The sequence below is a fragment of the Flavobacterium sp. KKT103 genome (assembly GCF_055640565.1).
Genome location: NZ_CM145766.1, coordinates 1903161 through 1960831, shown reverse-complemented (window position 1 = coordinate 1960831; position 57671 = coordinate 1903161). Strand labels below are relative to the sequence as shown.

At 34.8% G+C, this 57671-nt stretch carries 48 protein-coding genes (2 of these 48 cut by a window edge); 24 read left to right on the top strand and 24 right to left on the bottom strand.

Annotated features, from left to right (window positions below):
• Both ACZ2G0_RS08455 and ACZ2G0_RS08450 read left to right on the top strand, forming a co-directional pair.
• Window positions 1-635, top strand: partial view of a peptidylprolyl isomerase gene (locus tag ACZ2G0_RS08455; protein ID WP_470307234.1) — the 3' portion only. It extends 535 nt beyond the left edge of the window; only the last 635 of its 1170 coding nucleotides appear in the window; the start codon falls outside the window, past its left edge; the stop codon is at window positions 633-635.
• 368 nt (window positions 636-1003) lie between these two features.
• On the top strand, window positions 1004-2068 hold the full coding sequence (locus ACZ2G0_RS08450; protein WP_470307233.1) for a hypothetical protein: 1065 nt from the start codon (window positions 1004-1006) through the stop codon (window positions 2066-2068).
• A 92-nt stretch (window positions 2069-2160) separates the two neighbouring features.
• Here ACZ2G0_RS08450 and ACZ2G0_RS08445 read toward each other — a convergent pair whose 3' ends face one another.
• Window positions 2161-2598 carry a hypothetical protein gene (locus ACZ2G0_RS08445; protein WP_470307232.1) on the bottom strand — a complete coding sequence of 146 codons (438 nt, stop codon included), beginning with the start codon at window positions 2596-2598 and terminating at the stop codon, window positions 2161-2163.
• A 200-nt stretch (window positions 2599-2798) separates the two neighbouring features.
• Between ACZ2G0_RS08445 and ACZ2G0_RS08440 the strand changes: the two genes are divergently transcribed.
• Complete coding sequence (locus tag ACZ2G0_RS08440; protein WP_470307231.1) at window positions 2799-5636, top strand: M16 family metallopeptidase; 2838 nt, start codon at window positions 2799-2801, stop codon at window positions 5634-5636.
• A 123-nt stretch (window positions 5637-5759) separates the two neighbouring features.
• Here the strand turns inward: ACZ2G0_RS08440 and ACZ2G0_RS08435 are convergent, their stop codons facing one another.
• The 12 genes from ACZ2G0_RS08435 to ACZ2G0_RS08380 all read right to left on the bottom strand — a co-directional run bounded on the left by ACZ2G0_RS08435 (window position 5760) and on the right by ACZ2G0_RS08380 (window position 17672).
• Window positions 5760-6365, bottom strand: a complete 606-nt coding sequence (locus ACZ2G0_RS08435; RefSeq protein ID WP_470307230.1) for a GNAT family N-acetyltransferase — start codon at window positions 6363-6365, stop codon at window positions 5760-5762.
• Between the two features lie 54 nt (window positions 6366-6419).
• A complete protein-coding gene (locus ACZ2G0_RS08430; protein WP_470307229.1) occupies window positions 6420-6782 on the bottom strand; it encodes a hypothetical protein in 363 nt (120 codons plus the stop codon).
• 149 nt (window positions 6783-6931) lie between these two features.
• Window positions 6932-8110: an AIR synthase related protein gene (locus tag ACZ2G0_RS08425; RefSeq protein ID WP_470307228.1), complete on the bottom strand. Its 1179-nt coding sequence runs from the start codon at window positions 8108-8110 to the stop codon at window positions 6932-6934.
• Between the two features lie 99 nt (window positions 8111-8209).
• Window positions 8210-9052, bottom strand: a complete 843-nt coding sequence (locus tag ACZ2G0_RS08420) for an OmpA family protein (RefSeq protein WP_470307227.1) — start codon at window positions 9050-9052, stop codon at window positions 8210-8212.
• Between the two features lie 186 nt (window positions 9053-9238).
• Window positions 9239-10732: a carboxypeptidase-like regulatory domain-containing protein gene (locus ACZ2G0_RS08415; protein WP_470307226.1), complete on the bottom strand. Its 1494-nt coding sequence runs from the start codon at window positions 10730-10732 to the stop codon at window positions 9239-9241.
• A gap of 47 nt (window positions 10733-10779) precedes the next feature.
• Complete coding sequence (locus tag ACZ2G0_RS08410) at window positions 10780-12144, bottom strand: CsgG/HfaB family protein (protein WP_470307225.1); 1365 nt, start codon at window positions 12142-12144, stop codon at window positions 10780-10782.
• Between the two features lies 1 nt (window position 12145).
• A complete protein-coding gene (locus ACZ2G0_RS08405; RefSeq protein WP_470307224.1) occupies window positions 12146-12553 on the bottom strand; it encodes a curli production assembly/transport component CsgF in 408 nt (135 codons plus the stop codon).
• 12 nt (window positions 12554-12565) lie between these two features.
• Window positions 12566-12829, bottom strand: a complete 264-nt coding sequence (locus ACZ2G0_RS08400; RefSeq protein ID WP_470309836.1) for a CsgE family curli-type amyloid fiber assembly protein — start codon at window positions 12827-12829, stop codon at window positions 12566-12568.
• Window positions 12830-12900: 71 nt separating this feature from the next.
• Window positions 12901-13308: a hypothetical protein gene (locus ACZ2G0_RS08395; RefSeq protein ID WP_470307223.1), complete on the bottom strand. Its 408-nt coding sequence runs from the start codon at window positions 13306-13308 to the stop codon at window positions 12901-12903.
• 1 nt (window position 13309) lies between these two features.
• Complete coding sequence (locus tag ACZ2G0_RS08390) at window positions 13310-13849, bottom strand: hypothetical protein (protein WP_470307222.1); 540 nt, start codon at window positions 13847-13849, stop codon at window positions 13310-13312.
• Between the two features lie 79 nt (window positions 13850-13928).
• A complete protein-coding gene (locus ACZ2G0_RS08385) occupies window positions 13929-14780 on the bottom strand; it encodes a hypothetical protein (RefSeq protein ID WP_470307220.1) in 852 nt (283 codons plus the stop codon).
• 702 nt (window positions 14781-15482) lie between these two features.
• Window positions 15483-17672, bottom strand: a complete 2190-nt coding sequence (locus tag ACZ2G0_RS08380) for a glutamine synthetase III family protein (RefSeq protein WP_470307218.1) — start codon at window positions 17670-17672, stop codon at window positions 15483-15485.
• Between the two features lie 232 nt (window positions 17673-17904).
• Here ACZ2G0_RS08380 and ACZ2G0_RS08375 point away from each other — a divergent pair, with 232 nt between their 5' ends.
• Together ACZ2G0_RS08375 and ACZ2G0_RS08370 are read left to right on the top strand one after the other, a co-directional pair.
• The gene (locus ACZ2G0_RS08375; RefSeq protein ID WP_470307217.1) at window positions 17905-18918 is read left to right on the top strand and encodes a glutamine synthetase beta-grasp domain-containing protein; all 1014 of its coding nucleotides are present in this window, start codon (window positions 17905-17907) and stop codon (window positions 18916-18918) included.
• 134 nt (window positions 18919-19052) lie between these two features.
• Window positions 19053-19991, top strand: a complete 939-nt coding sequence (locus tag ACZ2G0_RS08370; protein ID WP_470307216.1) for a TerC family protein — start codon at window positions 19053-19055, stop codon at window positions 19989-19991.
• 67 nt (window positions 19992-20058) lie between these two features.
• Here ACZ2G0_RS08370 and ACZ2G0_RS08365 read toward each other — a convergent pair whose 3' ends face one another.
• Together ACZ2G0_RS08365 and ACZ2G0_RS08360 are read right to left on the bottom strand one after the other, a co-directional pair.
• The gene (locus ACZ2G0_RS08365) at window positions 20059-20559 is read right to left on the bottom strand and encodes a hypothetical protein (protein ID WP_470307214.1); all 501 of its coding nucleotides are present in this window, start codon (window positions 20557-20559) and stop codon (window positions 20059-20061) included.
• A gap of 27 nt (window positions 20560-20586) precedes the next feature.
• Window positions 20587-21084, bottom strand: a complete 498-nt coding sequence (locus tag ACZ2G0_RS08360) for a hypothetical protein (RefSeq protein ID WP_470307212.1) — start codon at window positions 21082-21084, stop codon at window positions 20587-20589.
• Window positions 21085-21168: 84 nt separating this feature from the next.
• Between ACZ2G0_RS08360 and ACZ2G0_RS08355 the strand changes: the two genes are divergently transcribed.
• Window positions 21169-21744, top strand: coding sequence for a DUF1543 domain-containing protein (locus ACZ2G0_RS08355; protein ID WP_470307211.1), 576 nt, complete (start codon window positions 21169-21171; stop codon window positions 21742-21744).
• 81 nt (window positions 21745-21825) lie between these two features.
• Here the strand turns inward: ACZ2G0_RS08355 and ACZ2G0_RS08350 are convergent, their stop codons facing one another.
• Window positions 21826-22692, bottom strand: a complete 867-nt coding sequence (locus ACZ2G0_RS08350) for an alpha/beta hydrolase (protein WP_470307210.1) — start codon at window positions 22690-22692, stop codon at window positions 21826-21828.
• A 512-nt stretch (window positions 22693-23204) separates the two neighbouring features.
• Entirely contained in the window at window positions 23205-26645 is a 3441-nt protein-coding gene (locus tag ACZ2G0_RS08345; protein WP_470307208.1) for a methylmalonyl-CoA mutase family protein, read from the bottom strand.
• A gap of 217 nt (window positions 26646-26862) precedes the next feature.
• On the opposite strand from ACZ2G0_RS08345, the gene ACZ2G0_RS08340 reads away from it, so the two are divergent.
• Window positions 26863-28119, top strand: coding sequence for a hypothetical protein (locus tag ACZ2G0_RS08340; protein WP_470307207.1), 1257 nt, complete (start codon window positions 26863-26865; stop codon window positions 28117-28119).
• Window positions 28120-28361: 242 nt separating this feature from the next.
• Window positions 28362-29069 (top strand): DUF4197 domain-containing protein, encoded by a 708-nt coding sequence (locus ACZ2G0_RS08335; RefSeq protein ID WP_300288171.1) that lies wholly within the window; start codon window positions 28362-28364, stop codon window positions 29067-29069.
• 251 nt (window positions 29070-29320) lie between these two features.
• On the opposite strand, the gene ACZ2G0_RS08330 is transcribed toward ACZ2G0_RS08335, so the two are convergent.
• On the bottom strand, window positions 29321-30124 hold the full coding sequence (locus ACZ2G0_RS08330) for an alpha/beta fold hydrolase (protein ID WP_470307206.1): 804 nt from the start codon (window positions 30122-30124) through the stop codon (window positions 29321-29323).
• Between the two features lie 285 nt (window positions 30125-30409).
• On the opposite strand from ACZ2G0_RS08330, the gene ACZ2G0_RS08325 reads away from it, so the two are divergent.
• From ACZ2G0_RS08325 to ACZ2G0_RS08310, 4 genes are all read left to right on the top strand, one after another.
• The gene (locus ACZ2G0_RS08325) at window positions 30410-31615 is read left to right on the top strand and encodes a DUF4856 domain-containing protein (protein WP_470307204.1); all 1206 of its coding nucleotides are present in this window, start codon (window positions 30410-30412) and stop codon (window positions 31613-31615) included.
• A gap of 61 nt (window positions 31616-31676) precedes the next feature.
• Complete coding sequence (locus tag ACZ2G0_RS08320) at window positions 31677-32795, top strand: imelysin family protein (protein ID WP_470307203.1); 1119 nt, start codon at window positions 31677-31679, stop codon at window positions 32793-32795.
• 3 nt (window positions 32796-32798) lie between these two features.
• Window positions 32799-34166: an HTTM domain-containing protein gene (locus ACZ2G0_RS08315; RefSeq protein WP_470307202.1), complete on the top strand. Its 1368-nt coding sequence runs from the start codon at window positions 32799-32801 to the stop codon at window positions 34164-34166.
• Window positions 34114-36582, top strand: coding sequence for a TonB-dependent receptor domain-containing protein (locus ACZ2G0_RS08310; protein WP_470307200.1), 2469 nt, complete (start codon window positions 34114-34116; stop codon window positions 36580-36582). The genes ACZ2G0_RS08315 and ACZ2G0_RS08310 overlap by 53 nt, the downstream gene beginning before the upstream one ends.
• A gap of 121 nt (window positions 36583-36703) precedes the next feature.
• On the opposite strand, the gene ACZ2G0_RS08305 is transcribed toward ACZ2G0_RS08310, so the two are convergent.
• From ACZ2G0_RS08305 to prfA, 3 genes are all read right to left on the bottom strand, one after another.
• Window positions 36704-37507 carry an ABC transporter substrate-binding protein gene (locus tag ACZ2G0_RS08305; protein WP_470307198.1) on the bottom strand — a complete coding sequence of 268 codons (804 nt, stop codon included), beginning with the start codon at window positions 37505-37507 and terminating at the stop codon, window positions 36704-36706.
• A gap of 201 nt (window positions 37508-37708) precedes the next feature.
• Complete coding sequence (pyrF, locus tag ACZ2G0_RS08300; RefSeq protein ID WP_470307196.1) at window positions 37709-38536, bottom strand: orotidine-5'-phosphate decarboxylase; 828 nt, start codon at window positions 38534-38536, stop codon at window positions 37709-37711.
• Between the two features lie 176 nt (window positions 38537-38712).
• Entirely contained in the window at window positions 38713-39789 is a 1077-nt protein-coding gene (gene prfA, locus ACZ2G0_RS08295) for a peptide chain release factor 1 (protein ID WP_470307194.1), read from the bottom strand.
• A gap of 373 nt (window positions 39790-40162) precedes the next feature.
• Here prfA and ACZ2G0_RS08290 point away from each other — a divergent pair, with 373 nt between their 5' ends.
• From ACZ2G0_RS08290 to ACZ2G0_RS08245, 10 genes are all read left to right on the top strand, one after another.
• On the top strand, window positions 40163-40810 hold the full coding sequence (locus ACZ2G0_RS08290; RefSeq protein WP_470307192.1) for a hypothetical protein: 648 nt from the start codon (window positions 40163-40165) through the stop codon (window positions 40808-40810).
• 133 nt (window positions 40811-40943) lie between these two features.
• Entirely contained in the window at window positions 40944-41525 is a 582-nt protein-coding gene (locus tag ACZ2G0_RS08285; RefSeq protein ID WP_470307191.1) for a hypothetical protein, read from the top strand.
• A 93-nt stretch (window positions 41526-41618) separates the two neighbouring features.
• A complete protein-coding gene (locus ACZ2G0_RS08280; RefSeq protein ID WP_470307190.1) occupies window positions 41619-42068 on the top strand; it encodes an RDD family protein in 450 nt (149 codons plus the stop codon).
• A 76-nt stretch (window positions 42069-42144) separates the two neighbouring features.
• Entirely contained in the window at window positions 42145-42990 is an 846-nt protein-coding gene (locus ACZ2G0_RS08275; protein WP_470307189.1) for a formate/nitrite transporter family protein, read from the top strand.
• 23 nt (window positions 42991-43013) lie between these two features.
• Window positions 43014-43421 (top strand): hypothetical protein, encoded by a 408-nt coding sequence (locus tag ACZ2G0_RS08270; RefSeq protein WP_470307188.1) that lies wholly within the window; start codon window positions 43014-43016, stop codon window positions 43419-43421.
• Window positions 43422-43856: 435 nt separating this feature from the next.
• A complete protein-coding gene (locus ACZ2G0_RS08265; protein WP_470307186.1) occupies window positions 43857-46148 on the top strand; it encodes a type IA DNA topoisomerase in 2292 nt (763 codons plus the stop codon).
• 155 nt (window positions 46149-46303) lie between these two features.
• On the top strand, window positions 46304-46789 hold the full coding sequence (locus ACZ2G0_RS08260; protein WP_470307184.1) for a DUF6265 family protein: 486 nt from the start codon (window positions 46304-46306) through the stop codon (window positions 46787-46789).
• Window positions 46790-46943: 154 nt separating this feature from the next.
• Window positions 46944-48821, top strand: coding sequence for a M14 family metallopeptidase (locus ACZ2G0_RS08255; RefSeq protein WP_470307183.1), 1878 nt, complete (start codon window positions 46944-46946; stop codon window positions 48819-48821).
• Window positions 48821-49225: a ribosomal maturation YjgA family protein gene (locus ACZ2G0_RS08250; RefSeq protein ID WP_470307181.1), complete on the top strand. Its 405-nt coding sequence runs from the start codon at window positions 48821-48823 to the stop codon at window positions 49223-49225. The genes ACZ2G0_RS08255 and ACZ2G0_RS08250 overlap by 1 nt, the downstream gene beginning before the upstream one ends.
• Before the next feature lie 222 nt (window positions 49226-49447).
• Window positions 49448-51673 (top strand): TonB-dependent siderophore receptor, encoded by a 2226-nt coding sequence (locus ACZ2G0_RS08245; RefSeq protein WP_470307180.1) that lies wholly within the window; start codon window positions 49448-49450, stop codon window positions 51671-51673.
• A gap of 116 nt (window positions 51674-51789) precedes the next feature.
• Here the strand turns inward: ACZ2G0_RS08245 and ACZ2G0_RS08240 are convergent, their stop codons facing one another.
• Window positions 51790-52170, bottom strand: coding sequence for a hypothetical protein (locus tag ACZ2G0_RS08240; protein ID WP_470307178.1), 381 nt, complete (start codon window positions 52168-52170; stop codon window positions 51790-51792).
• A 246-nt stretch (window positions 52171-52416) separates the two neighbouring features.
• A complete protein-coding gene (locus ACZ2G0_RS08235) occupies window positions 52417-55050 on the bottom strand; it encodes a valine--tRNA ligase (RefSeq protein ID WP_470307176.1) in 2634 nt (877 codons plus the stop codon).
• 237 nt (window positions 55051-55287) lie between these two features.
• On the opposite strand from ACZ2G0_RS08235, the gene ACZ2G0_RS08230 reads away from it, so the two are divergent.
• On the top strand, window positions 55288-55677 hold the full coding sequence (locus ACZ2G0_RS08230) for a DUF1573 domain-containing protein (RefSeq protein ID WP_300287004.1): 390 nt from the start codon (window positions 55288-55290) through the stop codon (window positions 55675-55677).
• Between the two features lie 47 nt (window positions 55678-55724).
• On the opposite strand, the gene ACZ2G0_RS08225 is transcribed toward ACZ2G0_RS08230, so the two are convergent.
• Window positions 55725-57053, bottom strand: coding sequence for a retropepsin-like aspartic protease (locus ACZ2G0_RS08225; protein ID WP_470307175.1), 1329 nt, complete (start codon window positions 57051-57053; stop codon window positions 55725-55727).
• A 127-nt stretch (window positions 57054-57180) separates the two neighbouring features.
• Here ACZ2G0_RS08225 and ACZ2G0_RS08220 point away from each other — a divergent pair, with 127 nt between their 5' ends.
• Window positions 57181-57671, top strand: partial view of a pyridoxal phosphate-dependent aminotransferase gene (locus tag ACZ2G0_RS08220; RefSeq protein ID WP_470307174.1) — the start only. The gene runs 703 nt beyond the window's last position; the window shows 491 of its 1194 coding nt (coding positions 1-491); its start codon is at window positions 57181-57183; the stop codon falls past the right edge of the window.

Sequence of the window (57671 nt, the reverse complement as noted above, 5' to 3'; positions counted from 1 at the left end):
TGGTAAATAGTATTGTGCAAGGTGATGAAATGATTAAAGTAATCATCACCCGAAAAGGTGCACTCGCAAAGAAATTTGACGCAGCAAAAGTATTTTCTGATTACTATAACAATAAAGAGGAGGATGCCAAAAAACAAGCAGCCCTTGCTGCCGAAGCAGAAAAAGCAGAAAAGGCAAAATATGCGCAGGTAATTGCTAAAAAACTTGCTTATTTCAATGAAATGAAAGCATCGGCAACGACAACTCCTTCTGGATTAACTTATAAAATAGTAAAAACAGGAACTGGAATAAAACCGGTTGATGGTGCTACTTTCTATTTTCACTATGCAGGTTATTTTGAAGACGGAACTCTTTTTGACAGCAGCTATGAAGAAGTAAATAAAGAATATGGTAAGTTTGACGAAAACAGAGCGAAACAAAACGGCTACAACCCATTTCCTTTTCAAGCGGGTAAAAAAGACGGAATGATTCCTGGTTTTATCGAAGGACTAAGTTTGATCAATTACGGTGACAAAGCAATCCTATTTTTACCACCTGCTTTAGGTTACGGAGAAAGAGGTGCAGGAGGCGTTATTCCGCCCAATGCTACCTTAATTTTTGAAATTGAAATGTTCGAAAAAATTCCAACTAAGTAAATACAATATTTTCCAATCTACCCCAATTTGCAACTGCGAGTTGGGGTATTTTTTTTTGGGCGTACCCTTTGCAATCTTGAATAAAAAATCAAGATTGTAAAGGTCGGGCTTTCCGCTGTATTCTCCTTACTACACCTTCGACTGTCGTCTCGTTTCCGTAAGGAGAGATGCCGCTACTATCCCTTACGCAAAAACAGAACTACTACGTACCATCAGGACTACCACTTTTTAATCATTCTCAAATTTTACTTAGTTGGTACGTCCTCGCAAGCCAATAACCACGATTCATCTCAGCGATTCAACAGTTCAGTCATAAAAAAAAGAAGTACTAAAAGAAACAGAATACATTTGAATCAAAATTAAATCAAATGAAAAAAATATTTACCTTCTTGAAAATCACATTCGGTCTTCTTATCACTTTAGTACTAGTAACCCTCTTTTCCTTATACATCAGTTCCATTATATTTTTAGAATCGAAAGACCAAACTACTATAGATTATCTTACGGCTAATAAAGTTGAATTAAACAATAGCACAATTGACACCACTCTATTTGATGCTGATTTTTATAAATCCGAGGTTTTCCTATTGGGAGAAATACACGGCTTTGCAGCCAATCAAATTGCCGATAGACAACTTTTCTTATTCTTAAATAAAAAAATGGGAGTTAAATATTATATCGCTGAAATGGATAGCATCACAGCCAACCAACTTACCAAATATCTAAATAATAAGAACCTAAAAGACGCTACAGTACTAAAAAACGTAGTCAAATCAGTTGGTGCTCGCATCCCACAGCAATCGAGCGCTGAATTATACACTAAATGGAGTTTAATTTATGACTACAATCAAAAGCTTGCTGATTCCTTAAAAATAACCGTGTTAGGAATAGACAAAAACAGTGATGACTATACTACTGCAATTAGTCGCGAACAGGCAATGCTACTAAATTTTCAACACTACATGAAAAAGCTGCATCTCAACAATGAAAAGTGCTACGGCCTATTTGGATTTTATCATACATTACAAAACGCCACAACTTCTGACAATATCCCTTTTGCAACTCAATTAAAACAAACAGGTACGAAAGTCACGACGATTGTGAGTTTCCCAATAGACAGTGAAATGTATTTACCAAAGAACCCAAACTATCCTTCTCCTCCTGACGAAAAACTAACTTGGATGAAAGCTGATGGTCCATTGATGCTAGTAAAAGGAATCAATGATTTAAAAAAACTAAGTCCTGAAAACACCAACACGCTTTTTAAAATAAATAGTAAAAAAACTCCTTACTTACAGTCACAAAAGCTCATCACGATACAATCAAGAGCCTTTGCTGAAACAATCAATCCAAGAGCAGGTCAAAATACCACCTCCTATTTTCAATATGTATTGATCACTAGAAACTCCAAAGCACTTACTGCATTAGAATAACTATCAAGATAGCTACATTATAATACCAAAAAACCCCGACACTACCAGGCAGTCGGGGTTTGTGCAATGTATAAAATTGAAAAGCAATAAAATTAACTTTTAAATTTCCAATCGAATTCGTCTTTTTGATTGATAATAGCACCAATTTCAAATTTTACTATTTCTTCAAATTCTGTTTGTAAAATGATCCAATTTTCCTCATTAAAATAATTCTCAAAAGTATCAAACTCCTCTTGAGTAAACTTTGTGATTCCCTTGGCAGTAAGTTCTTTCTTTACATCAGCAATCTTCCTACCGATTACTTTAGAACCAAATAAATCTAAATCAGGGCTTGAAGCTACCATATAACCTAATTTCAGCTCTTCTTCTTGATAAAAAGTCAAACGTATTTTAAGCTTATTGTAAGCATAAATAACATTATCATCTTCATCTTTATAATTTCTATCGGGTTTACCGTAAATAGCAGTTACATCTTTTTGTTTCATCCCGAAAATGAGCTTATCAATTCCGTTTTTCAAATTTATTTTCATCCGTATGTGTTTTTGACAAAGTTCGCAAAGTTTTCACAAAGAATACGCTATTTCTCAACCAAAAATACAAAGCTAGTTAACTATACTAATTTATCAACAGAGATCCCTTTATAAAAGCAAACTTACCATAAAAATTAAGTAACTTAGTCTTTCCAAAAATTCATTGAAAAATTTATCCTAAAAGCAAAACTAACTGTAGTATGATTACTAAAAAGTATCTCCTTATTATTCCCTTTTTTCTATTTTTTACCATTTTGGGTCAAGCCCAAAAACAATCTAAAACTGCAAAAGCTCCTGAGTTTAAAGTAGCTTTTGAACAGTTTACGCTTGACAACGGTTTGAATGTCATTTTTCATATCGATCGATCAGATCCTGTTGTAGCCGTAGCCTTAACCAGTCATGTTGGATCCGCTAGAGAAAAAGAAGGCCGTACGGGCTTTGCCCATTTATTTGAACATTTACTATTTTTAGAGTCTGAAAACTTAGGTAAAGGTGGACTTGACATAATGAGTGCTCGTATTGGTGGTGCAGGTGCCAACGGTTCAACAAGCCGCGACCGCACCAATTATTATCAAACAGTTCCTAAAGACGCACTTGAAAAAATGATTTGGGCCGAAGCAGATAAGCTAGGTTACTTTATCAATACTGTAACGGAACCAGTACTTGCGAAAGAGAAACAGGTAGTGAAAAATGAGAAAAGACAAAGCTATGACAACCGTCCATATGGAAATACAAATGCCGTAATTAATAAAAATTTATATCCAACCAACCATCCGTACAATTGGGAAGCGATTGGTTCTCTTGAAGATTTACAAAATGCCTCATTGCAAGATGTAAAAGATTTTTACAACCGCTGGTACGTTCCCAACAACGTAACTTTAACTATTGCCGGTGATTTTGACACTAAACAGGTCAAAGCTTGGGTCCAAAAATATTTTGGAGAAATTAAACGCGGTCAAGCTATTCCTAAAATGGATAAGCAGTTGGTAACCTTACAAGAAACCAAAAAATTATATCATGAAGATAACTTTGCGCGCTTACCAAGATTAACGTTAGCTTGGCCATCAGTATACCAATACCATCCTGATAGTTATGCTTTAGAAGTTCTTGCAACCTACCTTTCAAGAGGCAAAAAAGCACCTCTTTATAAAACCTTAGTAGAGGATAAAAAGCTGACAGACAACATTAGTTTTTATCAATACAATTCAGAAATTGCTGGGCAGTACATGTTAGGAATTACAGCATTTGATAAGACTAATTTAAATTTGGTTTTTGATGGTATCGAAACCGCTTTTAAAGATTTTGAAGCTAACGGAATTGCACAAAAAGACCTAGACCGAATTAAAGCGGGACAAGAAACAGATTTTTATACTGGATTAGCCAGCGTAAATGGTAAGGGATTCCAACTAGCGCAATACGAAATTTTTGCCGGGACACCTGATTATATTAATCAGGATATTAAAAATATTCTAGCTGTAACCACTGCTGATGTGATGCGTGTTTACAATACCTATATCAAAGGAAAACCATTTGTTGCAGCAAGTTTTGTTCCAAAAGGCCAAACCGATTTAATACTGACGGGTTCTACAAAAGCAGCTATTGTTGAAGAAAAAATAATTGAAGGAAAAGAAGACTCATTTGATCCTAGTATTGCAGCGACTTATACGAAAACGCCGTCTAGCTTTGACCGCTCAATCGAACCACAATATGGAGCAAGTCCTGATATTATATTGCCTACAGTCTGGAAAAACAAATTAACATCAGGCCTTCAGGTTATCGGTATCGAAGAAAATGAAGTTCCTCTTGTAGAATTTCAACTGCAATTAAAAGGCGGCTTGCTTTTAGAGGAAGTGTCTACAATAGGAGTTTCCAATTTGCTTGCTGAACTACTTACGAAGGGAACTAAAAACAAAACGCCTGAGGAACTCGAAAATGCGATCGAAAGCCTTGGAGCAACAATTTCAGCAACTTCAGATGGAGAATCTATTACAATATCCGGTACAACTCTTGCAAAAAATTACAATCAAACACTGCAATTAGTACAAGAAATTATACTGGAACCAAGATGGGACGAGAAAGAGTTTAATTTAATAAAAGAAAGTACTTTAAATCAAATTATTCAGCAAAAAGGAGATCCAAACAGAATCGCCCAAATTGAATTCCGAAAATTACTTTATGGAGAAAACGTTATTTTATCTCATAACCCAATTGGTACCGAAGCAACGGTAAATACCATAACATTAGCAGACTTAAAAAAATATTACACAACCAATTTTTCTCCTACAGTAGCCAATTTCCAAATAGTAGGAGCAATTTCTCAAAAGGAAGTTATGACTTCATTAGCAGCACTAAACCGCAATTGGAAACCTAAGAAGGTAAATTTCCCTAGCATCACAATTGCACAACAAGCTGCGGATTCTAAAGTCTATTTTTATGATGTTCCCGGTGCTAAACAATCGGTGTTGCGAATAGGTTATCTTGCCCTTCCTGCCACGGATGCCGATTTTTATCCTGTAGAAATCATGAACTATCGTTTAGGAGGTGGAAGCTTTGCATCGCAGTTGACGCAAGAACTTAGAGAAGGAAAAGGATATACGTATGGTATAGGTTCGTCATTTGATGGATCAACGATAAAAGGACCTTTTGCTATTTACAGTGGAGTGCGTTCCAATGTAACGTACGAATCCGTAAGTTTAATTAAAAGTATAGTGGAACAATACGGTACCAACTTTAATGAAAATGATCTTGAAGTTACAAAGAGTTACTTGATTAAAAGTAACGCTAGGGCTTTTGAAACAATTAGTTCAAAGCTAAAAATGTTATATGACATCAGTAACTACAATTACCCAGATGACTATGCCAAAAAGCAGGAGAATACAGTGAAAAACATGACTTTAGAGCAAATCAAGCAATTAGCTAATCGCTATTTAAATGCCAATAAAATGATTTATTTAATTGTAGGAGATGCTGAAACACAATTGAAAAAATTAGACCAGCTTGGTTTTGGTAGTCCTATTTTATTGAATAAAACAAAATAGAGCTTTTATTCTTAAATGCCCATTACTTTTTCATATTCTATTTTTCTTTGCAGTAAGCGAGGTAAAATTGTAAAAATAGAAGAAAGTGATGGGTGTTTTTTTTTTCTACGTATTATTAAAGAATTAAACGAGTTGAAGCGCTAGCTTAGGTTTAACTGTACTGAACCATTCCTCTTTGAGAATACTTAAAATAATGGTATCACGTCGTACGTCACTTCCTAAGGTAGGCATGTGATTTCGCAGTATTCCTTCGACGGTGCAGCCAATACTTTTCATTGCCGCAATACTCCTTTTATTATTGTTATCTGCTCTAAACTCCACGCGTTCTACAGCTAGGGTTTCAAAAGCAAATTGAAGTAACAAGTACTTACAATTTTGATTCAATCCAGTTCCTCTAAAATCTTTACCATACCAGGTGTACCCCAATTGTAATATTTTATGAGACAAATTAATATCGTAAAAACGGGTACTGCCAGCATATTTACCTGACTTTTTATCGAAAACTATAAAAGGGAATTCGGTTTTTTTGTCTTTGGCCTCTAATGCCAGCTGTATGTATTTTATTAGATTTTCCTGACCGTTAGCACGAATTAAGGAAAAATTCCAAGTATCGGGTTCATTGATAGAAAATTCTAAAAGATTTTCTACATCCGAAATTTGCAATGGGCGAAGCAAAACGGATTCGTTTTCTAAAACTAAATTGGGAAAGGAGTCAAAAGTCAACTGCATAAAAAATTACATTTATTATTATAATTTGAACACCAAACCGTTCTCACTATCTAGTTATTCCTCTTCGTACATTTCATCGTAACGAGCAGGAATTTGAGGATCAAATAGCGGACATTTAAATTCTTCCATAATGCCTACCAAGGTGTCCATGGTTTTTCCTTGGGTACCATAGCAGTCGATTTGAATACTTTGAGCGGTTGTTTTTACTTGAAAAGCACCTACTCCATCGTTGTTTTTCCAACTGGTCTCATCTACTTTTTCCCATTTAGCAAAAACCGAAGCTATTCTATTTAAAATAACTTGAATAGGCAGCTCCTCTAAACCTTCTACTATTGGTTGCTCCTCTAATGCTTCGTAAACTTCTTGGTGGTTTAGATAAATCTCGTCGAGGTATTTCCAAAATACTAATTCGTACATATTCTTTAATTTTTATACTTGCGGTTCAAGTGATTGGTAGCTCGTTTAATCTAGCCCCGATAGTAGTGAAAATCCTTTTTTGGTGGTCCCGATTTTTAGGGATCACCAAAAAAGATTGCAACGTATAGCGGGATTAGCTCCTAAAAAAACTAATATTCGAAAGTTCCGTACTCGCTTGAGATCGTTAGTTTTTTTGTATTTGCAGCTTCTACTCGACCTACGATGCGAGCGTCAACATTAAAAGACTTCGAAATAGCGATTATGTCCTGCGCAACAGCCTCGGGAACGTATAATTCCATGCGGTGACCGCAGTTAAATACTTGATACATTTCCTTCCAATCCGTTTTTGATTGTTGTTGAATAAGCTGAAACAAAGGCGGTACTGGAAATAAATTGTCTTTTATAATATGAAGGTTTTCTACGAAATGCAGAATTTTAGTTTGAGCACCGCCACTGCAATGCACCATTCCGTGGATGTCGTTGGAGGTATATTTGTCTAAAATTTTCTTTATAATTGGAGCATACGTTCTCGTAGGCGAAAGGACCAATTGGCCTGCATCGATTGGAGAATTAGCGACTGCATCCGTCAATTTAACTTGACCGGAGTAAATTAATTCTTCGGGAACGGTAGCGTCAAAACTTTCGGGATATTTAGTGGCCAAATATTTCCCAAAAACATCATGACGAGCTGAAGTCAAACCATTACTTCCCATTCCGCCATTATAACTTTTTTCGTAAGTAGCTTGACCAAAAGATTCCAAACCAACGATGACATCGCCTGCTTTGATATTGGCATTATCAATGACTTTTGAACGTTTCATGCGTGCCGTTACGGTAGAATCTACGATAATAGTTCGTACAATATCACCTACATCAGCTGTTTCGCCTCCTGTTGAATGGATGGTAACTCCAAATGAAGCTAACTCCTTAATTAGCTCTTCGGTTCCATTGATGATTGCTGAAATTACCTCAGCCGTGATCAGGTTTTTATTGCGACCAATGGTTGAAGAAAGCAAAATATTATCAGTCGCACCTACACAAAGTAAGTCATCGATATTCATGATTAAAGCATCTTGTGCAATTCCTTTCCAAACCGAAATATCTCCGGTTTCTTTCCAGTACATGTAGGCAAGAGAGGATTTTGTTCCTGCTCCGTCAGCATGCATAATTAGGCAATAATCGGCATCTTGAGTTAAATAGTCAGGAACAATTTTACAAAAGGCCTGCGGAAATAATCCTTTATCAATATTTTTAATGGCATTATGCACATCTTCTTTGGATGCCGAAACACCGCGCTGTGCGTATCTTTTAGAAGTATCTGAACTCATGTAGTGTAGTTGTGTTGGCTGTTTTAAATAAGCCGGGTTGTGGTGCAAAGATACTAATTAGATTTAGGATTTAAGACTACCGTTTGGGGATTTGTAACACTATTTTTGAACAACAAAAATCTCAACACGCCTATTTGCTGCGCGTTCTGCTTCGTTTTTTTCAGGCAAGGCGTACAGCGGCTTACTACTACCATAACCTTTGTGTCCAAGCCTTGCCGTAGCAATTCCATTTTTGATTAGGTAATCGAAAACAAACTTGGATCTGCGATACGAAAGTTTGACATCATTTGGGTTTCTGTTGCAACAAATATGACCATAGATATTGATCTTTAATCGTGGATTCGCTCGTAAGGCATCTAAAAGGCTTTGAAGTACCGCCTCAGATTCGGGTACAATCTTTTCAGAATTAAAATAAAAAATTAGGTTTTTTATTGGAATCAAATCACCAGCCTTTGCCTTACCTAATTGCTCAAGTATAGAAGTATCCTCGGTAATTATTACAGCTTGCTCTTCTTGCAATGCTTTAAATTGCTGCTTTGTAGTCGTTGAATTTTCGTTTTCAATCTTATCTTTCAAAGTTTGATAATATACTACTACTTTTCGGTTTTGACTTTGATTGGCTGCTTGTTCAAAATTCTCCCCAATTGCTTTAATTACCAATTTATCATCAAATTGTACTCCCTTGCTTTGCAAAAGCTCAAGAACGGTATTTACTCTTCTTGCTGCTAATATTTTATTATAATTGTTGGTATCAACACTATCGCAGTATCCTTCGATTTTTAAAACAGTTACTTTACTGGATTCTTCCAACCATTTATCAAGATCAACAACAGAAGTTTTATTAATGACGTCTTTATTAAAGTCAAAAAACAATTGGAATTTTTCTTGAGCTGAGGAATAATTTAAAACTAATAGTAATAAAAGAGTAAGGCTGAATTTCATTAGATAACTTTATTTTATGAACGGGTAATTTACAGAAATAGTATAACAAAACTTATGATAGCTTTGTAAATCACTTCTACATTTTTTTGGTAATATAATTATATACCAACAACATAGTAAACAAAAAAACACCCTGCCATCACTGGAGGGTATTTAGTATTGTGGTCACTTAATTTTCAATTTTATTTATTCCCAATCTGGCATAAAATATCCCGTAAATAAAACCTCTCTCCTAAAGGCTATAAGATTCGTTGGAACTAACTCCATTTTTGTAATATATTTTTCAGAAACTCCATCATTCGAAGTATTAACAAAAACCACCTCGGCTTCATTAGGTGCATAACGTACATCCAAGTCATTTGTTCCTGCAGTTTTATCCGTTGAAATTTGTGTACTAAAACCAGTACTTAAGTTGAATTCAAAAATACGTGTATCAAGTTGTCTATAAGACGGATGCTCATAGCCAGAAATATCAGCTGTGTACAATAATTTTTCGCCTGTCACTGATAAATTTAAGCTTCCAACAGCGCCACTCTGACCAAATAGAACAGAAGACAGTATTACACCTGCACTACTAATGATGTAAATTTCACAATTATAACCTTGGCTATCGTTTACTTTTACGGCTATCTTCGAGCCGTCCATACTCCAATCACATTCTGATATAAATTTACCATTTGGTGTTTGAAATATTTTTCTAAGTCCACTTCCTGAACTGTTAATCTCATATAATTTATCAAAATTAGGGTAGATTATTTTATCACCAGCAGCATTCCATGAAAATCCAACATAATCTGAATTAAATCCGGCTATAGGAATAGAATTTGTTACTTTAGTTTTACTAGAACCATCAGCATTCATAGTGTAAATATGATTTTGTCCGCCATTAGATTGAATAAAAGCTATTTTTCCTGATTGATTGTTTTTTCTAGGTCTCCAGCTATTAGTATCAGAACTGGTAATTTGATATGTATTTTTATCATTATCCGCGGCGAATATAACATTATTACTATTTACTTTATTGACCATTAAATACCGAGTACTAGGAAATGAAACTGTTGAAAAAGTAAAAATCGTACTTAAAACAGCCGTACTTTTCGTATCGGTAACAGAAACTTGCCAAAAGTATTTAGTATCAAATAATAAACCCTTTAGCTCTAACTCCTTAACCTTGATATCAGAAAAAACAGCCACAATTGAATTTTTATTATTTCGCACTGTTACCTCGTAGGTCAGGGCATCACCATTGGTATCTGTTGATTCCCATTGCAATTTGGTAGTTAAACTTTGACCAATTGCATTATCTACCGGAGCTACTGCAGTTGGAGTAGCTGGAGCAACGTTTACTCCTGTATCTTTTGATAACTCAAAAACTACCTCACTATTTAAATCTTTATTAATCGTTACAGATTCAAACTTTGTTAAAAAGCCATCTTTTTGTGCCTGTAGCGCATATTCACCAATTTTAACATTAGTAATCGTGAATTTTCCTGCTGCATCAGTAAAAACAATGCTAGATGTAGGACTAGAGAATACCTTTACGTTTTCTAAAGGAGTGAATGTATCTTTTGTTACTACTTTCCCAGAGATAGAACCATAAACTTCTGTGCTACCATCTATTTTATCCTCACTACACCCAACTAAAAGAGCAAAACTGATTAGAAAAAATATAATTTTCATGTGTTTCATCTGTCCTAAAATTTAATTATTGCTGATCGCATTTTCGCCTAGTTTTTATTTTTGTTCCCAAAATAAAAATTCAATCCTATTCCAAATTTATAATAGTTATCTCCTCGCACACCAACTTTTGTGAAATCGAGATTATCATTGAAATTAATATTGTATTCGGCAAAGGCTCTAATTCCAATTTTACTAGAAACTAAATACTCTAATCCGCCGCCAAACTGTGTTTTGCCGTATATTTTAGTTAAGTCTTTGCGACTACCAAACCCAAAACCACCGTAAAGAAAAGGAGTGAAAGAATCTCTTGGCAAAATAATCCACTCTCCATTCAATTCAGCGGAAACAAAACCACCATAAGGTTTATTTTCGTTGGCTAGCTTCATAGCGCTTCCTGAAGCAGAAACAGCAAAACTAGGTGCCGCAAAAAATTTAATTGATCCTGAGCCAAAAGGTTTAGCTACAGGATTAGAATAATCACCATCTATTAGGGCGGTTCCACCACCAATTTCAACACCAAATTTAGATCTCTTAAGCTGAAAATCTCTATTGTAGATCTTTGACCCATCAGCAATTTCATTTTCAGCTTTATAAGCAGCTAGTAGCGCATCAACATTAGCTTTTGGATCTTCAGTTTCTAAAATACCATCTTTAATCCCTTCTAATACGATCGATTGCACTGCTTTTTCAATAGCCTCCGTAACAGCCATTTGAATCGGCTCATTGGTAGTATATCCTGTTTCTACCTCTAAAAGTCTCTTGAAGTTAACATATCTAAATAAACTTTGATCAACTGCCTGCGATAAAATAGTTTTAGAAACGTATACTGAATTTAAAATTTTTCCATTGGAAGTTGATACCATTCTCAAATAAACAGTTACTCTATCTTGTCTATACTTTACAGATCCACCAGCACCAAAATATCGAGCCCCAAAACCGCCCGTTATAATATTAGAATCATACGATATAATCCCACCTTCAAGTAAAACACCTGCATATAGTAAAGGTGTTAATTGAGATTCATTAGGATCACTATTTTTTATGTATTCTTGTCTTGTAGATCGTATTAAATTGCGTTCTTGTAATAAATTACCAATATTCTCTCTTTCGATAGGAATAAACCATTGAGAATCTTCAAGTGCTTTTAACAATATAGAAGTAGCACCTTGAGTAACAGCAGTACTAAAACTACTCCCATTTTCTAGCGGTTTGTATTGCCCAGTTTGATCTCTAAATTTATAAACACCTACCACCACTTGCTGCTTGGGTTTTGGCAACTGTTTAAGTGCTGAAGTTGCTGGTGTTCCTTCACCAATAATCGCTTTTTCAATCCCAGTGGGTTGATTGTAAAATGCAGCACAGCTTGATAATAAAAGCAATAGAGCTAAGGTAAAGCAGGTATAGATTTTCATACTATTTGTTTGGGATAATTACTTGAGTTTTTTCTCCAGTTTTAGTATCTAAAATATTTAATGATAAGCCATCAGCAGTTGGATAGATATCAATAGAGTAACTACCAAATGTGTAAGATCCTTGTGCCAGTCCATCAGTTCCAAATTGTTGACGGTATAATAAACTTGAAATTTGACTCAATAATTGGGCGTCTAAACTTTCTTTAAAACGCTGCAATTCTGTTTTCTCTGCTCCGGCAGTCACCTTCTCAGTAAATTTATTTTGATTTTCAGCACTACTCATTAACCATTGGTAATTAAAAGTTTCTCCACCAAATGCTGGGTTAATTGGCTTGTAAACCAATGCCTGAGATTGTGAAGCTATAGGATAAATGAAAACCATAACTAAAATAACGATCTGCTTTCTCATAACTTTAAATATTTAATACTGAATAAAATAGGTCTTTTCCTTTTCTTTCTCTTTAAAATAATAATAGGATACTCTTACCGCTTCTTCTGCCACTGCATCTAGAAATTCATCGTCTGGCCTAGCTAAAAAATCATAAATTACTTCGTTATTTACAACAATACTGATTTTGGTGTTTCTGCCAAGGCTAAGCTCTTCTAAAATGGTAATTATCTCATTTCCATTAATATTTATATCATTGTATTTATAATAGTATTTATCGTAAAAATCAAGTCCAATTCTGGTTTTGGTATTATCAGTTATAATTCCTTTTAGAATAAAACTATCATCTGGCAGTACCTGCGTTGCCTCTACTTTTTTTTTTCTTCATTAAATTCAATTCGCTCCTTGCTAATTACTTCCTTATTCTCATTAAAGAAAAGCAACATCACTATCACTACGGTATTGTCATCAATATTAACTTGAGTTGTAGCTAACTTGATTTTTTCATTTGGATTTAAAGTAAATACACCTTCCTGAGAATTGTTCGATTGATTTCCGGTGGTAGTAAGGCTATTTTTAATAACAGACAACTTGTAAGAGGCGCTTTTAGTAATCGTTGTTTTATTTTCAGCAGTGCCTGTTACCATGATTGTATTATCCATTTTATTTACTTCAATCTTAGCCTTTACCTCATCTTGAGGTACACTCTTTTGCGCGTACATTAACATTGTAGGCACAAAGAAACTGATCACCATAAAACTTTTAAATACTTTCATTTTAGTTACTTCTATTTAAAATAATAATTGTAGTGCCATTTCCTATTTGATTCACTTTCATATCCTTCGAAATAGAATTAGTTCCAATACTTTGAATATTAAGATTATTTCCATTTTGAATCATTTGAGAATTAATCTCATAGTTAGTTGCCTTGCTATAATCATTAATTGAATTACTATTCCCGTTCTGGATTATATTAGCTTTTATTTTTGCTGCATTCTTTACTAATAAGTAGTCGTTATTATCTCCGTTTTGAATTACAGAAATTGAAGTTTCTTTTGAACTAGCATTAATATCAGAGGAATTGAAGTTCCCAATTTGCTGAATTAAAATACCTGCAGTTCTATTATTTTCTATTACATTTTTTTTATTTAAAGCATTTCTATCAGCAATAGATCTTAAATCAGTAGTAATATCTTTAGGCTCTATAATTTTAGAATATTCATTTTCTACATTAGAATCATGCTTTACACTTTGCGAAAAAATAGGAGAGACAAAACATAGTAATAAAATAATATTTAATAAATATATCGTTTTCATTTTGCTTATTTTTAAAAGTAAAAAGATGAGATAGCCTTATTCAAAACTATCTCACCTTTTATTAACAATTCAGATGAATTTACATTCCTGATTGAGTAACACTAATAGTGTTAGCATTTCCAAAAGTAAAATTAGTTGACTGATGCCCCACACCTGATTGAGAAACAGTAGTATCGTTACGATTTCCTATTTGCATTGTATTCTCTACCAGCTTAGTTCCATTTTGTGTTAAAGTTGCAATATTTCTATTTCCATATTGATAGTGGTTAGAAAGATTTCCGTCAGCAACAGAAGTACCAGATGGAGAAGTTTGTGTTTGATAAGACTGATTAGCTATACCTCCTTGACTAGCGTAAGCTGTATTGCCGTCACCTGTTTGTGTTTGTAACGCTTTGTTACCTCTGTGTGGAGAAACTGGTACAACAACTCCTCCTGCAAGACCAATTTGCGCTGCATCAAAAGCTCCTACCACAGATGGAACGTCATTACCTGAAGTACCTTGATCTACTGTAGCCGTGTTTTTGTCCCCTCTTTGAACTTGTTTAGCCCAATCAGAACCTTGTGTTGCCCCCGGAGCCCCAGCAACTTGGTCTTGCCAAATTGTTGCACGGTTGTTGTCTCCAATTTGTCTTTGAAAAGCCTCATTATTCTTGTTACTTTGAGAAACGTACGCTGTGTTTGATTGACCTCTTTGGAAAACCTCCGCACTGTTTGTCATTGCGTTAACTAAGGCTGGTTGAACACCTTGTAAAACTGTTGACCTGTTGCTACGGCCATACTGATTTACATCAGCATCGTTAGCACCACCATTTTGTTGGACAATAGAACCATTTAGACTACCAACTTGGTTCACATTAGACATGTTAGTTTGAGCAAATGACATCACTCCTACAAATAGCATCGCTGAGACGCTTAAAACTACTTTTTTCATAATAAATATATTTAATTGGTTATTAATACATGTTATTACGTAGGTTTTAATAAAAGTTATGGGCTTAACTTTTCTTGTTTTTTTTGTAGGTTATTTTTTTGAGATTTGGGAATCTACTTTGATCAAATAATATTTAATTGCTAACAAATAATTTAACGATTGTTTTATTATCACATTTCAAATATATAAATATCATTGCAAAACATACCCCGTATAAATACTTGTTTTTCAAGCAAATAGTAATTTTTTCGATTAAGTGTCGATACTTATCGATAAACTACACTTTAAATTTAAAATCGTCTAAGAAAAAAACTACTCTGTCTGGATTTTAAGTATAAAAACAGACATAATCATAATTTTAAACACTATTTCGTCTTGAAACCCATTATTTTTAAGCAAATAGATAAATATTTTTAAATACTAAGGAGAAAACAGACCATATGTAGCATTTAACAAAAAATAGTAATAGAAAGTAGTTTAACAAAGAAATACTACTCCTTATTTTGTAAGAAAGACACAACTAGATAGAAAGGGTTAGCTTCATAATTTAGAAACCATTTTGCAAAAGTAAATTGAAACGAAGATAGGCTAAAGCATCCTTTATTTCGCTGTGATAATAGTCACCAAAGACCAATAAGGCTGAGATATAAAAAAACCGCCTTCAATGGTGAAGGCGGCTAATATTCAAGAAAATTACATACATTACTTAGTAAACAATAACTCTCTATATTTAGTCAAGGTCCACAATTCGTTATCTACTAGTAACTCTAATTTATCGCAGTGCTCACGAATAACTTCAAAATATGGTTTTACATTATCGCAATACGCTTCTGCCATTTTTTGAGCATCTGTTAAAACGTTTGCTTTTTTTCTTTCGTTAGTCATTTCTACTACCTTAGAGTTAATTCCCTCAATATGCTTAGAAATGGATTTGATTAAGATAATTTGCTCCTTGGCGATGCTTTCGAATTCAGCTCCAAAGATATCTTTCAATCCTTTTACATTTTCAATCAAGGTATTTTGGTAACGAATTGCAGTTGGAATGACATGATTAGTAGCAATATCACCCAAAACTCTTCCTTCAATTTGAATTTTCTTAGTGTACTCCTCTAATTCAATTTCGTATCGTGCCTCAACTTCGATGTGGTTCATAATTCCCATTTCTGAAAACAGATCCAATGCTTGTTTTGACGCTCTCGCTTTTAAAGCCTGAGGTGTTGTTTTAAAATTACTCAATCCTCTTTTCTTAGCTTCGATTTCCCACGCTTCACTATACCCATCGCCTTCAAAAAGAATTTTCTTAGAATGCTTGATGTACTCTCTTAAAACATTAAAGATGGCATCATCCTTTTTCATGTCTTTCGTCTCAATCAAAGTATCTACTTCTTTTTTAAAGTCTTTTAATTGCTTAGCGACGATCGTATTTAAAGTAGTCATTGCATTGGAACAGTTTGCAGTAGAACCTACAGCTCTAAACTCAAATTTGTTTCCTGTAAATGCAAATGGTGAGGTTCTGTTTCTGTCTGTATTATCCAAAATAACTTCTGGAATCTTCCCAACCACATTTAATTTCAAGTCGGTTTTTTCCTCAGGAGACAATTTCCCTTTGGTAACTCCTTCTAATTCTTCCAATACTTTAGTTAACTGTGCTCCAATAAAAACAGAGATAATTGCTGGTGGTGCTTCATTCGCTCCAAGTCTATGATCATTACTTGCAGTTGCTATTGCAGCTCTCAATAAAGCCTCATAATCATTAACCGCTTTTATCGTATTGATGAAGAAAGCCAAAAACTGTAAATTAGTCATTGGCGTCTTACTTGGACTTAATAAGTTCACTCCTGTATCAGTAGCTAATGACCAGTTGTTGTGTTTTCCTGAACCATTTACACCTTTAAACGGTTTCTCATGTAGTAACACTTTTAAATCATGACGCTCTGCTACTTTTTGCATTACATCCATCAATAAACAGTTGTGATCTACCGCTAAATTAGTTTCTTCAAATATAGGTGCAAATTCAAATTGATTTGGTGCAACTTCATTATGACGCGTTTTTACAGGTATACCAAGTAACATACATTCTTGCTCCAAATCTCTCATGTAGGTTAAAGCACGAGTAGGAATGGCTCCAAAATAATGGTCATCCAATTGTTGCCCCTTTGCAGAAGTATGACCTAGCAAAGTTCTTCCTGTCATCATTAAGTCAGGACGAGATTCTGCTAATGACTTATCAATTAAAAAATACTCTTGCTCCCAACCTAAGGTTGCTGTTACTTTTTTAACATTTTTATCAAAATACTTACACACATCAGTAGCTGCTTCATCTATTGCAGATAATGCTCGAAGTAAAGGTATCTTATTATCAAGTGCTTCCCCTGTGTAAGAAATAAACACAGTTGGAATACATAAAGTTGTTCCATAAATAAATGCTGGCGAAGTTGGATCCCAAGCTGTATATCCTCTTGCTTCAAATGTGTTTCTAATTCCTCCATTAGGAAAACTAGAAGCATCTGGCTCTTGTTGCACTAATTGTGCACCTCCAAATTTTTCAACTGGATCGCTCCCATCATATGAAGTTTCAAAAAAGGCATCATGCTTTTCCGCAGTTGCACCTGTAAGTGGCTGAAACCAGTGTGTATAATGAGTAACACCTTTAGAAAGTGCCCACTCTTTCATACCCATTGCGATATAATCAGCTAATTTTCTATCAATTTTAGTACCGTGTAGTACGGCACTTTGAACACCTTTTAAAGCATCCGAAGTTAAATACTGCTTCATTGCCTTTTCATTGAACACATTTGAACCGAAAATAGCAGATTTTTTTCCTGATTCTTCAAATTGAACTGGTTTTCTTGTGGAAGCTTCTCTCAAAGCTTGGAAACGAATTGTTGACATATTTTTTTTTTACAAAGTTAATGATTTGTTCTTAAAAAGAAGAACAACTTTTACAATAATAGCCGAAAAACACATTAAAAAATCAGAATTTACATTTTCAACCCATACTAAAATAGGGTTTTGACAAAAATAGTGACTGTTAAAACAAAACAACCCCCACTTTTTTCAACGAAAAGTAAAAATAATTATATTTGCCAATAAAACATAAACAACCAAGCTAAACGATAGTACCATGGCAAAAATTAAATTAGAATACATTTGGTTAGATGGATATGAACCAACTCAAAATCTAAGAAGTAAAACTAAAGTTGAAGAACACGAAGATTTCAAAGGCACCTTGGCCGAAATAGGCAATTGGTCATTTGATGGCTCTTCTACAAGACAAGCTGAAGGAGGATCATCTGACTGCTTACTTGTTCCTGTAGCAATCTATCCTGATCCTACGAGACTAAACGGTTACTTAGTCATGACAGAAGTAATGAATGCTGATGGAACTCCTCATGCCTCGAATGGTAGAGCGACTATTGATGATGATGGTGATTTCTGGTTTGGTTTTGAACAAGAATATTTTATCATGGATACTAAGACCTTACTTCCTTTAGGTTTCCCTATTGGTGGTTATCCAGCTCCACAAGGAATGTACTATTGCTCAGTGGGTGGTAAAAATACGCACGGAAGACAACTAGTGGAAGAGCATGCAGATTTATGTATAGCTGCTGGAATTAATTTTGAAGGAATTAATCAAGAAGTGGCTTGTGGCCAATGGGAATTTCAATTGTTTGCACAAGGAGCAAAAAAAGCAGGTGATGAAATTTGGGTTGCACGTTATTTATTAGACCGTTTGACTGAAAAATACGGGTATTACATTGAATACCACCCAAAACCGCTAGGCGATACAGACTGGAACGGTTCAGGAATGCATGCTAATTTCTCAAATGAAGCTCTTAGAACATGTGGATCACAAGAAACTTATGAAAAAATATGTGAAGCTTTCCGTTCTGTTACTGCCGAGCATATCGCAGTTTACGGCGCTTACAATGATTTGCGTTTAACAGGTAAACATGAAACTGCATCTATTCATGACTTCTCTTACGGAATTTCTGATAGAGGTTGCTCGATTCGTATTCCACTAATGACGGTTCAAAAAGGATGGAAAGGATGGCTTGAAGACAGAAGACCGGCTTCAAACGGAGATCCATATAAAATTGCTGCTAGAATTATAAAAACAGTGAACTCTGTTCTTTAATTGTAACACAACTATTAAAAAAGTGTCATTATAACTAATGACACTTTTTTTTGTACCTATAATTAATACCGTGATGACCTTAAAAATCAAGAATCAAAAAGTATCTTTGTCATAGAACTTAAAATTGAGTTGCAATGGTCTGGATTTCATTCTTTATTATAATTATTATTATTCTTGCCTTAGATTTGGGTGTTTTTAATAAAACGCCTCATATCATAAGTACCAAAGAAGCTACGAAGTGGACTGTAATTTGGATCACAGTTTCCTTTTTATTTTCGGGTGTTATCTATTGGATTTATGGTAATGGCTATATTGAAAATCCCGACAATTTAAAACCAATAGGAGCTTCGATTAAATATATTACAGGGTATTTAATTGAACTTTCTTTAAGTATCGACAACATATTTGTCATTGCCATCATCTTTTCAGCCTTTAAGATTCCGCAAAAATACCAGCACCGTGTCCTTTTTTGGGGTATTCTTGGAGCTATATTCTTTCGAGGATTGATGATTTATTTTGGCGTTTTAATTATCCATAAATTCGCTTGGACTACTTATATTTTTGGCGCTTTTTTAATCTATACTGCTGCTAAAATGTTATGGAGCGGCGAGGAAGATCAATTTGACCCCAAAACCTCTTTTGTATACAAAAGCTTAAAAAAAATAATTCCCATTTCGAATCATATCGATGGCGAACATTTTTTTGTAAAAAGACGACATTTAACCGCTGCAACACCACTATTTGTTGCTCTAGTTGTCATTGAGGTTATGGACGTGGTATTTGCTGTTGATAGCGTACCTGCGATTTTAGCCATTACCAATGATCCCTTTTTAGTGTTTAGCTCTAATATATTCGCGATACTTGGGCTACGATCTATGTATTTCTTTTTAGCCAACATGCTTGAAAAATTTAGTTATTTAGAGTACAGCCTTATTGTAATTTTAACCTTTGTAGGAATAAAAATGATCATACAAGATTTAGTAGAAATTGCGGAATGGGTTTCACTAGCAGTAATAGCGGTTTCATTACTATCTGGAGTGGTATTTTCACTTTATAAAAATAAAGCCGACTAAAGAATCCAAACTAAATTCAATAAAAAAGGAGAGCAAATTGCTCTCCTTTTTCTCTGAAATCTAAATGTTAGAAATTGACTTTCTGTACTTGGCTTTCCTTCAAATTAAGGGCAGCAAGAACCGAGATATAATCTTTTTTATCAATTAACGAGGAAAATTTACCAGGAACTAAAACGATTCTAAAGGTTTGATTTTGCGTCCAACTAGATGGAATCGTATTTAAAGCAAAATTTGCTCCCATGAAAATTTTTACATCATTTCTAGTAAAGTCAAAATTATAATCGATCGCTCCACCATTATCAATGTAATACGTTTGAGGCATTTGTCTCCATACATCTTGACCGTTAACAACATCGTAAAGATGATAGACAAGAACCACATCCGAAGTGAATATCGCGGGGTTAAGTCCTACTATTTTTGAATAACTGTTTGACGCGTTAAAACTTGTGGTTACTTCGAAAACCTCACTTATCGTATCATTATCATTGATAGGTGCTACATCAGTAACTGTGCAACTTTGTAGACTAATAAGTCCTACTAGTGCTAAAAGGGTAAATACTTTTTTCATGGCTGTATATTTTAAGGTTATATAATATTATAAATTAATTGTTTGAATATCTGATTCTTTCAATTTCAAGGTTGACATTACCTTAAAGTAATCATTCTTGTTTACTAGCTTTGCGAAATTACCCGGAACAATTACAACTTGTAACACTTGATTCAATCTGTAAGAAGTTGGAACCGTACTAAGATTATTACCTACTAAGTACACGGTGACGTCTCTAAGAGAATAATCATACTCGTATCCAAAATCAAATGAACCATCATTAAAATAATGTGCTTCTGGTAATAATTTCCAAATATTTTTACCTTGAGCACTTCCAATTAAACGGTAAACCAATACCTCATCAGAAGCATAGAGCTTTGAATTAAAAATAATTTGTTTGCTATAATTATTTGATGCCGTAAATGAGGTAGGCACTTCAAAAACTTCACTTACTGATGTATCTTCAAGATATAAATCATCAGTTATCGTACAACTTTGTAAACTTAAAACGCCCACAAATAATAAAAGGGTAAATAATTTTTTCATAATGATTAATTTAACTTGTTCTTTTTATCCTTATCCATGAACTATGCCAAAATTTATTTTAATAAATTTTTGTAGCTTTGATGTATGGAAAACAAACTCAAACTTTACATGGTAATGCTAGGCTGTACGCCAAAAGGACGCCTAACAGAACAACACGATATTTTTTTTGGAATTGGAACCTCCGTAAAAGATTTAGTTCCTGAGATGAAAGCTTTTTGGCCTGAAGCCAAAGGAAAAATCCACATAGATGCTTGGCGCGAAATTACCTCAGTAGACAATCATTCTATTGAAATCATTGCAAAAACAAAGCAATTGGAACCAAGTGAAGCTTCGCTATTTTTTATCAACTTGGGGGGATATAAAAAAGGAGAGTTTGAAGAATATCATTATAAAATGGTTACCGTTGCCAAAACTTTAGGAGTTGCTACCCGAAAAGTAAAAACAACCACCTTTTTTAAACATTGCGGCTTTGAAGGCGCGGGTGCTTCTCATATTGATGATAAATATGGAATTGATGTTGATGAAACACACCGAGTGAATGATATATTAGACCAGCAATATAAGGAGCTTTATAGCTTGAAAATCACAAAATCTGAGACACCATTAGAGGAAGATGAACTGCATATTGGATACGTTAAAATAAAAACGATTGCTGTTTAATTTAATTGACTGAGCTAAATTAAAACAAGAAGGACTTTCATAATCATGAAAGTCCTTCTTGTTTAACGCCTCAATTGGCTTCTATTGTAACAGAACACCATTGCTTTTTATTACTTTGCTAAAAAACAACATATGATAAGGCAATGCATTTTCCCAGTATTCCCAAGTGTGAGCGCCCGGACGCTCCGTATAATCATGTGCCACTTTCGAATACACTAATCTGCGATGTAATTCTCGATTGGATTCAATCAAAAAATCATCCACACCAATGTCCATTATTAAAGCTAATTTATTATTTGCCATTGTAGGCACCATGTTTAAAACGGCATAAGAGGCATAGACTTCTTGTGATTTGCCTTCTTTCCCAAAAACTGGCTCCATTAATTTCGTAATTCTCTCTTTAGATTCTGGCGTCATCATACTTCCCATATCTACTGCGCCGCTCATGCTTCCCGCTGCACAAAATAATTCTGGATGTTTTGCCGACAAGTAGAGCGCTCCATGTCCACCCATAGACAAACCTGATATCACACGACCTTTCCTATCATTAATGGTTCGGTAGGTATTGTCTATTTTTTGTACCACTTCTTTGGTAATATACGTCTCGAACTGACTTCCTTGATTTACGGGACTATCTAAGTAAAAACTAAAGGTTTCTCCTTCTGGCATTACGACTATCATATTGTATTGATCAGCCAATTGGTGTATTAAATCTTTATTAGGTGTTTTAGAAAGCCAGTCATTAAAATGCCCATAAGCACCATGGAGCAAATACAAAACAGGATATTTCGACTTGCTTTTTGCATATGAACTTGGTAAAACTACTGCCGCTTTATAGGTCTTATTCATGGCTGCACTAGGAATTTGTAATGTATCAACTACTGCAGCATAGGCCGAACCAACCTGAATTAATAGAAAAAATAAGAAAATAAAATAAAGCCTTTTCATCTTGTGTACCGTTTAATGTTAAAAAGTAAATATACTATTTTTAGTCTTAAACAACATCCCTGTTCCCTAACAAAAAAAGACCTTTCAAAACTGAAAGGTCTTCATTGATATATTATGTTGAAGCTCCCGATAAAAATCGGGATAAGCGATTCGCACGCTTTTTCGCTCCGTAAAAAATGGTTCTCTAGATCCCGATAAAAATCGAGATAAGCGATTCACACGCTTTTTCGCTCCGCAAAAAATGGTTCTCTAGGTCCTGATAAAATCGAGATAAGCGATTCACACGCTTTTTCGCTCCGTAAAAAAATGGTTCTCTAGATCCCGATAAAAATCGGGATAAGCGATTCACACGCTTTTTTACTTCGCAAAAAGCGGTTCTCTAGATCCCGATAAAAATCGGGATAAGCGATTCACACGCTTTTTTACTTCGTAAAAAATGGTTCTCTAGATCCCGATAAAAATCGGGATAAGCGATTCACACGCTTTTTACTTCGTAAAAAGCGGTTCTCTGCTTACATATTTCTTCTATACTGGCCACCTACTTCGAATAAAGCAGCAGTGATTTGTCCCAAAGTACATACCTTAGTTGCTTCCATTAAATGATCAAATAAATTTTCGTTTTTAATGGCCGCATCTTGAATACTTTCCAATTGTAATTGAACTTGTTTCGCATTGGCTTTGTGCAAATTCTCCAAAGTGTTAATTTGGAATTGCTTCTCCTCTTCAGTTGCACGAATTACCTCAGCTGGAATAACTGTTGGCGATCCTTTAGAACTTAAGAACGTATTTACTCCAATAATTGGGAATTCACCCGTATGTTTCAATGTTTCATAATACAAACTCTCTTCTTGAATTTTTGATCGTTGGTACATGGTTTCCATAGCACCAAGTACACCACCACGCTCTGTGATTCGGTCGAATTCTTGTAAAACAGCAGCTTCAACTAAATCGGTTAATTCTTCGATAATAAACGAACCTTGAATTGGATTTTCGTTTTTGGCTAGACCTAATTCCTTATTGATAATCAACTGAATTGCCATTGCACGACGTACTGATTCTTCTGTAGGCGTTGTAATCGCTTCATCATACGCATTGGTATGCAGCGAATTACAGTTATCGTAAATAGCATATAAGGCTTGCAAAGTGGTACGAATATCATTGAAATCAATTTCTTGTGCGTGCAAAGAACGTCCCGATGTTTGAATATGGTATTTCAACATTTGCGCTCTTTCATTAGCTCCGTACTTGTTTTTCATGGCTTTCGCCCAAATTTTACGTGCTACACGACCAATAACTGCATATTCAGGATCTACTCCGTTCGAAAAGAAAAAGGATAAGTTAGGTCCAAAATCGTTAATATTCATTCCGCGACTTAAATAGTATTCTACATACGTAAATCCGTTCGAAAGTGTAAATGCTAATTGCGTAATTGGGTTAGCGCCCGCCTCAGCGATATGGTATCCTGAAATCGAAACCGAATAAAAGTTTCTTACATTGTTTGTAATAAAATATTCCTGAACATCTCCCATTAATCGAAGTGCAAATTCAGTAGAGAAGATACAAGTGTTTTGTGCCTGATCTTCCTTTAAAATATCAGCCTGAACCGTTCCACGCACTTGCGAAAGTGTTCTTACTTTGATTTCGTTATAGACGTCAGCTGGTAAAACTTGATCTCCAGTAACTCCTAGTAAATACAATCCTAAGCCGTCATTCCCTGCAGGTAAATCACCGTTGTATGTTGGTCTAGCTACTCCTTTTTCTTTGTAAATCGCTTTGATTTTCGCCTCAACTTCTTTCTCTAAACCGTTGGCTTTAATGTACAATTCACATTGTTGATCAATAGCAGCGTTCATAAAGAAACCAAGCAACATAGGAGCTGGTCCATTGATAGTCATACTTACCGAAGTTAAAGCATGCACCAAGTCAAAACCAGAGTATAATTTTTTAGCATCGTCAAGACAGCAAATAGAAACCCCGGCATTACCAATTTTTCCATAAATATCGGGACGTAAATGCGGATCGTTACCATATAAAGTCACACTGTCAAACGCTGTAGACAAACGCTTAGCAGGTAATCCTGCACTTACATAGTGAAAACGCTTGTTTGTTCTTTCAGGTCCACCTTCTCCAGCAAACATACGGGAAGGATCTTCACCTTCTCTTTTAAAAGGATACAAACCTGATGCAAAAGGAAATTCTCCTGGTACATTTTCTTGCAAGCACCATCTTAAAATATCTCCCCAAGCTTCGTATTTAGGCAATGCTATTTTCGGAATTTGAGAATGGGATAATGACTCTGAATGCGTTTTTATTTCGATTACCTTATCTCTCACTTTAAACGAGTAGATCGGATTTTTATATTTATTTACTTTTTCGTCCCAAGTTAAAATCACTTCCCAATTATATGGATCTAAATCCATTTTTACTTTATCAAATTGATTCAGTAATAAATTTAGGAAGATCGTATTTTCATCGTGCTCTTTTACTGCAGAAGGATAAACGGTACTATCATCCAGTCCCGTTTTAGTAATAACGGGAACTTGTCCAGAAACCGATTCGATAGTTTTGAAAATACCGTACAATTTTTGAGCTACTTTTTGTTGACTCAAAGCAGTTTCATCATATTTACGATTGCTTTCGGCAATTTCAGATAAATAACGTGTTCTGTGCGGCGGAATCACAAATATCTTCTCACTCATTTCACGCGTAACCTCAAAAGTAGATTTTAAGTCTGAATTAGTCTTCTCTACAATTTTATCCATGATCGATTTGTAAAGCGTGTTCATTCCTGGATCGTTAAATTGAGAAGCGATTGTACCAAAAACAGGCATTTCATCAGGATTTACATCCCATAGATTATGATTGCGTTGGTATTGTTTCTTCACATCACGAATCGCATCAAGTGCACCACGTTTATCGAATTTATTAAGTGCTACTAAATCAGCAAAATCAAGCATGTCGATTTTTTCTAATTGTGTTGCGGCTCCAAATTCGGGTGTCATTACATACAGTGAAACATCAGAGTGATCCATAATCTCTGTATCAGACTGCCCAATTCCAGAAGTTTCTAAAATGATAATATCGTACTTTGCTGCTTTGATAACTTGAATCGCATCGGCAACATATTTTGACAAAGCCAAATTAGATTGACGAGTCGCTAACGAACGCATATAAACACGAGGGTTATTAATTGCATTCATACGGATTCTATCTCCTAATAAAGCACCTCCCGTTTTACGTTTGGATGGATCTACAGATATTAAACCGATTGTTTTTTCAGGGAAATCAATTAAAAAACGACGTACTAGCTCATCAACAAGTGACGATTTTCCAGCACCACCCGTTCCTGTAATTCCTAAAACTGGAGTTTTGCAGTTTTCATTTATTTTTAAAATAGCGTCTAATGCAGGTTTCGCTACCTCAGGAAAATTCTCAGCCGCCGATATAATTCGTGCTATTGCAGTAGGATTTTTAGAGGCCAATTGCGCTACTTCATTCGTAAGTTTATCACCTGTAGGAAAATCTGATTGCTGAACTAAGTCATTAATCATTCCTTGTAATCCCATAGAACGTCCATCATCAGGAGCATAAATTCTAGTAATTCCGTAGGCTTGTAATTCGGCAATTTCAGAAGGCAAAATTACACCACCTCCTCCACCGAAGATTTTTATGTGCCCTGCTCCTTTTTCTTTTAGCAAGTCATACATGTATTTAAAATACTCATTATGACCACCTTGATACGAAGTCATTGCAATTGCATTGGCGTCTTCTTGGATTGCAGTATTCACTACTTCTTCAACACTACGGTCGTGACCTAAGTGAATGACCTCAACTCCAGTGGATTGAATAATACGTCTCATTATATTTATCGCTGCATCATGTCCATCAAATAAGGAGGCTGCAGTTACTATTCTTACTTTATTCTTAGGAATATACGGTGTTTGTGGATTCATTTTGAGAATATGATAATTTTAAGTGTGCAATTTACAAAAATTTTTAATCATTGTTTCTTCATATTAACTTTTATGCACACAAAAAAAGACTTTAAAATAACACAACTAAAATAAAAACTAAGCGCTTGATTATCAGTAAATAAAGAATAAACACAGCCGAAATCAGCAAAAACCCGAGATAAAATCTTATATTCGCTCCTAATTGAAATCCAAAAACATGAAACAAATTACCTTATTATTACTCTTATCGGCATTCTCAGGAAGCATTTACGCACAAAAGGCAGACACTGAAAAAAAGAAATTAAAAGTAATTATACCAAAATCTGAATTTTTTCAAAAACTAAAAACATACGACATTATAATCCAAGGTGACGACACATGGAACACGGAATATGCAGACAAAAAGAAACATACTTACGAAAAAAATCTAGTCAAAAACACGATTGAAGATTACTCTAAAAAAGACACAATTAATCCCGATGTTAGAGTATTAATGGGCTACAAAGGTGCTACTTATAAAAAATCAAGTAATGGACAATTTGCATTAGATGGAGACTTTAAGTACTTGGTCTTAGATAAAAATAACCAAATACTTCTTGAAAAAGGAACGAATGCCATCATGTATTCACCAACCTATAATGGAAAACCGTATACTAGTTTAGTAAATGACCTAAATAACATCGGCTACAAGTATTTGACTGACAATAACATAATCACATCTGAAAAAGAACTTGTTATTAATTATGGTTTTTTTGACAAAGCGGAAGATTTTCCCGAGTTAATAGAGTTCAATACTAAAACAGATGAATTCTTGAAAAAGATAGAGGCTAATTCACTAACTGCAGACTATTTAAGCGGTTTAGAAAAATTCTATTTAACTTACGAAAGTAAAGAATACAAAAAGATAAAAACAAAAGATTACAACAAAGTGATTTATCTTAACCTGTCCTTAACGCAATTATTTTTAACAAAACTTGATAAGGCTTCAGAATATCTTGAAACAGCCAAACAAGGCGCTGGTATGTTCAGCATTTGGCCAATAGACACAAAAGCTAATATTGACGGTTTAGTGGTAGTTAACGCAAAAGCAGAAGGTGCAAAAGTGCAAAATCTTAGTTTTGATTCGGCATACTATATCTATATTAACGGAAGTGTTACACAAAATGGTAAAACACAATCGGGTAAGTTAAAGGTAGATCGTTTTGCAAATTTAGCTGAAGGTAACATCCTTAAATCGGATGACCCAACTAAACCAAAAGTATGGATAACCAACGCAAATAACGAAGTTGATTTTGTTATGGTTGATGACAAAACAACGATTAAAACTGATGATGGCTTGGAATTAATTTATATTTCCTATCTAAACAATTTAATTTTAGTGGAAAAAACAGGAGAGAACTGCTATAAAAAGTATGAATCTAACTCTAACTTGATTTACTGTAACCAAGGCGGGAAAATTGAAATAAAAAAATAGATCATACGATCATCTGCACAAACTTGAGGGATTCTTTGAAAAAAGAATCCCTCTTTTTTTGAGGTTTTTCGTGAATTATAAGCAATTCTACAGTGCAAAAAAAAGTAGAATAAATGATCTACTATAAAAACACAACCCAAGAATCGAGAAAAATCAATACACCTTCCAAAAAATAAATAGCAAAAAAATAAGCCACATCTACCCTTAAAAACAGTATTTTTGAAAGAAATAAAAACTTTACTATGAAAAAATTATTGATATTAGTTGCTGTATTTACGCTTTCTAGTTGTGCTGAACTGCAACAAATAGCGAATCAATACCCAACTTTAGGCACTGTAGGTGGCCTTGATATTGCGGCAGGATTAAAGGAAGCATTGAATAACGGAATTTCGAAACAAGTATCTAAATTAACTGCAACAGATGGTTTCTATCGAAACGAAGCCGTAAAAATCCTTCTGCCCGAGGAATTGCGAAAAGTTGATGCAGGTTTAAGAAGTATTGGTCTCAGTTCCCTTGCAGATGAAGGACTGAAAGCATTGAATCGTGCTGCCGAAGATGCCGTAAAAGAGGCTACGCCAATATTTGTAGGAGCTGTAAAAAACATGACCTTCACTGATGCTAAAACCATTTTGTTAGGAAGTAACATCGCTGCAACAAATTATTTACAAAATAGTACCTCTACTGCTTTATATGCCAAATTTAACCCTGTAATTAAAAACTCATTTAGTAAAGTGGGAGCAGATGTGGTTTGGACCAACATCATAACAAAATACAACAGTATTCCTTTGGTTCGCAAAGTAAACCCGGATTTAAATGACTATGTAACTAATCAGGCATTGATAGGCGTTTTTAAAATGATTGCCGTAGAGGAACAAAATATTAGAACGAATATTGCTGCAAGAACCTCTCCATTATTACTTTCGGTTTTTGCCATGCAAGACAAAAAGTAGTCTCTTACATTTTACAAAAGGAAACTAGTAGGAGTTTTTAGACTTCTACTGCTCATTTGTAAAGAAGGCTGATTTTGTGTGAGTTACTAAAAAAGCACTAAAAAAAGTAGCAGATAAAAAGTTAACGTATTGACAACAAACTAATAACACAATATTAACAGCGAAATAAAACTATTTAAATGATCTTTGTATCGTAATAAACTGGTTATTTATTATTTGGTTTTGGTTAGTTAAAGAATTGCCGGCATTTTTTAAAATGTCGGCATTTTTTGTGGTACCAATTGCATAAATGATAAGACTGCGGTATTAAAAACCGCCGCTTGCTCCACGTTAACTACATGTCCACAATTTTCTATAACGTATAATTTAGAGGACTTAAAATGACTAGCTACAACAGCTTTAACTGATGGCAAGAACATATAATCCTCATTACCCATTACATATAAAGTAGGGATATTTAACTCTACTTGTCTGAACCACTTCAAAACTGGATTAATTTGAGCAGTTAATCTAAACCATTTAATAAATTCTTTTTGACACAATTGTTTCGCCTCATTTATAAAAAGCAATCTCGATTGCTTGTGATTTTCTCTTGGCATTATAATAAAAGCAAAGAGTTTGTACAAAATCAAGTACGGCATCACATACTTAAATAAATTCCCCACTCGCATTAAAATCTGAGATCGAAAATTCATCTTTAAAATAGCACCACCTAAAATCATACTTTGCACGCGACTAGGATACATTTCGGCTAATTGCCTAATTAAGATTGTTCCTAATGAAATACCCACAAAATGCGAGGACTTAATTTTTAAAAAATCTAAAACTTCTAAAATGTCATTGGCTAACTCAGGAAAACTATACCGCTGCTTAAATCTAGTTTTCAGTATAGATTGTGATTTACCATGACCGCGCAGGTCAAGTAGCAAAACATTGTACTGCTTTTGAAAATCCCGAATTTGTTTGAACCAAATAGAAGAACTTCCCCCTGCGCCATGCACAAAAGTTACCCACTGCGTACTATTATCGTTCCTATAAAGAGTGTAATTAATCACGTGATTTTTTTTGTAAAAATAGTATAATATTTCTAATTGATACAATAGAAGAAGACTTCCGCTTTAAGGAACGCTATCCTAGTGCCAAAAATAACAATTACCTTTTGAATTCATTAGGATAAAGCTACTTTAAGACCAAAATTTGCAATTATATTCCTTCTCAAACAACACCAAATTAATTACTTAAAAATTATTTAGAAATAATCTAAATAAAATTTTGTAAATCTAAAATTGGATACTACATTTGCAGAAAATTATTCTTATTCAATCTAAATAATAACTAAAATGATTCTAAAAAAGGTACTATTATCAACGCTAGCGATCACAACTTTAACACTTGGCTCATGCTCAAATGATGACGCACTAACTCAAAACCCAACTTATACTATTCCTACCAGTTATACTTTCGAAAGAAACAGCAAAACTACAGTAGACTTTTCGGGCCAAACAAGTCGTTTGCTAATGCTTGAGGAAATGGGTAATTATATTAAAACGGCAGCAACTAATGGCACGGCAGCCAATTTGACTGTATTGACAAATATGTATTCTAATACTAATAATGCTTTCGCAGATGCTACCCTTAATACATCGGGTAAACAACTGAAAGATAAAACAGCCGCTTCAAAGGATTACTTTCAATTGTTTCTAGGTGGTGGAACAACAACTGAAAAAGTAGCAGTTCAGGCGTTTTTTGAATCACAATTGACGGCATCTAATTCTGCTAGCTTAGGAGCAACAGCTTCAGCAGGTGTAGCCGGTGTTTATCTTGACGGCACAAGTAAAAGACTTTTTTCAAGTAATGGTTTAGAGCCACAACAAGTGCTATTAAAAGGGATGATGGGAGCTTGTTTTATGGACCAAATTGTAAACAACTATCTAAGTAAAAATAAACTAGATGAGGGTACAAGTAAAATCAACAATAGCAATAAAATTGTAGAAGACAGTAAGAACTACACAACCATGGAACATACTTGGGATGAAGCTTACGGATATGTTTATGGCGTAGATGGCACAAAATTCTGGAGTAGTTACATCGATCAAGTAAATGCAGATGTGGACTTTAATACCGTAAAAGCTGATATTAATTTGGCTTTCCGTACCGGTAGAGCAGCAATTGTCAATAATGACTATGACAAACGCGATGCACAAATTGATATTATCAAAGCTAAATTAGCCTTAGTGCCTGCAGTAAGAGCGGTATACTATCTTCAAGAAGGAAAAGGCAAGCTGACAACTGATAAAGGCGCAAAAGCATTCCATGCTCTTTCTGAAGCGTACGGATTTATAATGACCTTGAGATATACTAACAAACCCGGCACTAATAGCCCGTATTTCACAAAAGCAGAGGTAGATACAATGCTTGCATCCATGACAAGCGGTACTAATGGATTATGGGATATCGATACCTTAGGAGCAAAACTAGACAGTTTATCACTGCAAATAGCAACAAAATTTGGTTTCACTGTGGCTCAAGCTGCTACAGTAAATTAATTTAGAATAAATATAGATAAGAACCAATGGTTTTGTACTTTTGCAACAAATTTTTAAAAAAATGAAGAAATTAATCCTACTTTTTACCGCAGTAATGGCTATCGTAGCTTGTTCATCCAATGACAGTAGCGAGACTAGTATTGACGGAAATAATTACAACAAAACACTACTTTTAACCAATTGGGCTGATAACATTATTATTCCTAGCTATATTAATTACCAAGCTAAACTAGAAGTTATGGCTTCAAATACCGCAAGTTTTAATAGTGCCCCAACAACTGCAAACCTACAAACGTTGCGCACTTCTTGGGTTGAAGCTTATAAAGCGTATCAATATGTTGCCTTATTTGGTTTTGGTAAAGCTGACGAAATTTTTTTAAAACAAAGTGCTAATACCTACCCAACAAGTGCAGTAGGAATTGAGTCGAACATTTCGTCCTCTTCTTATAATCTTACTTTACTTTCTCAGTTTGATAAGCAAGGATTTCCGGCAATCGATTACCTAATTAATGGTTTAAACACAACAGATGATGGAATTGTAACCTACTACACTGTTAATGCTAACGCGGTAAATTACAAGAAATATTTAACTGATGTCGTTGCTCGTTTAAAAACAACTGCTGAAACCGTTTTAAATGATTGGAACAATGGATATAGAGCCGCATACATCAATAATAATGGTACTTCTGTAAGTAGCTCTGTGAATATCACAACCAATAATTTTGTTAAAAACTTAGAAAAAAACGTTCGCTCTGGAAAGCTTGGAATTCCAGCGGGTCTTTTCTCAAGCGGAGTTAAATACCCTGAAAAAGTAGAGGCATATTATAAAAATGATATTTCAAAAGAATTACTAAATACCGCTATTAAAGCATCCCAAGACTTTTTTAACGGACAACATTTTAACAAAACAACTACTGGCGAAGGTTTAAAATCCTATCTCGATTATCGCAAAGTGATTAGAAATGGTAGCAATTTAAGTACGATAATCAACAACCAATTCAGCACTATTTTAGAAACAAATGCAACTTTAAATAATAGTTTTTCTACTCAAGTGATTAGTGATAATGCTAAAATGATTCTAGCATACGATGCTTTACAGCAAAATGTAATTTACACTAAACTGGATATGATGCAAGCCTTAAACATTACTATTGATTATGTTGATAGCGATGGTGATTAACTTATGACTACAGCAATAAAAAAATACCTGAATACCTATTCACATGCATCGACGCTAGCTTTTTACAGGCTAGCGTTTGGTTTAATGATGCTATTTAGCCTAGTTCGCTTTGCAAGTTATGGATGGATCAAAAAATTCTATATTGATCCCATCTTTCACTTTACCTATTACGGTTTTAGTTGGGTTACTCCTTTTGGAAATTATACGTATTTACTTTTTATTATAGCAGCTGTCGCATCGTTTATGGTAGCTATTGGCTATAAATACAAATGGGCTATACTAACCTTTTTTTTGTCCTTCACCTACATTGAATTAATGGACAAGACGACGTACTTGAACCACTATTATTTCATTACCGTAATCAGCCTTATCCTACTATTTTTACCAGCTAACTGCTATTTTTCTGTAGATGCATATCAAAATAACGAAAAGCGTTTTGAAAAAATCCCAAGATGGAATACTGACATCCTAAAACTAATATTAGCTATCGTTTATATTTATGCAGGTCTAGCAAAATTAAATTCGGACTGGCTAATTGATGCGATACCACTCAAAATTTGGCTTCCTAACAGTTCTAATCTTCCCTTAATTGGTGCACTCCTAAATGAAAACTGGGTGCATTATGCTTTTAGCTGGACTGGCGCTATCTACGACCTTGGAATTGTATTTTTACTGCTTAATAAAAGAACGCGCTTATTTGGCTTCGCTTTGGTAGTAATATTTCATATACTAACGAGAATCTTATTCCCAATTGGTGTGTTTCCTTATGTTATGATTATTAGTTCACTCCTATTCTTTGATGCTACTTTTCATCAAAAAGTACTTTCAATAGTAGGAAAACTTATTACAATACCAATTGTACTATTCGAAAATGGAAAGGAGAAGCGACCAGAAGCTACTTTTCTTTACAGAGGGAAAATGTTGTTTATTAGCAGTTTTATTTTATTCCAATTGCTATTTCCATTTCGCTATTTATTATATCCAAACGAACTGTTTTGGACCGAAGAAGGATTCCGATTCTCATGGCGTGTAATGCTAATGGAAAAAGCGGGATATGCGACATTTAAGGTAAAAGATACTCTTTCAAATAAAGAAATAATCGTTAACAACAGTCAGTTTTTAACTCCCTTTCAAGAAAAACAAATGGCTTTCCAACCGGATTTCATCTTGGAATACGCCCATTATCTTCATACCTATTACAAGAATCAAGGGATACAAAATCCTGAAGTTTATGTTGAAAGTTATGTTGCGCTTAATGGACGATTAAGCCAAAAATATATTGACCCAAAAATAAATTTAGCAAACGAAAATGAAAGTTTTGAACACAAAAATTGGATACTGCCCTTCAATGATACGATTAAAGGATTTTAGTCTATTATTGCTTTTATTATTATCTGTAGTTACGTATTCTCAAAATAAGATTGTAGGTACGATAACTGATACCAATGCTAAACCATTAGCTGGAGTAGAAGTACTTAATACAACCTTAAATAACAAAGTCTTTACTAATGCTTTGGGCTACTTCGAAATGAATTCAACTAAAACTGGTAGTTTTGATTTTGTTTTTTTTAAAGAAGGCTACGCTATTGTAGAGCAAAACAGCATTACTACCGGAAGCACGGTAACAATTGCTTTGACTAAAATAAATAATTTGACTGAAGTAGTTATTAAAAAACAAAATGACAAATTGTTTGCACTTCGCAAACTAAAAGACATTGAAGGCACCGCTATTTATGCAGGTAAAAAGACCGAAGTTATCGACGTCAGCAAATTGACAGCAAATACAGCGACCAATAATACAAGACAAATTTTTGCCCAAGTGGTAGGCCTTACTATCAACGAAAGTTCCGATGGTGGTTTACAGCTAAGTATAGGTGGCCGCGGATTAGACCCAAACCGTACCTCCAACTTTAATACACGTCAAAACGGTTATGATATTAGTGCTGATGTTTTAGGGTATCCCGAAAGTTATTACGCTACTCCTACTGAAGCACTAGAGGAAATCCAAATCATTCGTGGTGCCGCCTCCTTGCAATACGGAACCCAGTTTGGAGGATTAGTAAATTTTAAACTAAAAACGCCAACTGAAAAACCTTTTGAACTGGTTACAAGAAATACATTAGGTTCCTATGGGTTGTACACTAATTTTACCTCAGTAAGTGGTACTAACGAAAAATTTAGCTATTACAGTTTCTTTAATTACAAAAAAGGAAACGGTTTTAGACCCAACTCTGATTTTGAAAGCAAGAATTACTTTGCCAATCTTAATTATAAGTTCAACGACAAAACTTCATTACATTTTGATTATACCTATTTTAATTATTTGGCACAACAAGCAGGCGGATTAACAGATGCAATGTTCAACCAAAATCCCAGACAAAGTAACCGAACACGGAATTGGTTCGCTGTAGATTGGAATCTATTTGCGTTAAAATTAGAGCATAAATTCACGAACGACGCTGATTTCTCTTTGCAATTATTTGGTTTAAATGCCAGCAGAAAATCGGTTGGATATCGCTCTAATCGTGTTTCAAACCCTGATACTGACGGTACCGTAAGAGATTTAATCGTAGGTGATTTTGTAAACTGGGGCGCCGAAGCTCGTTACTTAAAACGCTATTCGATTAATGATAATCGCTCTGCTTTTTTAATTGGAGCTAAATACTATCAATCGAATAACACGGGATTACAAGGACCAGGTAGTTCTGGCAGCGATGCTAATTTTAATGTAGCCAATGCTGAATTTCCTTTTTATGGAAATCAATCTAATTATACCTTTCCTAATTTAAATATCGCAGTATTTGGTGAGAACATATTCAAACTTTCCTCTAACTTCTCCATAACACCCGGTTTTAGATTTGAAAAAATTAGAACTCAAGCAAAAGGATTTTATCGAAAAATAAACCAAGACTTAGCTGGAAATGTCATTCTTGATGAAAGGGTTGACGAAAGCAATACTAAAGATAGAAATTTTGTACTTCTCGGTATAGGTTTAAGCTACAAGCCTCAAAACCAAATTGAATTGTACGGAAACGTATCTCAAAATTACCGTTCTGTTACCTTTAATGATATCCGCACAGTGAGTCCGAGTAGTGTGATAGACCCCAATATTTCCGATGAAAAAGGATACACTTCTGATATTGGAATTCGTGGACAATTGGGTAACAAAATAACTTTTGACGCAAGTATTTATGGCCTTTACTACAATGATAAAATAGGAGAATACGAAACAAGAAACCCCAATGGATCAGCCGCTGTGGTTCGCTACCGTTCTAATATTGGTACGGCAGTAACCTATGGCTTTGAAACGATGTTCGATTGGAGTATAAGCAAGACGTTCTTTGAGACGAACGAGAATTTTATTTGGAGTGCATTTACGAACACTGCCATTACCGATTCCAAGTACCTCAAATCAGATGCGCCAAATATAGAAGGAAACAAAGTGGAATTCGTTCCTTTACTGAATATCAAAACCGGAACCGCTATTGGCTACAAAAACTTCTTGACAAGTTTGCAATTTACCTATGTATCATCACAATTTACCGAGGCCAATAACAGTAAGACGGATAAAAACGACAACACCTACGGAATCTTTGGAGAGATACCCGCCTATTATGTTGCTGATTTTTCTGCCTCTTACAAATGGAAAAAATGGAAGTTAGAAGCAGGAGTAACTAATTTCACAAACAATAGCTATTTCACACGAAGAGCTACCGGATATCCGGGACCAGGAATCATTCCATCAGATGCTCGAAGTTTTTATACGACTTTGGAATTTGTGTTTTAAATAAATAAACAACTGATAAAATTTAAAACCATTTAAAAATTAAGATTCACTTCTTAATTTTTAAATGGTTTTTTTGATAGTGATAAAAGGGAGCATTCTCACTTTGGAGAAAACAAAACGATCAGCCCATTTTTTGATGTAGCATTTTAAAGTAATCAAAAGCCTTTAGGAGTCGGCTGCCATACCATGAGAACATTTCTCCATCGACTATAATCATTTGGGCTTTATCCGTATAATTACTAATCTCATAGCCATCCTCTTTTTTAAATGGGAACGGTTCAGAAGAAAGTAAAACAAAATCAGGATCACCTTCTTCCACTATATTTTCGATAGCAACTTCAGGATAACGTCCTTTGGTATCGTATATGTTTTCAAAATGATTCAGTTTTAATAATTCGTTTATAAAATTATCAGAACCTGCTACCATGTAGGGCTTTTTCCAAATAAAATAAGCAACTTTTTTAACCGGAACCGCAGCGATACATTTTTTGAAATCGCTCAAGGCAAAAGCCAATTTATCATTCCACTTTCGAGCTTCGGTGCGGGCGTTAAACAATTGACCAAAATCAGTAATCATTTGGAAATTATCCTCAATTGTTTTTATATCGGTTATCCATACCGGACAAATTTCTCGCAATCGTTCCACCATTTCAAGCGTATTCTCCTCTTTATTACAAATAATTATATCCGGTTGCAACGCTTTTATTTTACGATAATTCACTTTTTTAGTACCGCCTACACTAGTTTTGGTTGATTTTAAATGATACGGATGCACACAAAATTTGGTGATACCCACGATTCTCGCCTCCAAACCTAAATCATAAAGCAATTCCGTTTGTGATGGCACAAGCGAGATGATTCGCTGCGGCGAAGTTTCAAAATTGTGAGTGGTCCCGAATTGATCAGTGAAAAAAATTTGTTTCAAGTTTATGGTTTAAAGTTCAACCGCAAAGGTCGGAAGGTTTTACTCAAAGTACACAACGTTTTTATGTTTAAAGTTTAAAAACCTTTTTATAGGCTTAATAAAACTTAATTTCTTAATGGTAAAAAAGTTTAAACCATTTAGACTTTATGAAAAATTGAGAGTTTTACTGTTCCAAATAGGTAATAGACAATTCCAAAAACTTTAAACCTGAAACTTTAAACGTACTATTCCTTCCATTTCTTGCTGCATTTTCATTGCCTCAGCTCTTGCCTTTTCGGCAAAATCAAGTTCGTTTGAAGCATAGATAATCCCTCTCGAAGAATTAATCAGTAAACCTATTGAATCATTCATGCCGTATTTGCACACTTCTGAAAGACTTCCGCCCTGCGCACCAACTCCTGGTACTAGCAAGAAACTATCAGGGACAATTTTACGTACTTCGGTAAAATATTCGGCTTTGGTAGCGCCAACCACATACATTAGGTTTTCGCTGTTTTTCCACGATGTAGAAGTTTCTAAAACCTGCTTGTACAATTCCTTACCATCTACTAAAAGTGTTTGAAAATCAAATGCACCTTCATTAGAGGTCAACGCCAACATAATAGTGTGCTTATTTTCAAACGCTAAAAAAGGTTCGACAGAGTCTTTCCCCATATACGGAGCAACAGTTACACTATCAAAGTTTAAATCTTCAAAAAAGGCCTTAGCATACATGGAGGAAGTGTTACCAATATCGCCGCGTTTGGCGTCGGCAATAGTAAAAATTTCGGGATAGTTCTCGTTTATGTAGTTGATTGTTTTTTGTAATGCCATCCAACCTTTAATTCCATAAGCCTCAAAAAAAGCGATATTGGGTTTATACGAAACACAAAGATCATGGGTCGCATCGATTATGGCTTTATTGAATTCAAAAATAGGATCTTCTAGTGCTAAAAGGTGTTTTGGGATTTTGTTCAAATCAACATCTAAACCTACACATAGAAACGATTTTTTTAGCCGGATTTGTTCAATTAGTTGTTGTGTTGTCATTGTAAAAGTTTAAAGTTTTAAAATTTAATTTTCCCACTAGGATGCAATCTATATTCTTGAAATCCACCGTACTTCCTAGCCCCGATAGAGCCGATATCCTCGCAGTGAAACGGAGAGATAAAGGCGAAAGCGGGAAATAGCTCCAAAAAAAAGCCTCAATAAATGAGGCTTGTTTATTAGAAAACTTCGCTTGCTTCCTTTAATTTTTCCATGTTGTTAACCAACTGTAGCTCGTCAACAATTTTTTGAATATCTCCGTTCATAATGTTTCCTAGATCGTACAAAGTCAACCCAACACGGTGATCTGTCACACGTCCTTGAGCGTAGTTGTAGGTTCTAATCTTAGCCGAACGGTCACCTGAACTCACCTGCGATGTACGCTTAGTAGCATCTTCGGCCTCTTTCATGGCTAATTCTTGTTCGTATAAACGAGAACGCAAAACGCCCATCGCCTTATCTTTATTTTTATGTTGTGATTTTTGATCCTGACATTGCGCCACTAATCCCGTAGGAATGTGCGTTAAACGTACAGCCGACTTGGTTGTGTTTACCGATTGTCCTCCAGGTCCTGAAGAACAAAAGAAATCCACACGTACATCGTTCATATCAATTTGAACATCAAATTCTTCAGCTTCTGGCAATACCATTACCGTCGCTGCTGATGTATGTACACGCCCTTGCGTTTCTGTTTGTGGAACACGCTGCACACGGTGAACTCCTGCTTCAAATTTTAAAGTTCCATAAACATCCTCACCGGTAACTTCAAAAATAACCTCTTTGAATCCGCCCGATGTTCCTTCATTCATATCCACAACCGATGTTCTCCATCCGCGACCTTCACAGTATTTAGTGTACATACGAAACAAATCACCTGCAAAAATACTTGCTTCATCACCACCCGTTCCAGCACGAACCTCAACCATAACGTTTTTGGCATCTTCAGGATCTTTAGGGATCAACATGAACTTAATTTCTTCCTCTAACTCTGGTAATCTGTCTTTAGCTTCATCCAATTGCATCTTGGCCATTTCGGTCATATCAGCATCACTTCCATCCGCTATTATTTCGTTTGCTTCATCAATATTAGCCATTAAAAGAACATATTCATCTCTTTTTTCAGCCAAAGCTTTCAAGTCCTTATACTCTTTATTCAATTGCACATAACGCTTTTGATCAGAGATTACATCGGGTTGAATAATCAAATCCGAAATCTCATCAAAACGCTGCTTAACTATTTGAAGTCTATCTAACATAATCTTAGTCCTTATATTTGGAGTGCAAAATTACGAAAAATAGTTTACAGTTTCTCGATGTTGTTCCACAGATTTTTAAGGAGCTAATTCCAGCTATCCGCTCTATCTTTTTAGGGACTATTTCCTGCGTCAATACTCCTTAAAAAGGATGCCGCTGCTATCTGGGCTAGGTAAAACAAATTTAGGAAGAAGTTTAAACCATTATTCAAAACTTGGATTTAACTGCTTTTTATAGATTCTATTATGTTTATAAGGCTTTTCGTAAACAATTACTATATTTACGAAGTTGCACAGCTGTTGAAATTCAAAAACTATTCATACAGCTATGTCGTGTTACATAAAAAATAATGACTTTAATCAAACACATCAATTTATGAGGATTTTATTTTACCTGCTTTGTTTCTTCACGCTCAATACCTTGTATGCCCAAAGAGACTACCATTTTGATTATGAAGTTAAGTACATCTGTAAAGTTCAACGTACACGTATAAATGAAGTCAGATCGTATTTTATAAACTCTAAAGACAACAGCTATTTTGCCGAAAAAATCCCTCAAAAAAGATCTAAATTTAAACTGATGCTTGTAGACAACAGTGGTTTAATTGCGAGACAAAATTTCATTGCCACAGCATTTGAAAAATCAACTATCCTCATAAAAGATTCCAATGCAAATGTATTGAGTAACCCCTATAAATTTCAGACCAATAACTATGATTTTGAAAAACAAAATGATACAATAATTGACGGAAAACAATTAAATAGAATCATCCTACTTGCAACAAATTCGCAATTAAAACAAAACAAAAATATAGGTCATAGTCTCTATTTAATAGACTCAAGTTTTGATTTTTTGCCAATGCTTGAATTTCAAACTGCCTATGAAATTTGGAAAGCTCGCAAAAACATTCCAAATGGACTGCTTACTAATTGGTATCTGTACAGTCATGAAAATAAGCTAGTTACTTCACTTGAAATGAAAGCATTAATTAAAAGAGATTTTAAAATTTCATTTTCTCATTAACTAATAAGTAAAGTAATAAAGAAAAAATTAGTGTAAACAATTTTAAAGCATTCAGTGAGATATACTACTTATTATTAGGGACTAAAAGAAAAACAGCACCAGCCAATAAAAAGTACTCTAAAAAAGTATCTAAATGAGAAATGTAGTAATTAAGCATAACGACGGACTAAACTTGTATGCAACACTCAGCGTAAAAGCAAATATTACAGGAAAAATCATTGTAGCAACTATGATTTTGACTCTATTAACTATATATGCTTTTATTGCTTCTACAATTACTAAGGAGCACCTACGCGATATGCTATTTCCATTAATTTTGATGTTAGCACTTATTCTTTATTTTCCAGTTCGATATCTATTGTGGAATTTATTTGGCAAAGAAACTTTAATAGTGAATACAAAAACGGTGAGTTACAGCTATGATTATGGGATAATAAAAACAAATTTAAAGACCATACACTTTGATAAACTTGCAACTGGATTTCAGTTTATAAAAGAACGGAATAAAATTAAAACAGGAAACCTAGTATTTTATAATTATAGAACTGAAGATAATTTACCTGAGATAATTCATCAAACTTCAGTACTCGTTGATGAAATTGATATTCTTGAAATTGATATGGAAATATCAAAAATATTCCTAAATAAATTTGATGAGAATACAATCTATATTCCACATTCACCTACTGAGTTCAATCGTAGCGAAATTCCATAACATAAATCAACTAGCTGTTGACATTAACTACAATACATAAAATTGTAGCTCTAAAGACTAACTTGACTCTAATTTAAAAACACATTTATAAAGATGAACCCTGGAAAAAAAACCAATCTCGGAAAACGATTTACAGCTGAATTAATTGACTACTCGATAATTTGGATCTTTTGTTACGTATTTATCTATTCTTTTGGTTCGCCAAATGAGGAAGGAGGATATTCTGTAACTGGATTTTTAGCTATAATACCAACACTTTTTTGGTTCTGCTTTACCGTTTTACTTGAACAGTTCTTCGGCGCAACGCTAGGTAATGCTATTGTAGGGCTAAAACCGCAATCGTTGACGCGAAACAATGGTGAATTAACATTTGGTCAATCCCTAAAAAGACATTTAGTGGATCCTCTTGATATGTTTCCGTTTGGATTAATAGGAATAATAACGATCAAAAACACCGACAAAAATCAGCGTTTAGGCGATCTCTGGGCGCAAACTATTGTTGTAGACTGTAAAAATGAAAATAATAAAAATGATCTTATATAGTCAACAGTATTGAAAGACTAATACCGTAAATGCTCCCTAATTTTTTACTACATTGCAGTAACTAATTATTTTTCACATGAAAACCGACACTAAAGACCAAGAAAAATACCAGAAAGATTTAGAAAAAACATCGAAACAAATTGATGGCGTAAGCGAATACCGTGACATTTTAAGTCGTGTAATCCATGAGGGTGAAGCCATTTTTAAAATAAAAAATAGAGCATTAGGTCTTAGTGCCATTATTGCTGGACTTGAGATAGGTTTTAGTTATTTCCTGCTCTGTTCGCTACATTATTTACTCACAGGAAAAGTAAGTGAAAACACTATTTTCAAACTATTTAGTTTGGTGTATCCTGTTGGTTTTATCCTTGTCGTTGTTGGGAAATCGGCACTTTTTACAGAACAAACATCGGTACTGACGCTACCCGTATTAAACGGACAACGAAAATTCATGGAGCTAGTCCGCATATGGGGAGTAGTCATTCTAGGCAATGTAGTTGGAGGAATATTATTTACTTTATTTATAGCGTATCTCGGACCTAAATTAAAGTTGTTTACACACGAAACCATGGTCACGATTGGTGAACATGTAGTGCATTACGACGCTTGGGTATTGTTTTTAAGTGCCATAGTTGCGGGTTGGTTAATGGGTTTATTAAACTGGTTACTCAATAGCACTATTAATTCGCTCACTCGAATTTTACTTATATTTTTAATAACAGGTGTAATTGGCTTCGGAGGATTTCATCATAGTATTGTGGGGAATATCGAAGTATTTGGTGCTTTATTATATTCTGATACCGTTCATATACTAGATTACTTTAGCTTTCTAGCATTAGCATTGGTTGGAAATAGTATTGGTGGTGCTATTGTGGTAGGTTTATTCAAGTACCGAATATTTGAATCGAATTATAAAATGTAAATCCAAATCTAATCATCCATAAAATGACACTAAAAAGAGAACAAATCAGCACTGGATTTATTCTGGCAGGAATGACGAATATCACAGGCGTATTACTTTTTTCCAGAGTATTTACCAATGCTGTTATCCCGCAATATGACGCTCAAGCGATGTCCAATTTTGGTTTACTTATGATTGTTGTTTGGGGTTTTGCCTATATCGCTGTGGCTAAACAATTTCACCAATTAAAATGGTTGATTGCCGTATTTACTATTGAAAAAATAATTTATGCCACCCACTGGACCAATTGGATCCTGAACAATAAGATCTCCGAAGTATTTGAAAAAGATAGTATGGCGGGTATGTTTTATGCCATTTATGGTATCAATGACTGGATTAGCTTTTTGTTTTTCCTGTTTGTTTTTATACAACTGAGTCGAAATCGAATCTGATAGTAGACACAACTAATGATTGCTTTGATTAGTCAACATCGAAAAGCTGCAGAATCTTTTCCCTAATTTAATTAGCATTATCTGAAACTAGCTGCAGCAAAATACAGTATAAATTAACTACCATTGCTTCGTGCCTCGCAATGACTTTGCTCAAAGTCTTGGGTGTGTATGGAAATACAGAAAACTAGAATCTTACCTCTTATTAATGTACTTTGGTCGTGATGAAAATGAAACGCGATGAATAGCCCTGATGGGAGCGGCATCCTCGTAGCGTAGCGAAGAGATACAGCAGACAGCAGGACTAAACGTTCTTTAGAAAATAAGTGCTGTGCTCCTAAAAAGGATACAAAAACTTCGCGTTGATAACTCCCAAAGATTTCACTTCCTTACTAATTTCTAAAACCTTAATTTGCGCACTTAAACAAAAAGTATAAAATGAAGGTTTGCATTGCCGAAAAACCCAGTGTCGCGCGAGAAATTGCAGCTGTATTAGGAGCTAACACCAAGCGTGACGGCTACTATGAGGGGAACGGCTATGCGGTAACGTACACTTTTGGTCATTTATGTACCTTGAAGGAGCCCAACGATTATAAACCGCATTGGAAAAGTTGGGACTTGAATAATTTACCCATGTTACCCGATAAATTTGAAACCAAAGTAGTAGCGAATACGGGTATCCAAAAGCAATTTAAAATTGTAAAAAGTCTGTTTGATAAAGCTACCTTAGTGATAAATTGTGGGGATGCGGGACAAGAGGGTGAACTGATTCAGCGTTGGGTTATGAACGAGGCCCAATACAAAGGCGAGGTGCAGCGATTATGGATTTCGTCACTAACCACCGAGGCCATAAAAGAAGGATTTAACAATTTAAAACCTTCGGCTAACTATGACAATTTATACTATGCCGGCTTTTCACGCGCCATAGGCGATTGGTTGCTAGGCATGAATGCTACCCGTTTATACACGGTCAAATACGGTGGTTTCAAGCAGGTCTTATCCATTGGGCGCGTCCAAACTCCTACCCTAGCCATGGTTGTCGACCGATTTAAAGAAATTGACAACTTTAAACCACAACCTTATTGGGAACTGCAAACTTTATACAGGGAAACGCTTTTTAATTATGAAGAGGGTCGGTTTTTAAATAAAGAAGATGGTGCAGTTTTAGCCAACAAAGTCAAAGAAAGCGAGTTCGAAATTATATCCGTAGAGAAAAAGAATGGCAACGAATTCGCTCCCAAACTTTTTGACCTTACGGGCTTACAAGTGTATTGTAATACAAAGTTTGGGTTTTCGGCTGATGAAACGCTCAAAATTGTCCAAACCTTATACGAACAAAAAGTAGTCACCTACCCAAGGGTTGATACCACTTTTTTACCGAATGATATCTATCCTAAAGTAGCGGGGATTTTACAAAATCTCACCAATTACGCTACTTTAACAGAGCCTTTATTGGGTAAAAAGATAAAAAAATCGCCCAAGGTGTTCAACGACAAAAAAGTTACCGATCACCACGCCATAATCCCTACTGGGATTCAAAATAACCTACAATACAACCAGCAGCAAGTTTATGATATCATCACGAGACGATTTATTGCTGTATTTTATGATGACTGCTTAGTTGCCAATACCACAGTAATGGGTAAGGCAGCTGACGTTGTTTTTAAAACTACCGGAAAGGAAATTCTAAAAAAAGGGTTTCGTATTGTCTTCGAAGACCCTAACACTAAAGAGAAAGAAGCCGACCTTTTACCTAGTTTCGTCGTAGGCGAAAAAGGCCCACACTTACCTTCATTTTTAGAGAAAGAAACCAAACCGCCCAATCAATTTACGGAGGCGACTTTATTGCGTGCCATGGAAACTGCGGGAAAACAAGTCGACGACGAAGATTTAAGGGAATTAATGAAGGAAAACGGTATCGGTCGTCCTTCTACACGAGCCAACATTATTGAGACGCTTTTTAGACGTCAGTATATCGTTCGAAATAAAAAGCAAGTTTTACCTACCACCACTGGTATTCAGCTAATTGATACGATTCAGAATGAATTAGTCAAATCAGCCGAATTGACTGGATCGTGGGAAAAACAGTTGAAAGATATCGAAAAAGGGGATTTTACTGCCGCATCTTTCATTAATAATATGAAAAAAATGATTGCTGTTTTAGTAGATGAAGTAAGGTTAGAAACCAGACGCACAACAATTTCGCATGCGACAACGGTACAAAGTGAAGCTGCGAAAGTGGTTAAAATAAAAGCAGCCGGAATTACAGCGGAGACTTGCCCAAAATGTAAAAAGGGAACCTTACTCAAAGGTAAATCAGCCTATGGATGCTCCAATTATAAAGCAGGTTGCACATTTGTATTACCGTTTACTTTTGCAGAGAAAAAAATATCTGAGAATCAATACTTGCGCTTACTGCAAAAAGGATCAACCGTGAATTTAAAAGATTTCAAAACAGAAGCCGGTACTGTGGAAGGATTGTTGCGTTTTGACGATCACTTTCAATTAAAATTAGAACCCAAAAAAGTCATTGAAAAAAGTGTGCAAAATGATTTAAACTGCCCTAAATGCCTTGAAGGAACAATTTTAAAAGGTAACAATGCCTACGGTTGCAGTCAGTATAAGTCAGGATGTGATTTTAAAGTTGGATTTGACGTAGTTCGTTTAAAACTAAAAGATCAAAAACCATCTAAAGAACTCGTTCATCAAATACTAAAGGAGAATCACTAAAAAAGAAGTTGCCTTATTTTTAAACTGTACTTTTAAAACAAGCTACTGTTTAGTTCACAACTCCACGGCAAGAGATTGCTTGCAAGTATATTCTGCTATTCATTTTTTTACTAATATTGCAGACTGAATTTCATCAACCTTTCAAAATAGAAAACATGTATAAAAAAATGCCTTTACTGTTGTTAGCCTTGGCTTTTATTAGCTGTAAAAATGGTGATTCAGATACAAACGAAAAAGAAAAAATAAAATCAGCTCATTGGCTTTTAGGAAGTTGGGAAAGCAAATCGGCAGAAGGTGTTTTATCAGAGACCTGGACCAAAACTAATGACAGTACTTTTCAAGGACAGTCCTATTTCATCAAAGAAAAGGACACTATTCATTTTGAAACAATTGTCTTGCAACAAAAAGGCGAAGCTTTAACCTATAAAGCAACGGTAAAAGGTCAAAACGAAGACAAACCCGTTTCTTTTTTGTTCACGGAAACTGTGGCTAACCAACTTGCTTTTGAAAACCCAAAACACGACTATCCTCAAAAAATCACCTATCAAAAAGATGCTAAAAATAATTTAGTAGCTACCATTTCAGGTTTGATTGATGGTAAACAAAGTACCGAAAAATACACAATGGCAAAAAGCAAATAGGCTGAGATGCTGAAAATAAATTACAACCTCACTCCTAACAGTGAGGTTTTTTATTTACAAAATAATTATCACCAAAGTACTTCCTAACTAAAATACTTATATTTACTTTCTTTTAAAAAAGACCTGATAAATCAATTTAAATCAAAATCATACTATGTCAAATAGCAGTATCACTAAACCCTTTCTAATCGCTTTCGCTTTAGTCGCTTCACTTACCTCATGGTCACAAAGCATCCTTCCTCCTAGTATAGAATGGCATGGAAAAAGTGAAAAGTTAATTGCTAAGCCAAATAATGCGTGGATTACACCTACTGAAAAATCGGGTTTTAAAACAACTCCTACTTACGATGAAACCATCAATTGGTTTAAAAAACTTACTGATGCTTCTCCCTTACTATCGATGGTCCCGATTGGTACAAGTATCGAAGGAAGAACAATCTACATGATTGTGGGAACAACCGATACTAATTTTGATCCCGAAGCATTGAAAAACTCTAGAAAACCAACACTGTTTGTACAAGCAGGAATCCATTCGGGTGAAATTGATGGTAAAGATGCCGGAATGATGCTATTGAGAGATATTGCCTTTGGAGGAAAAAGCAACTTGTTAGATAAGGTAAACTTTTTATTCATCCCCATTTTGAGTGTTGATGCACATGAAAATGCCTCTCCTTACAACCGACCGAATCAAAGAGGACCTGAAAATATGGGATGGCGTACCAATGCGCAGAATTTAAATTTAAACAGAGATTACGCAAAACTAGATACTAAAGAGATCAAAGCAGTTGTGAACGTAATGAATCTTTACAATCCCGACTTGTATATGGACATTCACGTAACTGATGGAGCGGATTATCAGTATGATATAACCTTTGGAGGTGTTGGCTTACAAGGTAATTCTCCTGGAATCGCAAAATGGCTTGATTCAACGTATAAGACCAAAACTGACCAGTATTTGACAGCTAATGGTCATATTCCGGGTCAATTGTTATTCGCCGTAAACGACCGTGATTTTACCGAAGGAAATATTTTAACCTCTGGCGGACCTCGATTTTCAGACAGCTACGGTAATCTGCGACACATGGCTTCTATTTTAGTAGAAAATCATTCTTTAAAACCTTTTAAACAAAGGGTATTAGGAACTTATATTTTGCTAGAAAGCACCTTATCGCTTTTGGCAACCGAAGGAAAAACATTGCAAGCAATTAGCGCCAAGGATAAAACCTTGAGAGATTCTAAAGTTCCTATGGCATGGAAAGTCCCACAAATGGAAACTGCCGTACGATTTGATAATTTAAGTGATTTACAAAATAGCACCAAACCAGTGCAAGCAGCTGATAGCTTGGTATTCTCTGGAATAGCTTCTCGAATTTTAAAATCACCCGTAACCAATGGAGACTATATTGAATGGTTAGGAAAACCAATCAAACAAAAAATAGTCAATTATAAAGCGACTGAACCAATTGATTTTATAAGTCGTCCAAAAGGATATTGGATTCCGACATCCTGCGATGTGGTTATTGAGCGCTTGAAACTGCATGGTATTCAGATGGAAACACTGGAGAAGCCACGAGAATTAACATTAGAAATGTATCGCATTGAAGATGCCAAAGTCGAAGATGAAAACCAACAAATAAAACCATTTGAGGGGCGAATGCAAGTAAGCGGTACCACAAAATCGATAATGAACACGATGGTGTATCCTAAAGGTTCGGTTTATGTTTCAACAGATCAACCTTTGGGTGATTTAGCAATGGTTTTATTGGAACCGCTATCTAAAGATTCTTTTTTTAGATGGGGATTTTTCCTTTCTATTTTTCAACGAACGGAATATATCGAGCCTTATGTTATGGAACCGATGGCAATTAAAATGCTACAAGAATCTCCTGCACTTAAGACGGAATTTGAACAAAAGCTCGCGACTGACCCTACGTTTGCTAAAAACCCCAATGCGATATTAGGTTGGTTTTATAGTAAAACTAACTATTACGACAAACGTTACCTTCTTTATCCTGTCGGCAGAGAATTGTAATGTTACAATCTAATAAAAAGACCATCATTCGGTTCAACAGATACTACTTTATTTGGGCAATAACGATCTTCGTAACGGAGATTGGTATTGCCCTTTATCTTTATGATAACTTTATACGGCCTTATTTTGGGGATTTCCTTGTCATTATTCTCATCTATTGTGCAATCCAATCGGTAATTGCGTTTTCTAAAGTAAAGGCGGCCACGATTGCATTGCTTTTTTGCTATGTTGTCGAACTAGCGCAATATCTACATCTTTTGGATATTCTTGGCTTACAACAATCGAAACCATTAAAGATTGTATTGGGTAGTTCCTTTTCATGGTCAGATATATTTGCCTATTCCGTTGGTTTTGTATTCGTTATTGTCGTTGAAAAATTCCTAAAAGACAAGACTTGTCATTAGCTAATGCAACTCACTTAAACTGCTTAATGAACCACAATTGGAGTATTCAGATTTGACCTCACTGCTGCTCATTTCAATTTTCCCAAAAATTAAAATCAAGTATAAATCATTGAAAAACATTTGATTAAAAATTTTATTTATATTAAGTCTAAATAAGTTTTGCGGATTCAAAATCCCATTATATATTTGCACCATTATTTTTACTTATTCTAAATAAACGACATGAAATATATAATTTTATCAGGGTTAGCCTTATTATTTACGTTACCATCTACTGCACAAAATTTTCAAAGCGGAGATCAAGGAACTTCAGATGTGGCATACATTGCAGCAGTACATGATACCATAAAAAAGAACCGAGGAGAAATTCTTCAGGAAGTAATGATCAACGGTGTCAAACCACACAAACCAGTTTCAGCAATTCGATCAGGTTTAAAAGTTATCGATATTCCTCAAAGCGTACAAATTATCGGAAATGAGATTATCTCTCAACAACAAGCAATTCGTTTGAGCGATGTTATAAAGAATGTAAATGGTGTTTATGTAGGATCGGCTCGTGGAGGTGCTCAAGAATCATTTTGGTCGAGAGGATACGATATGTCGGCAAACAATATGTTCAAAAATGGTTTCCGATTCAGTAGCGGTTCAATTCCGGAAGTCTCTTCTCTTGAAAAAGTAGAAATACTGAAAGGTAGTGCAGCTCTTTTATACGGAAATGTTGCGCCAGGAGGTATTTTAAACATGGTAACTAAAACACCCTCATTTTCTAAAGGTGGAGAAATAAGCATGCAAATGGGAAGTTATTCTTTTTATAAGCCTTCAATAGATATTTATGGTCCTTTGAATGATTATATAGCCTATCGTTTTACAGGATCCTATGAGAATTCTAAAAGTTTTAGAGATGTTGTGTCTAAAGAACGTTTTTATGTGAATCCATCGTTCTTGTTTAAAGTAAGCCCAAAAACAGAAATTACCTTGCAAGGAGATTATTTGAACGATGATTGGACACCTGATTTTGGTACTGCGATTATAGGAAAAGAAATTGTAGATATACCACGTAGCACTTACCTTGGAGCTACATGGTCCAATGGTAAAACAATTCAATCTTCTGTATCAGCATTAGTAAACCATAATTTTAATAACAATTGGTCTTTAAATTTCAATTCCTCTTTTCAAAACTACGAAAGAGAATCAAAAGGAACTGAACGTATTCAACCGGATGCAGCCGGAAACTGGAGCCGTCCTTTAGGTCAAACTAAAAATTTAGAGCAAATAATAGGAGAACAAATAAGTTTACAAGGAACTTTTGCCACTGGTAAAATCAAACATCAAGTCTTTACAGGAGTAGATTTAGAAAATTCCTTTTTACAATCATATAGTTTTTCCTTTTCACCAACAACCTACGGAAGTGGAAATATTTATGATTTCGCAAACTTTAATCAAGGAACAGGAATTCCTGACTCGAACACTACACGTATTGTAAAAACAGAAACTAATCGCTTTGGAGTCTACGCACAAGATTTAATATCTCTTACTGATAAATTTAAAGTTTTAGCTGGTTTACGCTGGTCATGGCAAGAAGCTAAAGTGGATACCTACAATACGACAGTTACACCGGCAGTTTTAACGACTTCACCTAATCGTCCAGATCAAGCCTTTACTCCCAAAGTTGGTTTAGTTTATCAGCCTACTACCACTAGCTCTTTATTTGCAAGTTACAGCTCATCTTTTACTCCAAATTCTGGAAATACGGTAAACGGAGAAGCAATTGAAGCTTCGATTATTGATCAATATGAAGTTGGTGTTAAACAAGATTTCTTTAAAGGAAAGCTAACCACTAACGTGACGCTATACCAAATAAATAATAGCAATCTTGCACAAACTGCACAATTTAAAGCTGACGGTACATCAAATATAGACTCAAACGTTAAAGAACTTAGTGGCGCAACTAAAAGTGAAGGTATCGAGATTGATATTACAGCAAGACCATTTGAAGGATTTAATGTAATAGCTGGATATAGTTACAATGATATGCGCTATACAAAAACTAGTGGCTTGGTGGGTAGCTTTGTCGAAGGGGACCGTTTAGCAAGAACTCCGGCAAATACTGCTAATCTTAGTTTCTTCTACACTTTACCTTCAGGAAAATTAAAAGGTCTTTCTGTAGGCGCAATAGGAAACTACATAGGAGATCGAGTTGGTGGTTGGAACAATAGATATATTAGCGATGCCAATAACCCAGGTTCCTTATCAACAGAGGACAGAGAAGTGCCTCTTTCAGGATACACAACAATAGATGTTAGTGCGGGTTACAGCTGGAAAAAATTCTCAATTCTATGCAAACTATCTAACATCACTAATGAACTTAATTATACCGTTCACGAAAACTACAGTGTAAATCCTATTGCCCCAAGGCAAGTTATTACATCATTGCGTTATAAGTTCTAAAATTAAAATCTATAGTTAATTACAAAAAAAACTCGTTTAGTATTAAACGAGTTTTTTTGTAATTATTTTTATTTTAAATCGACAGTATATTTAAATACTAATGCAATATCTAGCTATTATCTAATTAGTTCTACTTCTAAATTTTCAAGCACCCCAAAGAGGGAATCAAATTGATTAGGCTCGTATTTTTCAACACCGCTTTGGTACCACAAAACTATTGTATTGATTTGATAAGGTGTGTAGCCAAGAGTATCAATTGACATTCCTAACATACCCGCAAGCAAGTAATCTTCTAAAATCTTATCGGTTAAAATACGATTTGGGATCCCACCACTTAAAAAACCATTCATTCGCTCATACTCTGAACGACCTGATTGAAATCCAGCGAAGATGGCTTCACTATTTTGTACCATATTTGATGAAGAAAATGGATTTACACCAATTGAATATCCTTCATAATATTCTTTTACATATATAGAATCATAAGTCTGTTTCATGCGCATAAGTGATTTAATGTGGTATTATACACCAAAAGTAATAAGGATTAGCGAGTTAGAATAGTTAAATCGATGAAAGGACCAAAAACTCTTTAAAACACAAGCGGCATGTAGTTTACCGATAAAAACGAATCAAATTCAACACGTTACTAAAAAAAACATCTTAGTACGTTTCATATTCAAAATTAAAAGTCATAAAAAAACCCGTTTCATAAAATGAAACGGGTTAGATATAAAGTAAATTGATTATTTCAATCCAGCTAAACTACTTTCAATAGTTTCGATTTTAGCTAAAGCATCAGCTTCTTTTTGTCTTTCGTTTGCCAAAACTTTCTCTGGCGCACCGTTTACAAATTTCTCATTTGCCAACTTATTCTGAACGGATTTCAAGAAACCTTTCGTGTACTCTAATTCAGCTGTTAGTTTGGCAATTTCTTCTTCAACATTAATATTTCCAGTAATTGGAATAAAATATTCATTCGAATTCACACGGTAGGATAACGCGCCATCTACTTTTTCAGTAACATATTCTAAGGTTGTGATGTTTCCTAATTTGGTTACAACCGAATCAAAATAAGTTGATACCTTATCATTATTAATTGCTTTTAACTCGATTGCATCCTTAAACGGAATATTCTTGTCTTTACGAATCGTTCTCAGTCCGGAGATTACTTCCATTGTGTTTTCGAAATCAGCGATTAATGCGGCGTTAAAAGGCTTCATTTCTGGCCAAGTGGATACAATTAATGCTTCCTCTTTTGTTCTTGGAGCTAGTATTTGCCAAATCTCTTCTGTTAAAAATGGCATAAAAGGATGTAGTAATTTCAAGTTGCTTTCAAGCATTTCTATCGCTTTCGCAAAAGTTACGCTATCAATCGGCTGCTGATATGCGGGCTTAATCATCTCTAGGAACCACGAACAGAAATCATCCCACACTAATTTATAAATGCCCATTAGAGCATCAGAGATTCTGTATTTTTCGAAATTGTCTTCGATATCAACTAATGTTTGTTGTAACTTCGCTTCATACCATTCGATTGCTACCTTAGAAGATTCCGGTTGCGGTATAGCATCTGAAACTTCCCAACCTTTGATTAATTTGAAAGCATTCCATATTTTATTGGTAAACCCTTTACCTTGGTTACACAATTCTTCGTCGAACATAATATCATTTCCTGCAGAAGCGCTTAAAAGCAATCCTACACGAACACCATCAGCACCAAATTTCTCAATTAAATCTAATGGATCTGGTGAATTTCCTAACGACTTAGACATTTTACGTCTTTGCTTATCACGAACCAGTCCAGTCAAATACACATTGGTAAATGGCTTTTTATCCGTATACTCATATCCTGCAATAATCATTCTCGCAACCCAGAAAAATAAAATATCCGGACCCGTAACTAAATCATTCGTAGGATAATAGTATTTAAAATCTTCGCTTTCTGGATCCATGATTCCACCAAAAACCGACATTGGCCAGAGCCAAGACGAAAACCAAGTATCTAAGGCATCCACATCTTGTTTTAAATCAGCTATTTCTAATTTAGGATTAGCAGTTCTTTCTTTGGCGAGAGCCAAAGCATCCTCAATATTCTCAGCAACTACAAAATCTTCTTTCCCATCTCCGTAGAAATAAGCCGGAATTTGTTGTCCCCACCATAACTGACGTGAAATATTCCAGTCACGAATGTTGTTTAACCAGTGTGCATATGTATTATTAAAACGAGCAGGATGCAATTTAATATCTCCATCAACCAATACAGATTGAATTGCTGGTTTAACCAAGTCTTCCATTTTCAAGAACCATTGATCTGATAATCTAGGTTCGATCACCGCTTTAGTTCTTTCTGAAGTTCCTACTTTATTTAAATGTGTTTCAGTTTTTGCTAGAGCACCAATAGTTTCTAACTCCGCTGCCACTTCTTCACGAACTACAAAACGATCTTTTCCTTGATAATGCATACCGAAGCTATTCATTGTAGCATCTTCATTAAAGATATCTATAATTTCAAGGTTGTGCTTCTCTCCTAGCGTTTTGTCATTCATATCGTGAGCAGGAGTCACTTTTAGGCATCCTGTTCCAAATTCGATATCAACATATTCGTCTTCGATAATTGGAATTACTCTACCACAAATAGGCACGATCGCTTTTTTCCCTTTTAAATGTGCAAAACGTTCGTCATTTGGGTTAATACAAATAGCACTATCTCCAAAGATGGTTTCGGGACGCGTTGTTGCAATGGTTAAAAAGTCTTCGCTTCCTTCAATTTTATATTGAATGAAATATAATTTACCTTGTCTTTCTTCAAAAATTACTTCTTCGTCAGATAAGGTTGTCTTCGCTTCAGGATCCCAGTTTACCATGCGGTAACCGCGATAAATCATTCCTTTATTGTATAAATCAACAAAAGATTTTATTACAGATGCAGACATATCTGGATCCATTGTAAACTTAGTACGCTCCCAGTCACAAGATGCTCCAAGTTTTTTTAACTGCTCTAAGATGACACCATCATATTTGTCAGTCCAGTCATAAGCATGCTTTAAAAACTCTTCACGAGTTAAGTCAGCTTTGTTGATGCCTTCTGATTTTAATTTGGCAACCACCTTTGCTTCTGTTGCAATGGATGCGTGATCAGTACCTGGTACCCAACATGCATTGAACCCTTTTAAACGAGCACGACGAATTAAAACATCTTGGATAGTGTTGTTTAACATGTGCCCCATGTGCAAGACTCCTGTCACGTTAGGTGGCGGAATTACAATGGTATAAGGAGTTCTATGGTCAGGCTCAGAATGAAAATAATTATTTTCCATCCAGTACGCGTACCATTTATCTTCAATAGTTTTAGCGTCAAATTGTGCAGGGATTGTCATTTTTTATCTTGATTTATTTCATCGCTAATTTGTTGCTGCTGTCAAAAAGTCAAGCGGATTATTGCATCCGGATTTAACGTATAAACAAATCAACAAATAAACTTTTTATAATTGGTCTAATTATTGCATTTCATATTGGGAACAAAAGTAAATAATAAAGTAGACTATAAAAAGAGAATTAAAAATTTGTCCTCTAATAAAAAGATTCTATATTTACTTTGATTAAATTCAATAAAAATGAAAAAAATAATACCATTAATAGCTGGTCTTCTAATAAGTAGTATTGGGTTCGCGCAAAATGGAGCTAAAATTGATTTCAAAGATCAAAACAATACTATAGACTATGGGACAATAAGCAAGGAAAATGACAACGGAATTAGAGCATTTGTGTTCACAAACACTGGAAATGCACCTTTAATCATTAGTTCCGTCCAAACGACATCCAATTGCACGATTTTATCTAAACAAAACGACACTATTTTACCAGGGAAATCCTCAAAAATTGAAGTAAAATACAACATGACAGAAGGACCTATTCGTAAGACGATTACAGTGGAATCTAATGCTATTAATTACGATGAAGGAAGAATTCCTTTAAAAATAAGAGGCGAGGTAGTGGTTAAATAAAAAATAGTTTTATAAAAAGCTCCTTGATTAAATTCAAGAAGCTTTTTTTATAAAATATTGATCAGTTGTACTCTAAATTTTAATGGCTTACCATTTCGCATGATATCTATTGTTATCCATTTTTCTTTTTCGGCTTTGAGAAAAGAATTAACTTCAATCAATGAATATTTTTGCAACTCTTTTCCATCTATTGCGTTTACAATATCACCAGCTAACAATCCGGCCTTAGCAGCAGCAGAACCTTTACGAACATTATCAATCTCGTAAATAGGTTTCAACTTAAAATTATACTTAAAGTTATTTATTAAATTCTCATTGTAAGTTGTTGCATAACTACTTGCTTTAGTTTCTACTTTTAAAGCAATAGTTTCTTGAACCCATTGCATACCTCCCGTTCTAATTTCGATTCCACTTTTATTGTAGTTGAAATAGCTTTTAAAATCTGAATTTTTTCTCAAAAAAAGTTGTCCGTTGCCATAATCGAAAACCATAGAAAATCGTTTGAATATTTCACCTCCTACAGATCCAAGTCTATTCGAAACCATCTTTACATGACGTAAGGAAATTGAGTCTGGAAATGCTGCAATTGGACTCTTGAATACAAAATCGTTGATTTTAAATTCAGAAATAATCGCTCGCCGACCAAAAATATCGCCACTGAATCCTTTACCTAAATAATCTTCGAAGTTCTTACTAGGAACCTTGATTGCATCAATTTTATTCTCAAATAACCACAAAGCGTCACTGTGGCCCGTATCTATTAAAAGCTTCACTGGGATTGAATTAGCACCTATAGTAACACTTCCTGTTAAATAGGGTTTACTACCCTCAACTGTAATTGTCGATTGTTTAAATTTTCTAGCTAATTTTCTCCGAATTTGAGGACTTTCTTGATGAAAAACGAGCACCTTCTTCGCATAATTTATTTCTAATAAATTATTTTTAAAAAAAGGATAACCAATGATACCGTTAACCGGAATTCCTATATGAGAAGAAAGATTAAAAGCTTGATCTAGAATCACATACAAGGCATGATTACTAGAAACCATTCCTTTCACTTCCAGTTGATTGCCTGTAGATTTTAAACCAGCAACAGCGTCACTACTACCCAAACCTCTTAAACTAATGGTTTGTGGATTGAACAAGCTAACACTGTCTTTTTCTTCTAAACTAAAAAGTATCGTTTCCTCAACACCTGAATCCAGCATAAAAGTTAATTGAGTTCCATTTACTTTTAAAGGAAAAAAAATAAGATTATTAATAAGCTTAAATGGGATTTTTATTTTACTTTTTTGCTGCTTAAAGATAAAACCATCTTGCGCTAAAACTGGACTACAGCATACCAATAAAAACACAATAACTATAATTTTTTTCATGTAAATCTCTTTCCATAAAAATACTGAAAAATTCCTGTTTTATTGCTATTTTAACAATTTTTAAAGGCTTGTACAACCGATAATTCGAGAAAAAAATCGCAAATTTGCAATTCAATAATATAAAGCTATGCCAAAAATATCAATTAAAGGTGCTCAAATGCCGGAGTCACCGATCCGTAAATTAGTACCTTTTTCAGAAATTGCTAAGAAAAAAGGTAACAAAGTATATCATCTAAACATAGGTCAACCGGATATTAAAACACCCGAAGTTGCTATGGAAGCAGTCAAAAATATTGACATCACTATATTAGAATACAGCCACTCTGCTGGTTTTGAAAGCTACAGAAACAAACTTTCTCAGTTTTACAAATCAACTGGATTACCAATAAACCCCGAAGATATTATCATTTCAACTGGTGGTTCAGAAGCATTGCTTTTTGCCATGGGAAGTACCATGGATCAAGGAGATGAAATCATTATTCCAGAGCCATTTTATGCAAATTACAATGGTTTTTCGACTGCATCCGGCGTTACTGTAGTACCGGTTATTTCATCGATAGATACTGGTTTTGCGTTACCCCCTATTGCTGACTTCGAAAAATTAATTACTGCAAAAAC

Excerpts from the sequence above, each read along its gene's own strand:
- ACZ2G0_RS08450 (WP_470307233.1), top strand. The coding sequence starts at position 1,004 with ATGAAAAAAATATTTACCTTCTTGAAAATCACATTCGGTCTTCTTATC.
- ACZ2G0_RS08445 (WP_470307232.1), bottom strand. The coding sequence starts at position 2,598 with ATGAAAATAAATTTGAAAAACGGAATTGATAAGCTCATTTTCGGGATG.
- ACZ2G0_RS08440 (WP_470307231.1), top strand. The coding sequence starts at position 2,799 with ATGATTACTAAAAAGTATCTCCTTATTATTCCCTTTTTTCTATTTTTT.
- ACZ2G0_RS08435 (WP_470307230.1), bottom strand. The coding sequence starts at position 6,365 with ATGCAGTTGACTTTTGACTCCTTTCCCAATTTAGTTTTAGAAAACGAA.
- ACZ2G0_RS08430 (WP_470307229.1), bottom strand. The coding sequence starts at position 6,782 with ATGTACGAATTAGTATTTTGGAAATACCTCGACGAGATTTATCTAAAC.
- ACZ2G0_RS08425 (WP_470307228.1), bottom strand. The coding sequence starts at position 8,110 with ATGAGTTCAGATACTTCTAAAAGATACGCACAGCGCGGTGTTTCGGCA.
- ACZ2G0_RS08420 (WP_470307227.1), bottom strand. The coding sequence starts at position 9,052 with ATGAAATTCAGCCTTACTCTTTTATTACTATTAGTTTTAAATTATTCC.
- ACZ2G0_RS08415 (WP_470307226.1), bottom strand. The coding sequence starts at position 10,732 with ATGAAAATTATATTTTTTCTAATCAGTTTTGCTCTTTTAGTTGGGTGT.
- ACZ2G0_RS08410 (WP_470307225.1), bottom strand. The coding sequence starts at position 12,144 with ATGAAAATCTATACCTGCTTTACCTTAGCTCTATTGCTTTTATTATCA.
- ACZ2G0_RS08405 (WP_470307224.1), bottom strand. The coding sequence starts at position 12,553 with ATGAGAAAGCAGATCGTTATTTTAGTTATGGTTTTCATTTATCCTATA.
- ACZ2G0_RS08395 (WP_470307223.1), bottom strand. The coding sequence starts at position 13,308 with ATGAAAGTATTTAAAAGTTTTATGGTGATCAGTTTCTTTGTGCCTACA.
- ACZ2G0_RS08390 (WP_470307222.1), bottom strand. The coding sequence starts at position 13,849 with ATGAAAACGATATATTTATTAAATATTATTTTATTACTATGTTTTGTC.
- ACZ2G0_RS08385 (WP_470307220.1), bottom strand. The coding sequence starts at position 14,780 with ATGAAAAAAGTAGTTTTAAGCGTCTCAGCGATGCTATTTGTAGGAGTG.
- ACZ2G0_RS08380 (WP_470307218.1), bottom strand. The coding sequence starts at position 17,672 with ATGTCAACAATTCGTTTCCAAGCTTTGAGAGAAGCTTCCACAAGAAAA.
- ACZ2G0_RS08375 (WP_470307217.1), top strand. The coding sequence starts at position 17,905 with ATGGCAAAAATTAAATTAGAATACATTTGGTTAGATGGATATGAACCA.
- ACZ2G0_RS08370 (WP_470307216.1), top strand. The coding sequence starts at position 19,053 with ATGGTCTGGATTTCATTCTTTATTATAATTATTATTATTCTTGCCTTA.
- ACZ2G0_RS08365 (WP_470307214.1), bottom strand. The coding sequence starts at position 20,559 with ATGAAAAAAGTATTTACCCTTTTAGCACTAGTAGGACTTATTAGTCTA.
- ACZ2G0_RS08360 (WP_470307212.1), bottom strand. The coding sequence starts at position 21,084 with ATGAAAAAATTATTTACCCTTTTATTATTTGTGGGCGTTTTAAGTTTA.
- ACZ2G0_RS08355 (WP_470307211.1), top strand. The coding sequence starts at position 21,169 with ATGGAAAACAAACTCAAACTTTACATGGTAATGCTAGGCTGTACGCCA.
- ACZ2G0_RS08350 (WP_470307210.1), bottom strand. The coding sequence starts at position 22,692 with ATGAAAAGGCTTTATTTTATTTTCTTATTTTTTCTATTAATTCAGGTT.
- ACZ2G0_RS08345 (WP_470307208.1), bottom strand. The coding sequence starts at position 26,645 with ATGAATCCACAAACACCGTATATTCCTAAGAATAAAGTAAGAATAGTA.
- ACZ2G0_RS08340 (WP_470307207.1), top strand. The coding sequence starts at position 26,863 with ATGAAACAAATTACCTTATTATTACTCTTATCGGCATTCTCAGGAAGC.
- ACZ2G0_RS08335 (WP_300288171.1), top strand. The coding sequence starts at position 28,362 with ATGAAAAAATTATTGATATTAGTTGCTGTATTTACGCTTTCTAGTTGT.
- ACZ2G0_RS08325 (WP_470307204.1), top strand. The coding sequence starts at position 30,410 with ATGATTCTAAAAAAGGTACTATTATCAACGCTAGCGATCACAACTTTA.
- ACZ2G0_RS08320 (WP_470307203.1), top strand. The coding sequence starts at position 31,677 with ATGAAGAAATTAATCCTACTTTTTACCGCAGTAATGGCTATCGTAGCT.
- ACZ2G0_RS08315 (WP_470307202.1), top strand. The coding sequence starts at position 32,799 with ATGACTACAGCAATAAAAAAATACCTGAATACCTATTCACATGCATCG.
- pyrF (WP_470307196.1), bottom strand. The coding sequence starts at position 38,536 with ATGACAACACAACAACTAATTGAACAAATCCGGCTAAAAAAATCGTTT.
- prfA (WP_470307194.1), bottom strand. The coding sequence starts at position 39,789 with ATGTTAGATAGACTTCAAATAGTTAAGCAGCGTTTTGATGAGATTTCG.
- ACZ2G0_RS08290 (WP_470307192.1), top strand. The coding sequence starts at position 40,163 with ATGAGGATTTTATTTTACCTGCTTTGTTTCTTCACGCTCAATACCTTG.
- ACZ2G0_RS08285 (WP_470307191.1), top strand. The coding sequence starts at position 40,944 with ATGAGAAATGTAGTAATTAAGCATAACGACGGACTAAACTTGTATGCA.
- ACZ2G0_RS08280 (WP_470307190.1), top strand. The coding sequence starts at position 41,619 with ATGAACCCTGGAAAAAAAACCAATCTCGGAAAACGATTTACAGCTGAA.
- ACZ2G0_RS08275 (WP_470307189.1), top strand. The coding sequence starts at position 42,145 with ATGAAAACCGACACTAAAGACCAAGAAAAATACCAGAAAGATTTAGAA.
- ACZ2G0_RS08270 (WP_470307188.1), top strand. The coding sequence starts at position 43,014 with ATGACACTAAAAAGAGAACAAATCAGCACTGGATTTATTCTGGCAGGA.
- ACZ2G0_RS08265 (WP_470307186.1), top strand. The coding sequence starts at position 43,857 with ATGAAGGTTTGCATTGCCGAAAAACCCAGTGTCGCGCGAGAAATTGCA.
- ACZ2G0_RS08260 (WP_470307184.1), top strand. The coding sequence starts at position 46,304 with ATGTATAAAAAAATGCCTTTACTGTTGTTAGCCTTGGCTTTTATTAGC.
- ACZ2G0_RS08255 (WP_470307183.1), top strand. The coding sequence starts at position 46,944 with ATGTCAAATAGCAGTATCACTAAACCCTTTCTAATCGCTTTCGCTTTA.
- ACZ2G0_RS08250 (WP_470307181.1), top strand. The coding sequence starts at position 48,821 with ATGTTACAATCTAATAAAAAGACCATCATTCGGTTCAACAGATACTAC.
- ACZ2G0_RS08245 (WP_470307180.1), top strand. The coding sequence starts at position 49,448 with ATGAAATATATAATTTTATCAGGGTTAGCCTTATTATTTACGTTACCA.
- ACZ2G0_RS08240 (WP_470307178.1), bottom strand. The coding sequence starts at position 52,170 with ATGAAACAGACTTATGATTCTATATATGTAAAAGAATATTATGAAGGA.
- ACZ2G0_RS08235 (WP_470307176.1), bottom strand. The coding sequence starts at position 55,050 with ATGACAATCCCTGCACAATTTGACGCTAAAACTATTGAAGATAAATGG.
- ACZ2G0_RS08230 (WP_300287004.1), top strand. The coding sequence starts at position 55,288 with ATGAAAAAAATAATACCATTAATAGCTGGTCTTCTAATAAGTAGTATT.
- ACZ2G0_RS08225 (WP_470307175.1), bottom strand. The coding sequence starts at position 57,053 with ATGAAAAAAATTATAGTTATTGTGTTTTTATTGGTATGCTGTAGTCCA.